Here is a 57,671-nt window from a genome sequence, read left to right as displayed (position 1 = left end):
CCATGTCTAGGGACACTACCGACGTCGTCGCCGCCGTGCGCGGGCAAGTCCGCATCTGTGGACAACACCGCACCTCCGCAGATGTCCACTGGGAGACGCCGACGTGCATGGGGGCACTCTCACGGTCCACTGGGCGAAGGGACGTGCCGAAGAGGCGCGCGGACGACGCCCCGGGACGCCCCCTGGCTAGACCGGGACCAGGCAGCCCGCGCCGAACGCGGCCTTGAGGTCGCCATAGAGCGCCGAGGAGCGCGCCACCCGGAACTCGTCACCCAGGCGCATCGTGATGGGGTCGCCGGTGCCGGTGAGCACCATCCGTACCTCGATGTTGCCGGGGTGCGAGCGCAGGATCGACTTGATCTCCTCGACCATCGGCGGGTTTACGCGCGCGGCGGGAATCGTGATCGCCACCGGCGAGGTGTCCTGAACATTGAGGTTCGGCACACGCAGCTCGACGGCAGAGAACTGCAGGCCACCGTCGCCGCGTTCACGCGCACGCACCTTAATCGCCACGACCGCGTCATCGACCAGGTCGCGCGCGTAGGTCTCGTAGGTCTTGCCGAAGAAGGAGATCTCCGTCTCACCGGTGAGGTCCTCGAGGGTGACGATCGCGTACGCGTTACCGGACTTCGCGACGCGTCGGTCGACGCGCGTCAGCAGCCCGGCGAACGAGACCTGTCCCCCATCAGAGACGCCGTTGGCGGGGGTGGCGTTGAGGATCTGGTGCGAGGCCTCGGACCGGATGATGTGGTCAAGGCCCGACAGCGGATGGTCGGACACATAGAGGCCCAGCATGTCGCGCTCGAGGTTGAGTTTGGTCTTCTTGTCCCACTCCTCGAGTTCGGGGACGGTGACCTTGACGCCCGAGCCGATCTCCTCGTCCATGCCGAACAGGTCGAACTGGCCGGTGGCCTCTTGGCGCTTCACGCCGACCACCGAGTCGATGGCCTGCTCGTGGACGGCGTTGAGGGAGCGCCGCGTGTGGCCCAGGGAGTCAAACGCTCCGGCCTTAATCAGCGAGTCGATGGTGCGCTTGTTGCACACCGACGCGGGCACCTTGTCGAGGAAGTCCTGGAAGGACGTGAAGGCGCCCTTATCCTCGCGAGTCTTCACGATCGCCTCGACCACGTTGGAGCCCACGTTACGCACGGCGGTCATACCGAAGCGGATGTCGGTGCCGACGGCCGAGAACAGGCCCTTGGACTCGTTGACGTCCGGCGGCAGCACCGTAATGCCCATGCGGCGGCACTCGGCGAGGTACAGCGCGGACTTGTCCTTGTCGGTGCCGACCGAGGTCAGCAGCGCCGCCATGTACTCGGTCGGGTAATGCGCCTTGAGGTAAGCGGTCCAGAACGACAGCACGCCATACGCCGCGGTGTGCGCCTTGTTGAAGGCGTAGTCGGCGAACGGCAGCAGCGTGTCCCACAGCGCCTTGATGGCGGCGTCGGAGTAGCCATTGGCCTTCATGCCGGCCTCGAAGTTCCCGAACTCCTTGTCGAGAATCTCCTTCTTCTTCTTACCCATTGCGCGGCGCAGCAGGTCGGCCGCGCCCAGCGTGTAGCCGGCGACGATCTGCGCGATGCGCTGCACCTGCTCCTGGTACACGATGAGGCCGTACGTGATCCCCAGCACCTCGCGCAGCGGCTCGTCGAGCTCGGGGTGAATGGGCGAGATCTCCTGGCGCCCGTTCTTGCGCTCCGCGTAGTTGGTGTGCGAGTTCATGCCCATCGGGCCCGGGCGATACAGCGCCAGGACGGCGGAGATGTCCTCGAACGTGTCGGGCTTCATCTGGCGCAGCAGCTGGCGCATGGCCGTGCCATCGAGCTGGAAGACGCCGAGGGTGTCGCCTCGGCCCAGCAAATCGAACGTCGCCTCATCGGCGAGCTCGAGCTCCTCGAGGACCAGCGGCTCCTTGCCGTTGTCGACGATGTTGTCGAGGGCGTCGTCGAGAATCGTGAGGTTGCGCAGCCCCAGGAAGTCCATCTTGACCAGTCCCAGACCCTCGCAGGTCGGGTAGTCGAACTGCGTGATGACCGCGCCGTCCTGCTCGCGCCGCATGATCGGGATGATGTCGATCAGCGGATGGCTGGACATGATGACGCCGGCGGCGTGCACGCCCCACTGGCGCTTCAGCCCCTCGAGGCCCTGCGCGAGCTCGAAGACCTCCTGTGCCTCGGGATCGGTCTCGAGCAGCGCCCGGAAGTCCGCACCCTCATGGTGGCGTGCGTGGCTGGCATCGGTGATGCCGACCAGGGGCATGTCCTTGCCCATGATCGCCTCGGGGTACGCCTTGGTCAGCGTCTCACCCACGGAGAACGGCTTGCCGAGCGCTCGTGCCGCGTCCTTGAGCGACTGCTTGGCCTTAATGGTGCCGTAGGTCGCGATCATCGCGACCTTCTCCTCGCCGTACTTGTCGCTTACATAGCGAATGACCTCGGAGCGACGGCGCTCGTCGAAGTCGATATCGAAGTCGGGCTTGGATTCGCGTTCAGGGTTGAGGAAGCGCTCGAAGTACAGCTCGTGGACCAGCGGATCGATGTCCGTGATCTTCATGGCGTACGCGGCCATGGAGCCCGCACCGGAACCACGGCCCGGCCCCACGCGGATGCCGTTGTCCTTGGCCCACTGGATGAAGTCGGCCACGACCAGGAAGTAGCCCGGGTAGCCCTTGCCAGCGATGACCTCGATCTCGAAGTCGGCGCGCTCCTGCACCTCGGCCGGGATGGTCTCGCCGAAGCGCTCGTGCAGGCCCTTCTGGACCTCCTTCACGAACCACGAATGCTCGTCCTCGCCCGCGGGGACGTCGTAGACCGGCATGTAGTCGGCCTTGGTGTTGAACTCGACTTCGCACTTTTCGGCGATCTCGAGCGTGGAGTCGCACGCCTCGGGCAGCTCGCGCCACAGCTCGCGCATCTCCGCGGCGCTCTTGAGGTAGTAGCCGTCGCCGTTGAAGGCGAAGCGCTTGCCGCCCTGCTCGTAGGTGGGCTCGTTGAGGTTCGAGCCGGACTGCACACACAGCAGCGCCTCGTGCGCGACCGAGTCTTCCTTGCGCACGTAGTGCGAGTCGTTGGTCGCGACCAGCGGCGCGCCCAGCTGGTGGGCCAGGCGCAGCAGGTCCTCGCGCACACGCTTTTCCAGCAGAAGGCCGTGGTCCATGAGCTCGACGTAGAAGTTCTCGGCGCCGAAGATGTCCTGGAACTCGCCGGCGGCCTTGAGTGCCTCGTCGTACTGGCCCAGGCGCAGGCGTGTCTGGACCTCACCCGACGGGCAGCCCGTGGTCGCGATGATGCCCTTGCCGTAGCGCTGCAGCAGGTCACGGTCCATGCGGGGCTTGTGGAACTGTCCTTCGAGCGACGCGTAGGAGGACATGCGGAACAGGTTGTGCATGCCGACGGTGTTCTGCGCCCACATGGTCATGTGGGTGTACGCACCACCGGCCGAGACGTCGTCCGACTCCTGGCCGCGTTCGCCCCACCGCACACGCGTCTTGTCCTGACGCGCGGTGCCAGGGGTCAGGTACGCCTCGACGCCGATGATGGGCTTCACGCCGTACTGCTGGCCCTTGGCCCAGAAGTCGTAGGCGCCAAAGATGTAGCCGTGGTCGGTCGTCGCGATCGCGGTTTGACCCAGTTCCTTGGCGTGCTCAAACAGATCGTTCAGCCTCGCCGCACCGTCCAGCATCGAGTACTCGGTGTGGACATGGAGGTGAACAAAATCGGAGCCCGGCATGGCACAAGATTCTAGGACCGCCCGCCGACATCGCGGGCCGCGCCGGGCCGCGGCTCAGGCCTGAAACAATAGAGGCGTGAGTGACGAGTCCCCGACGGCCGATGCCGGTGCCGGCCAGCCGCGCGGGCGCGGCTCCCGTCGGGGTCGCCAAGGCAAGAAGCCGAATCCCCGCGACCCCCACCGCAAGGTGAACCGACGCGAGCTTGAGGCCGCGGCATCGGCCAGGCGAGCCGTCACCGTCGCGCCCATCTCGTACCCCGCCGAGCTGCCCGTGAGCGCACGCCGCGAGGACATCGCCGCCGCGATCCGCGACAACCAGGTCGTCATCGTCGCGGGCGAGACCGGATCGGGAAAGACCACCCAGCTGCCCAAGATCTGCCTGGACCTCGGTCGGGGCCGCGAGGGGCAGATCGGCCACACCCAGCCGCGCCGCATCGCCGCCCGCTCCGTCGCAGAACGCATCGCGGAAGAACTGGGCACCACGCTCGGCGACATCGTCGGCTACCAGGTGCGATTCACCGACGAGAGCTCGGAGAAGACCCTCGTCAAGGTCATGACCGACGGCATCCTGCTGGCCCAGATCCAGCGCGATCCCGACCTGCTCGCCTACGACACCCTCATCATCGACGAGGCACACGAGCGCAGCCTCAACATCGACTTCCTGCTCGGCTACCTGACCAACCTGCTGCCGCGCCGCCCCGATCTCAAGATCATCATCACGTCGGCCACCATCGACTCCGAGCGCTTCGCCCGCCACTTCGCCCCCGGCGGCCCGCTGCCGCCGCTCGAGGCGGCGCCCGATGCCATGGCGCCTGCCGTACCCGAGCCAGCCGACGCATCGGCCGCCCAAGAGACGGCGCCCGTGGTCGAGGTGACGGGCCGGACGTACCCCGTGGAGATCCGCTATCGCCCCCTCGCGGGCGAGACGCGCGGCGACGAGGTCGACCAGGCGACAGGAATCGTCGCGGCGTGTGAAGAGCTGCTGACCGAGGGCGCGGGCGACATCCTCGTGTTCCTCTCGGGCGAGCGCGAGATCCGCGACGCCGCCGACGCGCTCGAGGGCCACCTGGGCCCGCGCGCCCGCGACCCCAAGCATGCCCGGCGCGTCGAGATCCTGCCGCTGTACAGCCGCCTGAGCGCCGCCGAGCAGCATCGGGTGTTCGAGGCGCACAGCGCCAGGCGCATCGTGCTGGCGACCAACGTCGCCGAGACATCCCTGACCGTTCCCGGCATCCACTACGTGGTGGACCCCGGCACGGCGCGCATCTCGCGCTACTCGAAGGCCACCAAGGTGCAGCGCCTGCCCATCGAGCCCATCTCGCGGGCCAGCGCCAACCAGCGCTCGGGCCGCGCGGGGCGCCTGGCCGACGGCATCGCGATCCGGCTGTACTCGGAGGAGGACTTCGAGGGCCGACCCGCCTTCACGGAGCCCGAGATCCTGCGCACGTCGCTCGCCTCCGTGTTGCTGCAGATGATCGCCGTGGGCGTGGTCTCGTCGCCGGATGACGTCGCCGCGTTCCCGTTCGTGGAGCCGCCGGACACGCGCGCCATCCGCGACGGCGTGCAGCTGCTGAGCGAGCTGGGCGCGATCGAGGTGTCCGGCGGCGTCACCCGGCTCACGGCCACCGGCCGGTCGCTGTCGCGCCTGCCCATGGACCCGCGCGCCGCCCGCATGGTGGTCGAGGGTTCGCGCCGCGGCGTGGCCCGCGAGGTCGCGATCGTCGCGGCCGCGCTGTCGATCCAGGACCCCCGCGAGCGCCCCGCCGAGGTGCGCGAGACCGCCGACGCCCTGCACCGCCGCTTCGCGGACCCGACCTCCGACGTGCTCACCTATCTGAACCTGTGGGAGCACCTGCGCGCGCGCCGGCGCTCGCTTTCCGGGAATCAGTTCCGCCGCGAGGTGCGCTCCGAGCACCTGAACTACCTGCGCATTCGTGAGTGGCAGGACGTGGTCGAGCAGATCCGCATCGCCGCGAAGCCGCTGGGCATTGAATGGGCGCGCAAGGATGCGGTGGCGGCCGATGCCGCGGCTGGGTCGGATGGCGAGGGAGCCTCGGGCGGTGGTCGCCCTGGCGACGGCCCGCGCGCGGGTTCGGTGCGCTACGTGTGGGACGAGGAGGCGATCCATCGCTCCGTCCTGTCCGGCCTGCTCAGCCAGATCGGCATGCAGGAGACGGGCGAGCCCAAGGCCTCGCAGTTCTCTCACCTCAGCGGCGGCGCCCGCGAGGCGGCCATGCGTCGCGCCAAGAAGCAGGCGCGCAACGAGTACCTGGGCTCGCGTGGCACCAGGTTCGCGATCTTCCCCGGCTCTGCGCTGTCCAAGAAACCGCCTGCCTTCGTGATGGCTGCCGAGCTGGTCGAGACCTCGCGGCTGTGGGCGCGCGACGTCGCGGCGATCCAGCCCGAATGGGCTGAGGAGCTCGCGGGCGACCTCGCCAAGCGCACCCACTCGGAGCCCGTGTGGTCGGCCAAGCGCGGCGCGGCCGTCGCGACTGAACGCGTGCTGCTCTACGGCGTGCCGATCGTCACCGACCGCACGGTGTTGTGGGGACGCCTGCACCCCGAGGAGGCGCGCGAGCTGTTCATCCGGCACGCCCTGGTCCAGGGCGAGTGGCGCACGCATCATCGGTTCTGGAAGGACAACCAGCGCGTGCTCGCGGAGGCCGAGGAACTCGAGGCGCGCACGCGCTCGCGCGGGCTCATCGTCGACGAGGACACGCTGTTCGACTTTTACGACGAGCGCCTCCCCGAGTCGATCGTGTCCCAGCGCCACTTCGACCGGTGGTGGGACCGCGAGCGCCGCCGCTCCCCGCGGCTGCTGACGTTTTCCCTCGATGACGTCGCGCCCGAGCACGAGGACCTCGACCTCGACGCCTTCCCGGATGCCTGGCCCCAAGGCGACCTCACGCTGCCGCTGACGTACCAGCTCTCCCCCGGCTCCGCGGCGGACGGCGTGACGGTCCACATCCCCGTTGCGGTCCTCGCCCGTGTGGTGCCCGACGGGTTCGACTGGATGGTGCCGGGTATGGCCGACGACCTCGCGACCGCCACCATCAGGGCGCTGCCGAAGACGGTGCGCAGGCTCCTCGTGCCCGCGCCCGACGCCGCGCGCGCGATCGTCGCGTGGCTACGCGCCGAGTCCCCCGCGTGGGAGGACGTGGCCCGCGCGGGCGACATGGCCGAGCCCTACCGCGAGGCCTTCACGCGTGCGGTCCGTGAGCTACGCGACGTCGAGATCCCCGCCGAGTCGTGGGACGGCTACGAGGAGCGCCTGCCCGACCACCTGCGCATGACCTTCCGCGTCGAGGACGGGCGCGAGGTGTTGGGCGAGTCCACGTCCTTGTTGTCGCTGCAACGTCGTCTCGCGCCCGAGGCGCAGGCGGCCGTCGCGGCGGCCATCGGGACTCCCGCTGGCGTGGCGCGCCGCGGATCAGGGAAGGCCGGGCCCGAGGCCGAGCCGCGCGCCGGTGGGCCCGCGCCGGACACCTCCGCACGGCATGGATCTTCCGTGCTCACCGGCACCATCGAGCAAGGCGACCTCGCCGGCTGGCCGGAGATCGAGGGCTCGCCCTCCGACGCGCTCCCGTCCGAGGTCACCGTCCAGGCGGGCACCGCGACGGTACGGGGCTATCCCGCCCTCGCCGCCGACAAGGACGTGGTGTCGCTGCGTGTGCTCGCGCATGCCGAGGCCATCGCGCCGTCCCACGCGGGTGGCGTGGCCGCCCTGCTGCTGACCGAGTGCGCCCTCGCGACCAAGCGCATCACCACGCGATGGAACGCTCAGCAGGCGATGGCGCTGGGTGCCTCGCCGTACCGCACCACCGATGCCCTCGCGACAGACCTGCAGCGCGCGGCCATCGCGCGGCTCACGGCAGACGACGATCTCGCCGCGGTGCGCGACCGCCCCGCCTACGAGTCCCTGCGCGAGCGCGTCCGCGCTGCGCTCGAGGACGAGGTCCTCGCGGTGGCAGCGGTCGCCGCCCAGGCACTCACGGCGTATCGCGAACTCGACGTCGCGATCGGCGGTGCCAACTCCCTCGCCCTCCTCACCACGCTCGCGGACCTGCGCGCGGTCGCCGGAACGCTGATCTATGACGGCTTCATCGCCGCGACCCCGCACCAGCGCCTTCCGCACCTCGCGCGCTACCTCACCGCGCTGACGCAGCGGCTCGACAAGGCCGCCGCGAACCCGCACCAGGACGCGGTCCTCGCGGGCCAGGTGCGCGACGTCGCGGACACCGTCGCGGAGGCGACAGCGGCGTACGAGCGCGGGCGCCCCGACCCCGAGAGGGCGGCCCGGCTGGAGAGAGCCCGCTGGCTGATCGAGGAGTTACGGGTGTCGCTGTTCGCGCAGCGCCTGGGCACCTCGGAGCCCGTGTCCGCCAAGCGCATCCTCAAGGAATTGGGCTAGCAGTCGCGCTACCCTGAGCAGCGCAACCCACGCACACCAGCGACGACACTGGGGAGGGAGATATGCCGAAGATCGACGAGGCCACCGTGGCCGAGCATCGCGCCGCACGCCTCCAGGCCCTCCTCGACGCCGCCATCGAGGCTCTGCACGAGCACCCGGAGTCCACTCCCTCGTTGGCCGACGTGGGCCAGCGCGCGGGGCTGTCACGTTCGAGCGTTTATCACTACTTCTCGTCGAGCGATGCCCTGCTCGAGGCCGTGATCGCCCACGCCTTCCCGCAGTGGGAGCGGCGATTCGAGGACGCGTACGCGCCACTCAGCGAGCCGGGCGACATCGTCCGCGCGTTCATCCACGAGAACCTCGCGATGGTCGCGGGCGGCCAGCATGCGCTCGCCAAGGCGCTGTCGTCGGTAGGCCCGGCTGAGGCCCTGGGCGCGCGCGCCAGCCAGTTCCATCGGACCCTCATGGAGCCGCTGCTCGATGCGCTGACCCGCGGCGGTGAGCAGGAACCCCAGCGGATCGGCGCGATGATCAACACCGTCGTCGTGCATGCCTCGCGACGCCTCGAATCCGGTGAGAGCCTCGAAGACGTCGAGCGCACCGTGCTGCGCCTCCTTGGCCCGTACCTCGATACGCTGAGCGCGCCTGACCAGGAACGCCGATGACGCGCACCTGGCCCCGGTGGGTCACCCGGATCGTGGCGGTCGTCGCTGTCGCGGGGCCCGCCTGGGTCCTGGCGACGGCATGGAGCCCGGTCGTCCACGGTAGCCCCCTGTACCCGGGCCTGCTGGGCCTTACCGCGCTCCTGGGCCTCGCGATGCTCGTGTGGTCGTGGCGACGGCCGATGTCCGACGACGGCCCGCGGGGCTGGCGCCTGGCGCTGCGTCTCGTCGGCTACGTCGCGACCCTTGCGTGGGTGGCGTTCCTGGTGTGGCTCACGCCGTTCGGCGCGACCGAGCCCTCGCTGAGCGCGATGGACGGCACCGACACCGTCACCGTCGAGGAAACGGCCACGCAGATCACCCTTAGCCGGGTCGACAGCACTACCGTGGACGGCACCGGCGTGCTGTTCCAGCCGGGCGCGCGGGTCGACGCCCGCGCCTACGTCGCGGAGCTCACGCCTCTCGCCGAGGCCGGGTATCCGGTCGTCATCATCAAGCAGCCCCTTGGCATTGCCTTCACGGCGCTGTCGCGCTGGCCCGACCCGCTGCGCGAGCCGTATGTCGCGCAATGGGTGGTCGCCGGGCACTCACTCGGGGGCACGGTCGCGGCCATGCAGGCGGACGACCACGACGGCGACGACCTGGGCGGGACGGCGGGGCTGATCCTCTTGGGCTCCTACCCCGCCGACGATATTTCCGAGTCGCTCACCGTCCCGGTGCTGTCGATCTCCGCGTCCGAGGACGGGCTGTCGACTCCGGACAAGATCGAGGCGTCCCGCGCGGACCTGCCCGAGGACACCGTGTTCACCGTGATCGAGGGCGCGAGCCACGCGTCCTTCGGCGACTACGGGGTGCAGCCGGGCGACGGCACGCCCACGCTCGGCGACGACGAGGCCCGCGCGCAGATCAGCACAGCGATGCTGGACTTCCTGGCGACCCTCCCCTGACTCCCATCGGTGTGGCCCACACATGGGGCTCGTACACGCTGATGTGGCTGATGTGACGCACCCACGCGTCGCATCAGCCACATCAGTCACAACCGTGGGCCAAACCGATGCCGGAGGGGTTAGCCGCGCAGGGTCTCCAGCGCCGCGGCAAGGTCCGCCGGGTACTCGGAGGTGACCCGCACCTCGCCGTCACGGGTGGGGTGAGCAAACGCGAGCTCACGGGCATGGAGCCACTGGCGGGTGAGGCCCAGGCGCGTGGCCAGCGTGGGGTCGGCGCCATACGTGAGGTCGCCCGCGAGCGGGTGGCGCATCGCGGACATGTGGACGCGGATCTGGTGCGTGCGCCCGGTCTCGAGGTGGATCTCCAGCAGCGACGCCGCAGGGAACATCTCCAGCACCTCGTAATGGGTGATGGACGGGCGGCCGTCCTGCGTCACCGCGAACTTCCAGTCGGAGCTGGGGTGGCGGCCGATCGGCGCATCGATGGTGCCCGCGGTGGGGTCCAGGTGGCCCTGCGCGACCGCGTGGTAGATCTTCTCGACTGTGCGCTCCTTGAACGCACGCTTGAGGTGCGAGTACGCGATGTCGGACTTCGCGACGACCATCAGGCCGGACGTTCCGACGTCGAGGCGATGCACGATCCCCTGGCGCTCGGCGGCGCCCGAGGACGCGAGCGTCACGCCCGCCGATGCCAACGCCCCCACCACGGTCGGGCCGGTCCAGCCGGGCGAAGGATGCGCGGCGACGCCGACGGGCTTATCCACGACGGCCAGGTCATCGTCCTCGTACACCAGCGCGAGGCCGCCGGGGACCTCGGGTTCCGGCGCCGCGGAGCGTTCGTCGGGCAGGTCCACGATGAGCATTCCGTCGCCCACGCGGTCCGACTTCGCGAGCGTGCGTCCGTCCTGCATGACGCCGCCCGCGGCGAGCACATCGGCCGCCTTCGTGCGCGACAGGCCCAGCATGCGCGACAGCGCGGCGTCGGCGCGGTCGCCGATCAGCGCGTCGGGAACGGGAAGGTAGCGCGTCTCACCCACGGTGGGCCCCGGCGTCCGGGGTCGCGGGTGACGGCGCGGCCGGCGAGGGCGCGTCTGCTGCGGTGCCGGAGGCCGATGCGGTGGTGGAAGGATCGGCGTCACCCGCGGGGGTGGCGTCGCCCGCATCGGCACTGCCCCCATCGGCACTGCCCGCAGCGGCACTGCCAGCATCGCCACCTTGCAACGGCGCCAGCACCGTGCGACCGGCGAACGCCGCGATCAGGAACACCACGGCGACGCCGACGATGGCGATGTCCGCGACGTTGCCCACGAACCAGTTGTTGTAGTTGATCATGTCGACCACGTGACCGTGCATGAAGCCCGGCTCCCGGAACACGCGATCAATGAGGTTGCCGATCGCCCCGCCGAGGCCCAAGCCGAAGAGCCAGATCGCCAGGGTCGACTGTGCGCGCCGCGCGTACCAGACGATGCCGACGGTGATCGCGATCATGACGAGCGTCACGATCCACGTGTAGTCGGCTCCCAGCGAGAAGGCGGCACCCGAGTTGAATACCAACTGGAGTTGCAGCCACTCGCCGATAATCTCGTGCTTCTCGTACGGCACCAGGCTATTGAGCGACCAGATCTTGGTGGCCTGGTCAACGGCTACGACGGCGGCAGCGACCAGCCAAAAGGCTGGCCGCCAGGTCAACGACGCTCCTCGCGCTGCTTGCAGGTGACGCAGTGGGTGGCACGGGGGAACGCCTGCAGGCGGGCCTTGCCGATGCCCTGCCCGCACACCTGGCAGGCACCGAAGTGGCCGGCCTTGACGCGGCGCAGCGCGTCGATGCTCTGCTCAAGCATCTCGCGGGTGTTCTTGACGATCGACATCTCCTGCTCGCGCTCCAGCGCGGTCGAGCCGGCGTCGGCCTGGTCGTCACCGGCACCCTCGGAGGTGTGCAGCAGATCGTCGAGCTCGCTCTCGGCGCCCTCGAACTCGGCTACCAGGCGCTCGACGTCTTCGTTGAGTGTCGTGACGATGTCGCGCAACTCCGCGATCTTCCACGGCTCGTCGCCGTCGCGCACGGGCATGGCCTTCGCGTCGGAGGCCTTCAGATCGGCGGGGTCGATCACCACCACCGTCAGGTCTGTACTGGTCATGCCCATCCTCGTTTCGGGTAGTGGAGCGATGTTAGTCCGATTCCGGCGCGCGAGCAAAGCGCCACGCGGCACACGACGAGGCGCCGCCCGGCCTCAGCCGACGCGGCGCCCCTCGCGGTGTGGTCTTAGTGCTGCTCGCCCTCGGCGTCGGCACCAAAAGTACGAGCGACGTTCGACTGCTCGACGTCGTCGCGGGGCTCGAGGCGCGGGGTGTACTGCGAGGCGCCCCATGCGGGCACCTCCGCCTCGCCGGACTCCTGCGCGGACACGGCCGATGCGGCGGACTGGTCGCGCACCTGGGCCCACGGGCTCGGGGTGGGCTCGGGGCGCTCGACCTCGTCGGAGGACTCCTCGACGGGCTCCTCGGCGGGGGCATCGGCGGCCGAGTTCACGGCTGCCGCTGCGCTCGCCAGGCCGAAGCCACCGGCAACGGCCGGAGCGGCCGACGACGCAGCGGGGGCCGCGGGGGTCTCGTCGCCACCGTGGTCGAGGTCTCCCAACAGGTTCTCGAGGTAGCTCTTGAGACGGCCGCGGTAGTCGCGCTCGAAGCGGCGCAGGTCGTCGATCTTCGACTCAAGGGCGCTGCGCTCGGTCGCGAGGTCATCCATGCGGCTCTTGGCATCGGTCTCGGCCTGCTCGACGATCGACTCGGCCTTGGTCTTGGCCTCGTCGATGAGACGGTCGCGCTCTTCCTCACCGGCGGCGACGTACTCGTCGTGCAGCTTCTGCGCCATGGCCAGCATGCCGGTGGCGCTCGGAGGCGTCGGGTCGGTGGCGGCCTGCAGGAGGTTGTCGCCCTGTGCGGGGGCCTCGGCGGCGGGCTGACCGGCCTGTGCCTGCGCGAGGCGCTGCGCGAGGTCGTCACGCTCGGCGATGAGCGACGAGATGGTGTGCGCGACCTCATCCAGGAAGTCGTCGACCTCGTCCTGGTCGAAACCTTCGCGGTACTTGGTCTTGGAGAACGCCTTGTTGAGGACGTCCTCTGCCGTCAGAAGTGCCATGGGTGACCACCTCGGGTTAAGTCGCGGCCGGCGGACGCCGACCAGGGCTGATGAGTTTTCACTGTACTCACATGTCTATCGACGCGCACATGAGTCACGCGACAAAGACATTGAGCAGGTTGCTAAGAATCGAGCAGCCAAGGAACAGCACCAGGAAGGCCAGATCGAAGCGGATCTGACCGAGCTGGAGCGGAGGAATGACCTTCCGAAGCGCCTTGAGCGGAGGGTCCGTGACGGTGAAGATCGACTCCGTCACGACCAGCATCGCGCCGGCAGGACGCCAGTCGCGCGAGAACGACATCACAAAGCCCAAGATCATGCGGCCGATGAGCGCCATCATGAACAAGAACAGGGCGAACTGCACCACGGAGATAGCTGCTGACACGCGGTGAGCCTAACCGACGTCAGCGCTCGTTGAAGAACTCACTGTCCTTGCGAGCGGGAGGCTCCTCGTCCACGCCGATCTCGACGTGCGCGGGCGACAGCAGGAACACCGAGGTGGTGACGCGCTCGATGGACCCGTGCAGGCCGAACGACAGGCCTGCGGAGAAGTCCACCAGGCGCTTGGCGTCGGCGTCCGACATCTCGGTGAGGTTCATGATGACCGGCACGCCCTGACGGAACGCCTCGCCGATCAGGCGCGCGTCGTTGTAGGTGCGCGGCTTGATGGTCTGGATGCGGCGCAGGTCGCTGTCCGACATGGCCGATGCGGGGGTGCGGTGGCGCTCGCGCGCCGCCGGGGCCTCGGCCTTCTCGCGCACCTCGGAAACCTCGTGCAGGTGGGTCACGGGAGCGAGCTCCTCATCCGTGTAGTCGTAGTCCTCGTGCTGGCTCGTGTCGAAGCCGAGGTACTGGATCGCCTTACGCATGGCGCTCATGGTTTCTCCTGCCGGTGGTCACCTGAAGTTCCCTCTCAAGGTACGGGCCGAGGATGCCGAGGATCGGGAGCGACACGCCGCGCCTCATCACGGATGGACGATGACGCCGGCATGGCGCCCGGTGACGCGCTCGCCGCGGTACGAGAACACCCGCTCATCCTCGAGGGTGCATACCGGGATGCGGGTGATGTCACGTGCCCCCAGCTCGCCCAGGCGTGCCTCGATGGCCCGAGGCAGGTCCAGCGCGGGAGTGCCCCAGGAGGTCTGGGAGAACGCCAGCGGGTGGCGCCTGGCGACGGCCGCCCGCATCTCGTCGGGGACCTCATAGCAGCGGCCACAGATCGCGGGGCCGATGGCGGCACGGATGGCGTCGCGCGCCGCGTCTCGCGGGCGCAGGTCGAGCAGTGCGGCCCAGGCCGCATCGATGACGCCGGCAAAAACTCCGGGGCGCCCCGCGTGCACCGCAGCCACGGCGCCCGTCACGGCATCGTGCAACACCACCGGCACGCAGTCGGCGGCGATCGCGGCGAGCGCCACGCCAGGGGTCGTGGTGACCAGCACGTCGGCGCGCGGCGACGGCGCGCCGGGTGCGTCGACCCTGGCGACCGTGATGCCGTGCTCGGCCGTCAGAAAGGTGACGGGGGCATCGGCCATCCGCTCCACCCGGCGGCGGTTCTCGCGAACCGCCGCCGGGTCGTCGCCCACATGGTCGGCGACGTTGAGCGTGTCGAACGGGGCGAGGGAGACTCCCCCGTCACGGGTGGTGAAGAACGCGCGGACGGGAAGCCCGGCGTCGATCATGCGGGTTATCGCAGGAACTCGGGAACGTCCAGCACGTCGTCGGAACGTGACGGGCGCACGGGAATCGCGTCGGTGTCGGGCTCGGGCTCGTCGGCATCGAGCGCCTGCGGCACGGCCTGCGCGCTCGAGGGCTCGACGGGGGCCTGGACCGGCTCCTTCTCCGCGGCGGCGGGGGCGGCCGAGGCGTTCTCGTAGCCGCCGATCGCGCCCTCGTGACGACGGGTGGTCGGCGCGCCACCGTCGAAACCGGCCGCGATCACGGTGATGCGCAGCTCGTCGCCCAGCGAGTCGTCGATGACGGTTCCGAAGATGATGTTGGCCTCGGGGTGAGCCGCCTCGCGCACCAGGCGGGCGGCGTTCTCGACCTCCTTGATGCCCAGGTTCGAGCCACCGGCGATCGACAGCAGCACGCCGTGCGCGCCCTCGATGGACGCCTCGAGCAGCGGCGACGCGATCGCACCCTCGGCCGCCTCGAGTGCACGGGACTCGCCGCGCGAGCTCGCGACACCCATGAGTGCCGTGCCGGCGCCCTTCATGACCGACTTCACGTCGTTGAAGTCGACATTGATGAGGCCGGGGGTGGTGATGAGGTCGGTGATGCCCTGGACGCCGCCCTGGAGCACCTGGTCGGCCGCCGCGAACGCGCCCAGCACGCTGAGCTGCGCGTCCGAGATGTCGAGCAGGCGGTCATTGGGGATGACGATGAGGGTGTCGACCTCTTCGCGCAGCGTCTGGATACCGGCATCGGCCTGGTCGGCACGGCGGCGGCCCTCGAAGCCGAACGGGCGGGTGACGACGCCAACGGTCAGCGCGTCGAGCTCGCGGGCGATGCGGGCCACGACGGGTGCGCCGCCGGTGCCGGTGCCGCCGCCCTCACCCGCGGTGACGAAGACCATGTCGGCGCCCTTGAGCGCCTCGGCGATCTCGTCGGCGTGGTCCTCGGCGGCCTGGCGGCCCACCTCGGGGTCGGCGCCGGCGCCGAGCCCACGGGTGAGCTCGCGGCCGATGTCCAGCTTGACGTCGGCATCGGACATCAGCAGCGCCTGAGCGTCGGTGTTGATCGCGATGAACTCGGCGCCCTTCAGCCCGACGTCGATCATGCGGTTGACGGCGTTCACGCCGCCGCCGCCCACGCCGACGACCTTGATGGCGGTGATGTAATTCTGCGGTGCGGCCATGAGACCCTCTCCCAACCTTAACCCTCTACTTGAGGGTTATAGTTATGTCAACTTGTTTCCACGCATGACGGTACGGGCACGGTGCACATTTCCCGTCAGCGGCGCGCGCGTGTCGCGGATAATCGCGGCGAGTCGCGTCAGGACACGGTGGGGAACGTGGGCGCGGAGACGTCGATGAGCGACGCATCCTTCGAGGCGTCGTCCGCTAGCAGCACCCCGAGGACGGCGGCCTTGGTGGCGGAGTCCTCGCCACTTCCCCACTCGACCGCGGGCCCGTCACGCAGCGTGAAACGGATCGAGTCTTCGGTCTCGGCCTCGACGCCCTCGACCGACTCGCGCAGCTCGAGCGGGATCTCCTCGACGACCGCGAGCACGCCGGACAGGATCCGCTCGTGCTCCTCGCCCACCGGGATGTCGATCACGGGAAGGTCGGCCGGGGCCTCCTCTGAGGAGCTCACCTGCTCCCCCGCAAGGTTCACCAGCCGGAAGCCCTCCTCGTCGTCCGGAATCGCCGCGACGGGCTCCGACGGTGTGAGGGTCACGCGCAGCCCCTGGGGCCATACCTTCTCGATCTGCGCCGACTGCACGCCCACGAGCTCCGTGAGTTGGTTCTCGACGTGTGACGTGTTCACGAGCGCGAGCGACTCACCCGCATAGGGCGCGAGGATCGCCTCGACGTCCGTAGGGTCCACGACCGTGCCGTAGCCCGAGGTCTGCACCTTGGAGTCGTCGAACGCGAACAGCGGCGACATGAGCAGCGCCCAGACCGCGGCGGCGATGACCGCCGCAATGCCGAGCCGGATGCTCCAGCGCTTGAGGAACAGGCGCCTGTCCGCGCTGCGGCGCTCGCGCAGGCGCTCCTGGAGTCGCTGCGTGACGGTGTCGGGGCGCAGGCGTGCGCTGACCCGCGCCCATGGGGTGGCGATGGTGCCGTCGCCCACGTCTTTGCGGATGGCCGATGCCGGGGCCGGGACGGTCTCGTGGTCGCCTCGGCGCGTCACGCGCCTGGTCCAGCTCTTCAGCCAGCCCGCGTCCGGTGTGGCCGAGGTGGAGGTGGGGCGCGGCGTCGCGCCAGCGCGGGGTGAGGGCGTCGTGCGCGCGGTGGCGCCCGTCGCGGGAGAACGGGGGGCCGGGGGCGCGGCGCGAGGCCCGGTGCGCGTGGGGGTCGTCGCCGACGTCGGGCGCTCCTGCGTCGTCGTGCCCGCGGACGCGCGCCGCGGCGTCGCCGGCCGACGCGGCGGGACGGTCGGCGGCTGGGGACGACGCTGGTCGCTCACGCGCGCTCCCGCAGCGCGTCCAGGATCCAGTCCGCCGCGTACGTGACGGGGCCCGAACCGACCGTCAGCACCAGGTCGCCGTCGCGTGCCAGGCTTGCCGCGGTCGCGGCGGCCTCGGCAAGGTCCTCGACCACACGTGCGGTCGCGCCGTCGCGCGGCGTGACGGCGTCGAGGATGGACTGGCTGGTGACACCGGGGATGGGGTCCTCGCGGTCGCCGTGCACGCCCGCGATCACGATGTCCGCGTCGGGAATCGACAGCGCCTCGCCGAAGGCGGCGGCGTGCAATTGCGTGCGCGTAAACAGCGCGGGCTGGAACAACACGACCAGGCGCTTCGCCCCCGTCGAGCGCGCCGCCGCGAGAAGCGCGGCGACCTCCGTCGGATGGTGCGCGTAGTCGTCGACCACGGTAACGCCGTGGACCTCACCGCGCACCTGGTACCGCCGGCCCGTACCGGCGAACGTCGAGACGGCGCCCGCGGCACGGTGGGGATCGGCGCCCACGGCCACCGCTGCCGCCCAGGCGGCAGCGGCGTTCAGCCGCATGTGCGCTCCGGGCACGGGCACGTGGAGGGGGAAGGCGTCGCCGTCGCGCACCAGTGCGCGATCGGTGACGACCACGTCCGCCTCGCCCGTGCCATACGTGATGACGTCGACGCCCGCGTCGGCGGCGCGCCCGGCGATCGCCATGACGACGGCGTCGTCGGCGCAGGCGACCAGGACGCGGCAGTCGCTCGCGAACTGGACGAACGCCTCATGCATCGCCTCGACGGTGCCGTAGTGGTCCAAGTGATCGGGCTCGACGTTCAGCAGGATCGCGACCTCGGGGTGGTAGCGCAGGAACGAGCCGTCCGACTCGTCGGCCTCGACCGCGCTGATCCCCGCGGTGCCCGGGTAGCCGCCGGCGACGGCGCCCTCGACGCCGAACACGCGAGCCCCCACGGCGAAGCCGGCGTCGATGCCCGCACCGTGGAGCACGTGCGCGACCATCGCCGATGTGGTGGTCTTGCCGTGAGTGCCGGCCACCGCGATGAGGCGCTGATCATCGAGCGCACGCGCCAGGGCCTCCGAGCGATGGATGACCTCGACGCCGAGCTCGCGCGCCCGCGCCAGCTCGGGGTTCGTCTCGCGCACGGCCGACGAGATGACCACCGTGTCGACGCCCTCGACGTAGGCGGCGTCGTGACCGATGCGCACATCCATGCCGGCGTCGCGCAGCGCCAGGAAGTAGTGGGACTCGCGCTGGTCCGAGCCGGAGACCACGTGGCCGCGCGCGGCGGTCAGGCGCGCCACGGCCGACATACCGGAGCCGCCCACGCCGATGAAGTGCACCCGGCTCACAGTGCCGCCTCCGCCATCGACGCGAGTCGCGCGGCACCGTCCGTGATGCCGAAGTCGGCGGCGGCCTCGCTCATGGTGCGGGCGGTGCCGGGTTCGAGGATTCGGGTCGCCTCCTCGAGCAAGCGCGCGGGGGTGAGGTCCGCGTCATCCACGAGCGCTGCCGCGCCGGCCTCGACGGCCGGGCGTGCGTTGAGGGCCTGTTCGCCGTTGCCGTGCGGCAGGGGAACATACAGGGTGGGGAGGCGCATCGCGGTCGCCTCGGCGACCGCTCCGGCTCCCGAGCGGCACACCACGGCCGAGGCCGCGGCGAAGACCTGTGCCATGTCGTGGCTGTACTCCTCCACGCGGTAGCGCTCGCGCACGTCCGCCGGCAGCGCGTCGCGCGCCGCCAGGGCATCGTCGGCCTTGTCGCGGCCCGTGAGGTGCCACACGTGCACGCCCGCGGCCACCAGGTCGCCGACGGCACCCACCGTCGCGGCGTTCAGGCTCGCGGCCCCCAAGGAGCCGCCCGTAACGACCAACACGACCGCGTCCTCGTCCCAGTCGAGCGCGAGGCGGGCGTCGCGGCGCAGGGCCGCGGCGGTGGCGGGGTCGGCCAGGTCGCCGGCAAGGTCGCGCACCGGCGGCAGCAGCGGCATGCCGGTCACGGTCGCATGCGGCAGCGGCGTGCCGGGCGCAGTAACGGCCACATGCGCGGTCCAGCGCGCGCCGAGGCGGTTGGCGAGGCCGGGCTTCGCGTTCGCCTCGTGCACGATGATCGGAATGCCCGCCTTGCGCGCGGCGCGATACGCGGGGGTGGAGACGTAGCCACCGAAACCGATGACGGCATCGGCCCCACTCGCCTCGATGGCCCGGCTGGCGGCGCCCACCGCGGCCGCCCAGTTCTGGGGCAGGCGCAGCAGATCCATCGACGGCCGGCGCGGCAGCGGCACCTTGGGCACCTCGTGCAGCGTGAAGCCCGCCCGCGGCACCAGGTCGGCCTCGAGCCCCACAGAGGTGCCGAACGCGGCGACCTCGTGGCCTCGGGAGACGAGCTCGTGAGCGGTGGCGAGCATCGGATTGACGTGCCCGGCGGTACCTCCGCCGGCGACGAGGAAGTTAGCCACGGCGGCCTCGCGAGACCACGGCGACGGACCGCTTGATGAGGCCGGGGCGCGCGGCGAACGCCTCCTCCGCGCCCGGCTCGTGACGCGCAAAGGCCAGCAACACACCGACGGCGGTCAGGGACATGATGAGTGACGATCCTCCGGAAGACACGAGCGGCAGCGGCACGCCCGTGACGGGCAGCAGTCCGATGACCACCGCGATGTTGATGAGAGCCTGGCCCACGAGCCACGCGCCGATGCCCGCGGCAGCAATCTGCACGAACGGGTCGCGGTGGCGCTTGACGAGGCGGTTGATCGCGACGGCCATCATGCCGAACGCGACGAGGACGACAAGGGCACCGATGAGGCCGAACTCCTCGCCCCACACGGCAAACACGAAGTCCGAGTCCGCGACGGGCAGGCCGCCCCACTTCTCGCGGCTCATGCCGGGGCCAAGCCCCCACACGCCGCCAGAGGCGAGGGCCCACAGCCCGTGGATGGCCTGCATGCACGAGCCCTGCGGGTCGCAATTCTCGGGGTTGAGCCACACGTCGATGCGGCTGCCGCGGGTCTGACCCTTCTCGAGCATGTACAGGACGCCCGCGACGCCGATACCGGCAATGATCGCGAAGTAGCGCAGCGGCACGCCGGCCACCCAGTAGCAGGCGCCGATGACCAGGCCGATGGCCATGGCGGTGCCGAGGTCGCCACCGGCGCCGACGAGAAGGAGCACGATGCCGGAGGCGATGCCGCCGGGCACGAGGATGCCCTTGAACGTGGTGAGTTCACGCCTAAACGTCGAGAGCACGACACCGAGGAAGAGGGCGAGGCCCAGCTTGGCGGCCTCGGAGGGCTGGAAGCTCATCCCGGCGAAGCGGATCCAGTTGCGGTTACCGCCCACGGCTTCACCGGCGACCAGCACGACGATGAGCAACGCGATCGACGCGGCCAGCGCCCAGGGCGCGAGCCGCTTCCACATCGTCACAGATAGGCGCGAGCCGATGGCCGCGGCGGTCACGCCGATGCCGAGCGCGATGAGCTGAATGAAGAACAGGCGGTAGGGGTTGGCGCCCGAGTCGGCGCGCAGCGCCGCGTTGGAGGACGCCGACAGGACGCCCGCCAGGCCGACGAGGACCAGGATCGACGTCGACGCGATCAACAGGTAATAGGTCGCGACGGGCGACCCGCTGGGCGCGGGCTCAGCCTGGGTGCGTCGCGGGGCCGTGGCCGTCATGACGCCTCCTCTTAGGCCTTGAGCGCCTCCACCGCGCGAGCGAAGGTCTCTCCTCGGTCCGCGTAGGAGCGGAACTGGTCAAACGATGCGCACGCCGGCGACAACAACACGGTGTCCCCAGCGCGAGCAACCTCACGGGCCGCCTGGACCGCCCGCTGCATCACAGTGTCTCCCGGCTCGATGCGGGTCACCGGGATATCGGGGGCGTGTCCCGCGAGTGCGCTCGCGAGCGGCTCGGGGTCCTCGCCGAGCAGCACCACGTGTCGCACCCGGTCCCTGACGGACCGCACGAGCGCGTCGAACTCCTGGCCCTTGGCCTGTCCCCCGGCGAGCCATACGACCGATGACGGGGCACGTCCGCCGAACGCCGCGATGGCGGCGTGAGCATTGGTGGCCTTCGAGTCGTCGACGTAGTCGACGTCGTCGACCCGAGCCACGAACGCCGTGCGGTGCGCGTCGAGAGAGAAGCCCGCCAGTCCGCGGGCGACCGCCTCGGGTGCCACCCCCACCGCCCGACACAGGGCCGCGGCGGCCAGCGCGTTAAACACCAGATAGGGCGGCACGGCTCCGGCCACCAGGTGTGCCAGGTCGTCGACGTGGCCCAGCTCGAGGGCCTCGCGGCGCCGGTCGTCGTGGAAGGCGCGGTCGACGAGGACCCCCTCGACGACGCCCACCTGGCTGACCGCCGGGCTGCCGAGCGTGACGCCGACCGCCCGGGCGCCGTCGACGACGTCCGCCTCGCCGACCATCTCCTCGACGAGCGCGTCGTGGGCGCCGTACACGCACGCGACCTGCACGTGCCGGTACACCCGCGCCTTGTCCGCGCGGTAGGCCTCGACGGAGCCGTGCCAGTCGAGGTGGTCCTCGTCGGCGTTGAGACACACGGCGGCGTGCGGCGACAGGGTCGTGGTGAAGTGCAACTGGAGCGAGGCGATCTCCACGGCCACAAGATCGTGCTGCTCGCGCGCGGCGCCAATGACAGGGATGCCCATGTTGCCGCACACCGCCACGTCGAGTCCGCCGGCCTCGGCGATGGCTCCCACCATCTGTGTGGTCGTCGTCTTGCCGTTGGTGCCGGTGACGAGCACCCACGGGATGCCCTCGCGACGCACGCGCCACGCGAACTCCATCTCGGAGACGATCTCCACCCCGGCATCGGCCACCGCCACCACCCACGGGTGGTGGGGTGCGAAGCCTGGCGACGACATACACAGGTCGAATGCACCCAGGGCGAGGCCGTCGAGCGAGGCATGGTCCGCATCGGCCGCGTGCGGGTCGACCACCACGGCGGTGGCACCCTCGGCGAGCGCCGCCTCACGCGCGGAGCGGCCCGCCACCCCGAACCCCAGGATCAGGACGGTCAGGCCGTCGAGCCGGCCCGTCATGCGCCGCTCACGCGCCCGAGGGTAGCGATGCCACCCATTCGGCGTAGAAGATGCCGCCACCCACCGCGGCGCACAGGCCCGCGATGATCCAGAATCTGATGACGATCGTCACCTCTCCCCAGCCCATGAGCTCGAAGTGGTGATGCAGCGGCGCCATCTTGAAGACGCGTTTACCGCCCGAGATCTTGAAGTAGCCGATCTGGATGACCGACGAGGCGACGATGATGACGAACAGCCCGCCGATGATGACACCCAGGAGCTCCGTGCGGGACATGATGGTGATGCCCGCGATCGCGCCGCCCAGCGCGAGCGAGCCGGTGTCGCCCATGAAGATCTTGGCGGGCGAGGCGTTCCACCACAGGAACCCGAAGCAGGCTCCGGCGATCGCGGCGGCCAGAATCGCCAGGTCACGCGGGTCGCGGACCTCGTAGCACTGCGCCGCGGCGGAGGTGAAGCCACACCACTGGTTGTACTGCCAGATGCAGATCAGCGTGTAGGCGCCGAAGAAGATCAGCGAGGCGCCCGTCGCGAGGCCGTCGAGGCCGTCGGTGAGGTTCACCGCGTTCGACCAGGCCGTGATGAGGAAGTTGGACCAGATCACGAACAGGATGATGCCGACAGCCGGTCCCCAGTAGGCCAGGTCGATGACCGTGTCGCGCAGGAAGGAGATCGCCGTCGACGCCGGGGTGTCACCGTGGTCGTTGGGAAACTGCAGCACCAGCACGGCGAACGCGATGCCCACGACGGCCTGGCCCAGGATCTTGTAGCGGGCTCTGAGGCCTAGCGAGCGTTCCTGGCGGATCTTGATGTAGTCGTCGAGGAAGCCCACGAAGCCGAGCCCGACGATGAGGAAGACCACGAGCATCGACGAGGCGTAGGGCGTGCGGCCGGTTAGCAGGTTGCCGCCCAGCCAGCCCAAGACGAGGGCGATGATGATGACGACGCCACCCATGGTGGGGGTGCCGCGCTTCACGAGGTGGGACGCGGGCCCATCATGACGGATGAACTGCCCGTACTGGTGGCGGGTGAGGTAGCGGATAAACAGCGGCGTACCCAGCAGCGCGATGACGAGCGAGATTCCTCCCGCGAACACCACGGCTCTCATGCAGTTTCTCCCACCAGGTCGTCGGCCAGCTTCCACAGCCCGGAGCCGTGGGACGCCTTGACGAGCACGGTGTCGCCACGCGTGAGGCGCCCGTCGAGGAACGCGCGGGCCTCGTCAATGGTAGCGACGAAGGCGGCCTCGTCACCCCACGAGCCCTCGCGCACAGCCGAGACGTAGGCGGCGCGCGCCCCCGCCCCAACGACGACGAGGTGGTCGATGCGCAGGCGCACCGCGTCGAGGCCGACCTCCTCGTGCGCGGCCAGGGACGCGTCGCCCATCTCGAGCATCTCTCCCACGACCGCGAAGGAACGGCCGTCCACGGCGACGTCCTTCAGGGCACGCAGGGCGGCGCGCATGGACTCGGGCGACGCATTGTAGGCGTCGTCGAGGATCCACACGCCGTCAGGGCGCTCGGTGAGCGCCATGCGGTGGGGGCTCAGGGGCGAGGCGGACGCCACCGCGGCGGCGGCGTCCGCGAGGCCGATGCCGCACGCGAGGGCCGTCGTCAGCGCGGCCAACGCATTGGTCGCGTGGTGCTCGCCCACGAGCGCGAGGGTGATGCGGTCGGTGACGACGCCATCGGCCTCGGGGATGAAGGAGGCGCGGCCACGGTCGCTGGTGAGCTCGGTCGCACACACGTCGACTCCCCCACGCGCGCCTACCCCGAAGGTGCGGGTGCGCCGGCCCTCGGCCGCGAGAGCGGGGCGAGCGGCCATCGCCGCGACGCGCGGGTCGTCGGCGTTGAGCACGGCGACGCCACCGGGCACCAGCCCGTCGATGAGGCTCGCCTTTTCCTCGGCGAGCGCCTCGGGCGAGCCGTAGCCGCCGAGGTGGGCCGAACCGACCGTGAGCTCGACGGCCACATCGAGCGGCGCGATGCCCGTGAGGTAGGCGAGGTCGCCGGGCGCGGAGGCCCCCATCTCGAGAACGAGGTGACGTGTGCCCGCATCCGCGCCGAGCACCGTCAGCGGCAGGCCGATCTCGTTATTGAACGAGCCCACGGGCGCGACCGAGTCCGGCAACACCTGCGCGAGCAGGTCCTTGGTGGTGGTCTTGCCGTTCGAGCCGGTGATGCCGATCACCGTGATGTCACCCTCGGTGCGCAGCAACGCGAGGTAGGCCTGCGCCAGGTGGCCGAGCGCCGCGACCACATCGTCCACGAGGACGTGGGGACCCGGCACGGGCTGGCTGACCAGCGCGAGGGTGGCGCCCGCCTCGAAGGCCTGGGCCGCATAGTCGTGGCCGTCGACCCTCTCACCGATGAATGCCACATACAGTGCGCCGGCGGTGACGGCGCGCGAATCCTTCTCGACGGACGTGACGGTTGCGGTGACGTCGGCGGCGAGCTCGCCGCGGACGGCGTTCGCGACCCATTGGGCGGTCAGCGGCCTCATGCCGTGCCCTTCCTCTCGGCCGCAATCCGCGCCTGCGCCTGCAGGTACGCGTCGCGGTCGTTGTAGGGGTGGAACACCCCGGCGATCTCCTGGTACGGCTCGTGGCCCTTGCCCGTGACGATGACGGTGTCCTCGGGCCCGGCCAGGCGCAGGCCCGTCTCGACCGCGAGCAGGCGGGGCTCGACCTCGTGCACGTCGGCGAGGTCGGGGCGGACCTTCTCGATGCCCGCGCGGATCATGGCGCGCACCGCGGCGGGCTCCTCGGAGCGGGGGTTCTCGTCGGTCAGCACGATGACGTCGGCGAGGTTCGCGGCGATCTCCCCCATCACGGGACGCTTGCCCTGGTCGCGGTCGCCGTCCGAGCCGAAGATGAGGATGAGGCGGCCAGGGGTGATGGGGCGCACCCCCTCGAGCGCGAGCGTCAGCGCGTCGGGCGTGTGGGCATAGTCGACGATCGCGAGCGGCGTGTCGCTCGAACGCTCGATGACGCGCTCCATGCGGCCCGGCACACCATGCGCCGAGGCGACGCCGGCGATGGCCTGCTCAAGCGTGAGCCCTGCGGCGTGGGCCGCGACGATGGCCACGATGGCGTTGGACACGTTGACGAGGCCCGGCAGCGGCGAGGTCGCCTCGTGACGCGTCCCGTCCGGGTCGGTGAAGACAAACGAGGAGCCCACGCCGTCGAGGCCGATCTCGGCCTCCACGACGGTCCAGTCGGCCTCGTGTGGGTCGTCCACGTGGGTCGACACCGTCCACGCGGGGATCTCGACGCGCGCCGCGAGCCTGCGGCCCCACTCGTCGTCGACGTTGATAACGCCGCGACGCGCTCTGCCGGGCTCGAAAAGCCTCGCCTTGGCGTCGAGGTAGGCCTCCATGGTGCCGTGGAAGTCCAGGTGGTCCCACTGCAGGTTGGTGAACACCGCGACCGCGAAGTCGACGCCGGCGATGCGCTCGAGCGCGGCCGCGTGGGAGCTGACCTCCGTGACGGCGGCGCTGACGCCCTCCTCACGCATCCTCGCCAGCAACCCGTGCAGGACGGGCGACTCGACCGTGGTGCGCGGCGAATCGATCCGCTCGTTGCCCAAGCGCAGCTCGACGGTGCCCATGATTCCGGTGTGCTCGTGCACGCGCGCGAGGGCGTTTTCGATGAAGTAACTCGTGGTGGTTTTCCCGTTGGTGCCCGTCACGCCGACAAACGTCAGCGCACGGCTGGGGTCGCCGTAGATCGCGGCGGCCGCCTCGCCCATCGCCGCCCGCGGGTCGTCGACCACCAGGATGGGCACGGTGAGCCCGGCCTTGCGGGCCATCTGCTCACCCTCGCCGTCGGTAAGGAGGGCGACCGCCCCGGCCGCCACGGCATCGGCCGCAAATCTGGCCCCGTGCACCGTGAAGCCGGGAAAGGCGCCGAAAAGGTCGCCTGCGCGCACGTCGCGCGAGTCGACGGTGGCACCCGTGAGGGTCAGGTCAGCGGCATCGTCAGGCGCGGTGGCGCCGATGCGGGTGGCGGCCTCGGCGAGCGTGCAGGTCAGCGCTCGCGAGGGACGCAGCGCCATGTCGGGCACGTCTTACTCCCAGGTCGTCGGGTAAAGCTCCTCGGCCGGTCCCGAGGGAGGGACCCGAAGAGTCTGCAATGCGAAGGTTGCCACATCCGAGAAGACCGGCGCGGCCACCTCGCCGCCCCAGATCGAGCTCTTAGGGTCGAAGAGGCTCACGGAGACCACGATGGCGGGATCATCCGCGGGCGCGACACCCACGAACGACGCGACGATCGAGTCGAGCTTGCCGCTCGAGCCCACCGCCTGCGCCGTTCCGGTCTTGCCCGCGACGCGGTAGCCGTCGATCTTGGCGAGCGTTCCGGTGCCCTCCTCGGTCACGTCCTCCAGCATGAGCATCACCTGGTCGGCGGTCTCCTCGGACACGACGCGCACCGGCTCGGACTGCTCGCGCGGGGTCACGGTGCCGTCGGCGTTGCGGTAGCCCTTGATGAGGCTCGGTGACACGCGCTCGCCGCCATTCGCGAGGGTCTGGTAAACCTGCGAGGTCTGCAGCGCCGTCACGGCGACCGCCTGCCCGTACAGCACCGCGTACTTCGAACGCCCGTCCCAGTTTTCCCAGTGGCTGAGGATTCCTGAGGACTCCGAGGGCATGCCGATGCCGGTGGCCTCGCCGAAGCCAAACGCCTTGAGGTACTCGTAGCGCTGCTCGGTGCTCAGCTGCTCGCCGATCATCACGGTGCCCGTGTTGGACGAGTCCACGAGGATGCCGGCCGCGGTCATCTTCTCGAGGCCGTGCTCGTGGGAGTCCTTGAAGGTCTGGCCGTTGGAGGTCGTGTACTCGTAGGGCACCTCGAAGCGGCTACCCGGCGTGATGACGCCCTCCTCGATCGCGGCCGCCATGGTGATCGCCTTGGCGGTCGAGCCGGGCTCGAACACGTCCTCGATGGCCCGCGAGCTGCGGCTCTCGTTGTCCGTCGCACCGGGGTCGTTGGGGTCAACGGTGCCGGAGTCGGCCAGCGCATACACCTCGCCCGTGCGCGTGTCCTCGACGGTGACGAACCCGTGGCTCGCGCCCGTCACCGACAGCGCCTCCTCGAGCCGCGACTGCGCGTAGTACTGAATGTCGCGGTCGATGGTGAGGACCACGTCCTGGCCGGGCTCCGCGGGGGTCTCCTCGAGCACGCCAGTAGGGATGGCCGTGCCGTTGCCGCCACGCTCGTAGGTGAGCGAACCGTCGGTGCCCAGGAGGCTGTCCTCCTGCGACTTTTCCATGCCGGCAAGGCCCCAGTTGACGCCCTGCTTGTCCGCGGCGCCGCCGACGAAGCCGACCAGGTTTCCCGCGAGGTCGCCGTTGGGGTAGATGCGCTCCGACACGGCCTCGGGCTCGACACCGTAGATGCCCTCGTCGCTGATGAGGCTCCACGTCTCTGGCGTGACGTACTTCGCGATGTAGACGAACGTGTCGTCGCCGACGAGCTTGGCCGCGAGCTCCGACTCGTCCAAGTCGAGGATGGGCGCGAGGATCGCGGCCGCGTCGAGGGCTCCCTCCGCAACCACGGTGCCGTCCTCGACGCGCTTGAAGTCCGCGAGCTTCTGCTGGTTGACCCAAACGTGATAGCGGTTGACGGAGGTGGCCAGCACCTCACCATTGCGGTCCACGATGTCGGCGCGATCCGTCGTCACGGTCGACGTCGCCAGGCGGCTCTCGAGAGCCTGCGTGGCGAGGTCATCGGGGTCAATGCCCTGAATCATCACAAGCCGCGCGGCGAAGACGGTGAGGATGCCCAGCGCCCCCAGGGTGATGGCCTGCTGGCGCACCTGCGGGCGGCCGATGCTGAGGGCACGCCGGCGCCGCGATGCGGGGCGGTGGGCCGATGCCGTGGCACGGCCCGTCGCGGCGCCCCCCTGGGGGCGGCGGCCGGCCTGGCTTCCGGTGCCCGGCTGGCGCCGGGCGCCGGGCTGGCGTCCGGTGCCGGGGCGAGGGCCAGTCTCGCGCCTGCCGGACGAGGGACGCCGGTCGTCTGAGTCGCCCATTACTCCCCCTGCTCCAGCACCGCCCCATCGGCGATCGAGATAGAACCGAGCGTAGGCGCGAGTTCCATCCCCAGTGCGGAGGCACGCTGCGCAAGGTACGACGGCGCGGCGTTGCGTTCGAGGACGCTGCTGAGCGACTCAGCCTGGGTGTGTAGCGACGCGATCTCGATCTTGAGGTCGCGACGCTCATAGGCACCCTTCGCCATCTGGGTGTTGATCACCAGCACGGCCGCCATCGCCGCCAGCACGATGAGGATGCACGTCCACGCGAACGGCGCGATCGACCGCCCTTGCTCCGGGGCCGAGACGGCGCGCAGGTGGCGATGCGGCTGGCCGGCGGGGGTGGCGGACGTCCGCCGACTCGGCGCTCCCAGCGTGGCGGGGCGGTGCTGGCGGACGGGAGCGGCGCTCATGCGGGCCTCCTCAGGCGCGATGGCGGGGTCAGACGGATCCGCTCGACGGCCCGCAGGCGGACCGGCTTCGAGCGGGGGTTGGCCTCGGCCTCAGCGGCCGACGCCTTCTCTGCGCCACGGGTGAGCGCGCGCAGATACGGCTGGTGTTCCTCGGGCACGATGGGCAGCCCCGGCGGGGCCGTCGACTCGGTGCCGGCGGCGAAGGCGGCCTTCACGAGCTTGTCCTCGAGCGAGTGGTACGACTCGATGACCACGCGACCGCCGATCCCCACAGCCTCGATGGCCGCGGGAAGCGCGTCCTCGAGCACCTCGAGCTCGCGGTTGACCGCGATGCGCAGGGCCTGAAAGGTGCGCTTGGCCGGGTTGGAGCCCGGCGTGCGGCTTGCGGCCGGGATGCACGCGCGCACCAGGTCGACGAGGTCGGCCGAGCGCGTCAGCGGCGCCTCGTCGCGGCGCTTGACGATCGACTCGGCGATGCGCGCCGCGTAGCGCTCCTCGCCATAGACCTTGAGGATGCGGGCCAGTTCGCGCTGATCGGCGTCGCGCAGGAGGTCGGCCGCCGTCACGGGGTCCTCGGGGTTCATACGCATGTCCAGGGGCGCGTCCTGCGCGTACGAGAACCCACGTTCGGCCTCGTCGATCTGCAGCGAGCTGACGCCGAGGTCGAGCAGCACGCCGTCGGCGCGGCTGGCCCCGGCGGCGGCGACGGCGCCGGCAATGTCGTCGTACTCCGCGTGGTGAGCGATGAAGCGGTCGCCAAAGCGCTCCAGGCGGGCGCTGGCCAGAGCGATGGCCTGCGGGTCGCGGTCGATGCCGACCACGCGAGCCCGCGGACACCGCTCGAGGATGGCCTCGGTGTGGCCGCCCATCCCCAGGGTGCCGTCGACGACGAGTGCGCCGTCGTGGTCGAGCGCGGGAGCGAGCAGGTCGACGCAACGGTCGAGCATCACCGGCTGGTGACGCGAGGCCGCATCGGTCATGTCCCGCTCCCTTCCTTGCTGTGGTCCTTCGTGCCCCTCGGTCTCCCACCGGCTCTCTGGCGGGGGGAAGTCCGTCAGAGTCGCGCGGGAGGAGGCCGCGGGGCGCGAGGGTTTACATGGCGTCGAAGACCTCCGCGGCGGTCGCCGCATAGTCGTCTTCGCCGCGCTCGAGGTAGTCCTCCCAGGCCTGGGCGTCCCAGATCTCGACCCGGGATCCCATGCCCACCACGGCCACGTCGCGCTCGAGACCCGCGTACTTGCGCAGCGGGGCGCTGATGAGGATGCGCCCCTGCTTGTCCGGGATGTCGTCCGAGGCGTGGCCGAGGAAGTTGCGCAGGTAGTCACGCGCGTTCTTGTTCTCGAGGGGCGCGCGTCGCAGTCGGTCGTGGATGACCGCGAACTCGTCCAGCGGGAACAGGAACACGCAGCGGTCAAGCCCGCGCGTGGCGACGAGGCCCGACGCGAGCCTCCCGCGGAACTTCGCGGGAAGGATCAGCCGGCCCTTGTCATCGAGGCGAGGCGTGAACGTGCCCAGGAAGACCCCGGTGGGGCCCAGACCGTGCGTCAGTGCATCCGACACCCGATCACCTCCCAGCGCCACGACTCGCCCGATGTCCCCACTTTACTCCACTTCACTCCACATATCGAGACTCTCGGCCTGAAATCTTCCCCATGCGCAGCTAAATATCCAGGTAAATTGCAAGACAATGGGGTGGAGGGATTTTCGCACGATACCTCCCCAGATGCGAGTGGCGCCTGCCCAACGCGCCGCGAATCCCCTAGGCTCGGCAAAAAGCGCGAAGGAGCACCCATGACGCACCCCCTGCCCACCGAGGACGAGCTGGCGGAAGTGGCGGAGGTCACGCAGGCCATCCGTGCGTCGATTGGGTCCGTCTTGTCGGGGTTGGACGGTGCGATCACCGCGACGCTGGCTACCGCACTCGCCGGGGGTCACCTCCTGATGGAGGACGTGCCAGGGGTGGGTAAGACGACGCTGGCGCGCGCCTTCGCGGCCTCGGTCGACTGCTCATTGGGCCGGATCCAGTTCACGCCAGACCTGATGCCCGCGGACGTGACCGGCGTCAGCATCTTCCGCTCCGACGACCACCGCTTCGAGTTCCGGCCGGGGCCAATCTTCGCGCAGGTGGTGATCGCCGACGAGATCAACCGGGCGTCACCCAAGACACAGTCCGCGCTGCTCGAGGCCATGCAGGAACACGCGGTCACCGTCGACGGCGTCACGCGCCGCCTCCCCGAGCCCTTCCTCGTGGTGGCCACCCAGAACCCCATCGACATGGAGGGCACCTATCCCCTGCCCGAGGCGCAGCGCGACCGCTTCATGGCGCAGGTGTCGGTGGGCTACCCGCAGCCGGCCGACGAAATGGCGATGCTCGACAGCCATGACGGCACCGACCCCCTCGCCCACGTGCACCCCGTGACCGACACCGCGACCCTCGGGCGTCTGATCGATGTGGCGCGACGCATCTATGCCGCGCCCGCGGTCAAGCAGCACATCGTCGACCTCGTCGCACAGACGCGTGAGGACGCGTCGCTTCGCCTGGGCGCGTCGCCGCGTGCCTCGCTGCAGTTGTTGGCCGCAGCCAAGGCGCGTGCCGCGATGGCGGGGCGTAACCATGTCCTGCCCGATGACGTGAAGGCGCTCGCCGTGCCCGTGCTGTCGCACCGCCTGGTGGTCTCGACGGAGGCACGCCTCAGCGGACGCGCGGCCCAGGAGGTGGTGCGCGACATCGTCGAGCGCACCCCCGTGCCCACCGAGGCCCGCGCGAGCGTCCCGCACCGCGCCACGGCGGGCGCCGCCCACGCCGACGCGACTCGCTGACCGTGCACCCCGCGACAGCCGTCAACGCCCGCATGAGCCTCACCTCGCGCGGTGTGGGCATGCTGGCGTGCGGCATCGTCATCGGCGCACTCGGGGTAGGCCTGTCCACCCCCGTGATGGTGTACGTGGGCGTCGCCATGACGTGCGCGGTCGCCCTCGCATGGGTATGGATGATGCTGGCCCTGGGTTCGTTTGTACGCCGGTTCCCGCACGCGGAGCGCACCATCCGCCCGCGCCCACTCACCGTGGGAGTCCCCGGCACGGTCACGGTGGCCATCAGAGCCACCCGCGCGCGTCGCGCGCCCGGCAAGGGCGTGATCTCGCGGCTCCAGGTGCGCGAGCAGGCCGCGTCCGAACTCACCGGGGGCGGGTCAACCCGCGCGGCCGTCACCCGCTCCCCCGACGCCCTGGTCCTCGAATACGCCCTGAACCCCGTGCGGCGTGGCCGGTGGGAAGTAGGTCCGGCCCTCATGCACACCGCGGATCCCTTCGGCCTGCTCGCGTCGGACACCGCCTTCGGCTCGGCCGAATCGGTCTCGGTCTGGCCGCAGGTGACCGACCTGGTCGGTACGGCGGGCGCGCTGATGGGCCAGGCGGAGCGCGTCGTCGTCGGCTCGCGCACCCCGTCCGCGGACGACGCCGCACTGCGCGACTACCGCGACGGCGACGATCTGCGCCGCATCCACTGGGCGAGTTCCGCCCGCCGAGGCACCATGCTGGTGCGCTCCGATGAGCATGCGGGAAGACGACCGGCTACCGTCATCCTTGACCTTCCGCTGGGGCACGAGGCGCTCGAATGGTCGATCTCCGCGGCGGCGTCGATCGGCGTCTCCGTCCTCGATACGGGTCACCCCGTCCGGCTCCTGGGTGCCGGGCCTGCGGCAAGCGCCGCACACCTGGGGCAGCGCGGCGGCGACCTCGCACGCGCCGAGCTGCTCGACCTCACGGTGGACCTCACGTCTCCGGTGACCCGCGCGGCGGGAGATGCTCGTCTGCGTGAGGCCGCGCGTGCGGCCGCGGAGGGTTCCGTCGAGGGCGAGGTCACCGTAGCGATCATCGACCCCACCACCGACGACGTGCTGGAGGACCTCGCCCCCATCGGCGCCGCCGGGCGGGCCTGGGCCATCGTGCGCGCCGATCCCGACGACCCCGCCGACGCGCAGGCGACTGCTGCCCGCCTGAGTCGCGCGGGGTGGCACGCGTCCGTGGTGCGCGCCGGCGACGACATCGCCGGGGTATGGCGTTCCCTGGTCGCGATGGAGGAACGCCGATGAGCGCCCCCGCCCGCGCCAAGGCCCCGTGGCCCGCGTCGCTCACCGTCGCGGCCGCCACCATGGCAAGCCTGTTCGCGCTCACCTCGATGGTGGTGACGGGTGCGTGGATCCTCACCGTCGCGGCATCGCTCGCGGCGCTTACCGCGACGGTCGTCGTCGCCCGCGTCGTGACGCGCTCGCGCTGGTGGCCCACCGTCGTGGGACTCGCGGTCACCGTCGAGGCCCTGGTCCTGCAGTTCTCCGTCAGCGAGGAGGGCGACGGCCACCTCCTCCCGACCCCCGGCGCGCTACGCGACCTCCTGACCGTCATGGGCGATGGCGTGAACTACGCCGCCACCACCGTGGCCCCCGCCGAGATGACGCCTGCGCTGCTGAGCCTGGTGTGCGCCGGCGTCATGGGCCTCTTCCTCGTCGCCGAACACATCGCGGTGTCCTGGCGCGCCGCCGCGAGCGCGGGCCTGGTGCTGATGCTGCCGTGGCTGCCGGCCGCGATCTTCCAACAGCGCGTCTCGGTCGCATGGCTACTCGTCGCGCTGGCAGCCTGGCTCCTCACCCTCGCCCTCGCGCGTCGCGGCGACGCGACGCAGCCGCCGTCGACGCTGGGCGGTGCCGTCGCCGCCACCGCCGCGACGCTCGGGGTCTCGCTCCTGGTCGTGCCGTCCGCGCTCGGTGGTCACGGCTGGGGAATCATTCCGCGCATCGACGCCCCGTCCTCACTGAGCTCGACGACGCGGCTGAACCTCGACCTCGACCTGCGCACGTCGCTCACCACGAACTCGACCGCGCCCGCCCTGGTCTACACGGCCGACGGCCGCCGTCCCGACGTGTTGCGGCTGTACAGCTACTCGGAGTTCGACGGCGTCGCGTGGGCCTACGGAGCCCCCTCCGACGATGAGATCACCAGCACCGAGGGCCTGTTATGGCCGCTTGATATCGATGTGACCGACGCGACGACCGCGACCTACGAGATCGAGGCGGTCGACTCGGCGGAAAACAACCTCGCGCTTCCCTCGGCGCCGCGCTCCGTGGATGTCGAGGGCGATTGGGGGTATTCGCCCGGCACGGACGAGGTGGTGTCTCCCTCCGACTCGACGCTGGGGCTGAGCTACACCGTCACGGCGGCGACGGACTTCCTGTCCGCCGAGCGGCTGCTCGCCGCGCCCAGCGATCCCGCGTCCGATGCCGGGGTGGGCGCTCGCTACCTCAACCTGCCCGCGGCCATGAATGCCGCTCGCGTGAGTGATCTCGCCGCCGACGTCACGAGCGGTGCCACGTCCCGCTTCGCGCAGGCCGTCGCGATGCAGGACTACCTGCGCGATCCGGCGGAATTCGACTACGACACCTCGGTGAGCCCGAGTGGAGGCGACGCGGTCAGCACGTTCCTCGACGACCGCGTCGGCTACTGCGTGCAGTTCGCCACCACCATGGTCATGATGGCCAGGACGCTCGACATCCCCGCACGGATGGCCATCGGGTTCCTGCCCGGTTCCGAGGGCGAGGGCGACACGTACGTGGTGCAGGGCGGCGACGCGCACGCGTGGCCGGAACTGTGGTTCCCCGAGGTGGGATGGGTGCGATTCGAGCCCACGCCTGCCGTGCAAACGGGGAGCGCGCCGGTGTACGCGGAGGAGCCTGATGAGCCGGCGGTGTCCGAGACCAGCGACCCGGCGCAGCAGCCGACCACGGCTCCCCAGCAGCAACCGGAGCGCCCGGACACCCCCGACGTGCCCAACCTGTCGGGCGGCGAGGCGGAGCAGTCCGGCCTCGACTGGTGGTGGTTCGCGATCGCCGCGGCCATCCTCCTCGCGGGCTCGACGTTCGCCGTCGTCATGATGCGCCGCCGGCGCACCGACGCCCCGGCACCGCTCGATCCCGCCGAGCGTGCCTGGCTCAGGGCGCGTGACGGGCTGCCGGAGCACGCCCGCTGGTCCCTCGCTCACACGCCCGACGAGGCCGTCGAGCACGTGAGGGCCACGCTGTCGGAGTCGGGCCGCGGGCTATCGCCTGCAGGCGACGCGGCTCTGGTGAACCTCGCACAGGCGGTTGCCGACCACCGTTACGCGCCGGAGGGCACGGCCCACAGCGACGCGCAGATGCGGGAGTGGTCAGCGGCCCTCACCACGGAGGCGGGGCGTGATGCGGCGGCCGAGCAGCCTACTCGGCGCTAGAGGCTAGAGGTCGCCGTTCTCGCGGCGACGGTCGAAGCGCTCCTCGAAGGTCTGCATGAAGTCCTTCTTGGGCTTCTGCGGAGCGGGTCCCGCGGCGGGACGGGCGGCCTGTGCGGCGTCGCCCTGTCCCTTGCGGGGAGTCAGCAGCGCCCACAGCGCCACGCCTGCCATGATCACGAAGCCGAGGATGCCTACCAGCGGGATCTGGGTGACGACGCCGAGGAGCACGACACCGAGTCCGACGACCACTCCGGCGATGGCCGCAATGACCCGGCCGGGGGTGCGCGGTCCGCGGTTCATGGCGCGGTGCAGCGAGGGGTCCTGCCCGAGGTCGTGCTCGAGCTGGTCCAGCACGCGCTGCTCGTACTCCGACAGCGGCATCATGCCCTCCTCTTTCGTGCGGTGCGCAGTAGGCACCTAGTCTAGTCAGGACCGCCCGCTTCCACTACCCCGAGGTGTCCACGACCCATGTCACGCAGATCAACGACGTCCCCCGCAGTGGCTGAGGGCGTCGCTCGCGGCGTCGACATGCCGATCTCCACCGGGGTGGTGCGGCTCACGGACGAGCCTGGTGGTTCAACGACCGTATGGGTGCGTGGTGTTCCCAGTTCCTCGATGCGCGTCGAAAAAGATGTGCTCGACTTCGAGTACATGCGTCATATCGCGGCCGTGATCGAGGCATGGCAGCGTCCCGCACGGATGCTCGCCCTGCATGTGGGTGCGGGCGTGTGCACCATGGCGCGCTATCTGGTGCACGCATATCCGGACAGTCGCCATATCGCGGTCGACATCGACACCGCCCTGCCCGAGCTCGCCCGTCAGTGGTGGGACCTCCCACGGTCGCCTCAGTTGCGGGTGCGGGCCCAGGACGGTCTCGACGCCGTCGCGTCTCGCCATGACGACAGCCTCGATGTGCTGGTGCGCGACGCGTTCTCCGAGGCGCTGACGCCGCCGACCTTGGCCGATGCCGTGTGGTGGTCGCACGCCCGTCGCACGGTGCGTGCGGGGGGCGTGGTGGTCGCGAATGTGGGCACCGTGCCGGGCTCGGCCGCACACGTGGCCGATGCGGCGGCGGCGCGTGCGGCCTTCGGTGACGTAGTCGCGATCGGCGAACCGGCGGTACTTAAAGGCAAGCGGCGGGGCAACGTGGTGCTCGCCGCCGGTGCGGGACTGAACGTCGACGAGCTGCGTCGCTACGCGGCGTCGGCTCCCCTGCCCACCGTCGTCGACGCCGCCTGGGCGCGATAGCCCGACAGGGACAGGCCGCGACGAACGCCAGCCACGGCATCGGCCAGCTGACATGCCGTCAGAGACGGCGAAGGCCGCCGCCCCCTCGCGGGGACGGCGGCCAAGACCAGTCGTGAGACCGGTGAAGCCTTACAGCGGGCGAACCGCAGCAGCCTGGGGGCCCTTGGGGCCGTCGGTGACCTCGAACTCGACGCGCTGCGCCTCTTCGAGCGACTTGTAGCCGTCGGTCTCGATCGCCGAGTAGTGGACGAAGACGTCGGCGCCGCCGCCGTCCTGGGCGATGAAGCCGTAGCCCTTTTCGGCGTTGAACCACTTCACAGAACCCTGTGCCATGAGTATTTCCTATCTGTACTGCCCGGGTGACGGGAAGCGCGGACACCGTGTCCCCGCTCGTCGCCGCAATGCCGCGTCCCGGGTCTGGTCAGACCGGTTCATGCACACTACGTTCTTGCAACCGGGTCAAGCATGACACGAAATCATGCTCCAGGGGGAGTGTCTCCACGCTGTTGTTGCAGGAATTTCTCAAATTCGGCGCCCAATTCGTCGGCCGAGGGCAGCGGACCTTGAATATCGAGGCCCTCGTCGCGCTGCTCCATGTACGCGTCGTACTGGCGCTCGAGGCCGGCCACCAACGCCTGTACCTCGTCGGACTCGGCGGTCTGACGGGCGATTTCCTCCTCGGCCCGCTCCGCGTCCTCGTCCAGCCCGGTGGTGTCGATCAGCAGGCCCGAGATGTCCTCGATGCTCTCGATCGCCCGCTCCGCGGCCTGCGGGTAGGAGCTCTGCGACAGGTAGTGCGGGACGTGCACGGCAATGTTGATCGCCGGCAGGTCCCACTGTGCGAAGCGGTACTCCATGAGGTTTTGCGCGCTCGCCGGAACGTTCACGGTTCCGAAGAACGACGCGGAGTCCGGCAGCAGGTCCTGGGGCGTGCCGTGCACGGTGGCCGTCAGGGGGCGGGTGTGAGGCGCGGCCATCGGAATGCCGTAGGTGCCGAGGGTGAGGCCCACACCCGTGCGCGTGACGATCTCCTTGACCGTGGCGATGTACTGCTCCCAGCGGATGTCCGGCTCGAAGCCGTGGAGCAGCAGGAACGCCGTGCCCTCGGTGTCGCGCACCAGGTCGAGCGCCAGGTGCGGCTCGTCGTAGGCCGTCCATTGGTTCACGGAGAACGTCATCTCAGGCCTGCGCGAGCGATAGTCCAGCAACTGGTCAATGTCGAACGTCGCGACGCGCTGCGGCTCGCCTGCCTCCAGGATCTGCTGGGCGACCAGCAGGCCCGCCTTCCCTGCATCGATGAAGCCGCGCAGCGAGTGCAGCAGCACGGCACCTTCCTTCGGAGCCGTCTCGGCCCACGCCTGAACGCCGTCCGCATCCCAGGTGATCAGTGGTGAAGTCATAATCCCGTCATTGTTTCACGCCCGCGAGCGCATCGGCTGATGCGCTCCGCTCGTCAACGCCTCCCGCGCGCGGACGATTCCCCGCGTGACGTTTCCGTGACGGCTGTAGCGCACGACGCCAGGAATGGGGATAATGGACGACTGCCTCGTCAGTTCCGTCACGAGGCGCAGAAGGGCAGGCGCATGCAGGAGGACAGCACCCGGACCGCTCTCAAGGAGGGCCTGGATGCCGAGCAGCGGGTAGTCGATGGGCTGTACGCACGGCTCGACGAGTTGCGCGACGAAACCGACCGTCGCCTCGTCTCGATCAGGCGCGACGGGCCGTCCGGATCGCCCCAGAATCGCTCCGAGCGCGACGCCTTCGCCACGCTGTACGAGGACCGCATCGCGCAACTCGACGCCGTCGAGGACCGGTTGTGCTTCGGGCGTCTCGACATGCGTGACGGCGACCGCCTCTACGTGGGCCGCATCGGCCTCTCCGATGCAGACCACGCTCCCCTGCTCACCGACTGGCGCGCCCCCGCCGCGCGCGCCTTCTACTCCGCGACCGCCGCCGACCCCTCGGGCGTGATGAGCCGACGCCACCTCACGACCCGAGGCCGCCGGGTGGCCGCGATCGAGGACGACGTGCTCGACGTGGAGGCGCTGCGCGAGGCGGGGCTCGAGGGCACGCTCGCCGGCGAGGGTGCCCTCCTCGCCGCGCTCGATGCGCGCCGTACCGGACGCATGGGTGACATCGTCGCCACGATCCAGGCAGAACAGGACGCGGTCATCCGCGCCGACCTCGACGGGGCGCTCGTGGTGCAAGGCGGCCCCGGTACCGGCAAGACCGCCGTTGCCCTCCACCGCGCCGCCTTTTTGCTCTATCACCACCGCGAGCGCCTCGAGCGTCGCGGCGTGCTGCTCATCGGCCCCTCGGGACAGTTCCTGCGCTACATCGACCATGTGCTGCCCTCGCTGGGCGAGACCGGCGCGGTGTCGACCACCCTCAGCGGCCTGGTGCGCGGCGTCGACACGTCCGCGGTCGAGGCCGATGCGGTGGCCGCGATCAAGGGACGCGTCGAGATGGCGGGGGTCATCAAGGCCGCCGTCCGCGAGCGCCAACGCCTGCCCCGGCGCGACCAAGAGGTGAAGATCGACGGCCGCACCGTCGTCATTCGCCGCTCCGACATCCGCGACGCGCAGGCGCGTGCCCGGCGCGACGGGCGCCCACACAACGAGGCCAGGGCACACTTCGCGAAGGACATGATCAGCAGGCTCACGACCCAGTTGCTCGAGCAGCTCGAGAGCCAGCTCGACGCCGAGGACCGCCTCGAACTCGAGCGTGACGTGCGCGACAGCCGCACGATCCGTGTGGCCCTCAACCTGTGCTGGCTACCCGTCACGCCCGCCCAGCTGCTGCGCGATCTGTTCTCGAAGGCCCACCTCATCGATCATGCCGCTCGTGGCCTCAGCCGGGCGGAACGCGACCTGCTGCTGCGCCCCGCCTCGGCCCCCTTCACCGAGGCCGACGTGCCGCTGCTCGACGAGGCCGCCGAACTGCTGGGCGACATGCCCGGCGGCGCGCCGCGCGCATCCCAGGAGGCCACGGAGGAGGAGTTGGACTACGCCCGCGAGGTGCTCGAGACCTTCGGCGGGGACGGCATGGTGACGGCGGAGGACTTGGCCGCACGCATGAAGGGCGGGTCGTCACGCCTGACGGTCGCCGAACGCGCCGCCCAGGACCGTACCTGGACCTACGGCCACGTGGTGGTCGACGAGGCTCAGGAGCTGTCGGCGATGGCGTGGCGCATGCTGCTGCGGCGCTGCCCCACCCGGTCGTTCACGATCGTGGGCGACGTGGCACAGGTGGCTTCGGCCGCAGGCACGCGCTGGTGGCCCGAGGCGATGGACCCGCTGTTTGGCCCCTCGTGGCAACTGCGGGAACTCACCGTGTCATACCGCATCCCCTCCGCGGTGGCACGCGCCGCGCAGTCCTACGCCATGGCCGCGGGCCTTCCCGTCAGCGACCTATCGGCGGCCAGGGACCTGGACGACGCCGTGGCGTCCACCGCTACGTCGCGCGATGCCCTCGCGGCGACCGCGGCGGCTGCCGCGCGCGCCCACGCCGACCGGATGGCAGGCGAGGACGGCGGACTCGTGGCGATCATCGCGCCGCACACGTGGCTGCCCGCGCTGCGCGAGGAGCTCGGCGGCGAGATCGAAGGCGTGTCGGTGATGACGGCACGCCAGTCCAAGGGGCTCGAGTTCGACGTCGCGATCGTGGTCGAACCCGCCGCGATCGCCGAGCGCCCCGGCGACCTGTACGTGGCGTTGACGCGTCCGACGCGTCGCCTCGAGATGGTGCACGCCGAAGCCCTGCCCGACGGGCTCACGGACCTGGACTAGGCCGGGCCACAGGAGCGTGGGACGCGGGGTGCGCCTGGACTAGGCGCAGGGCCCCGCGCCCGCGATGGCGAGGCCCTGGCGATCGCCCGGCCCCCACTCGGTGATCGCGGTGTTCTCGTCGTGCATCAACTCGGTCGCTGCCTCCACGTGGCCCAGCCCGATGACGTGGGCGAGCTCGTGACGGATCACGGCCTCCGCGAGCGCGGTGCCGCTCTGCGTCGACAGCAGGTCGGCGAAGTCGTCACGGTCGAGGATCACGACGCCGGCTCCGAGGTAACGCTGGTCGCCGTACGCGCCCGTGATGGACGTCGAGCCACCAAGCCCCGCCGTCACACCGGCAAGGTCGGGCGTGTGGTCCTCGTCGGACCAGCCGATCACGACCGGAGCGAGCCTGTCGCCGTAGCGCTCCTGCACGATGAGGCGGCCGAAGGACGCCTCCTCGTCGGTGGCACCCTCGTACGAGAACACCAGGCCGGAGTGTGCCGCCACGTCGGCCGCGGCCGCGTGGACGAGGGGCTCGACGCCCTCGGGCATGCCCGCCGGGTTCAGCACCCACGCGACGGGCACACAGGGGTCGAGGCGCACGGGTTCGCCGCCCTCGTCGAACAGGAACGTGTGTTCGCCTTCGGTGCTCACCGGCACGGCGGGCGCGAGGCGCTCGCCCGTGCTGTCCACGTGGGGAATGCGGATCTGCTGACCGTCCATCTCGACCACGTTGCGCGGCTGGCCAAGGTGCGTGAGGTCGGCCCAGTCGAGGCCCCCCGCCCACGCGACGGCACCAATCGCCACCGCACCGGCGGCGCACCACGCCACCAGGCGGCCCGTGAGACTCATGGCGCCTAGCCTCCCACGCGGTGGCCGCCGCTCCCGGTCACGATCGTGTGGAGTTGGTAACAGGGGGTCCGGTACGCAAAGATGGGCGCCGTGCGAGCACTTCTTCTGGAGAACCTGTCCCACACCGCCACCGAGATCCTCGAGGCGGCTGGTATCGAGGTCATCAACCACGCCGGCGCGATGGACGAGGACGAACTGATCGAGGCCCTCGACGGCGTCGAACTGCTCGGCATCCGCTCCAAGACCATGCTCACCGAGCGCGTCATCGAGGCGTCGCCCTCGCTGATCGCCGTCGGCGCGTTCTCGATCGGCACCAACCAGATCGACCTGGAGGCCGCCGCGAAGAAGGGCATCGCCGCCTTCAACGCGCCCTTCTCGAACACCCGCTCCGTGGTGGAGATGGCGGTCGCGGAGATGATCTCGCTGACCCGTCGCCTGCCCGTGCACCAGAAGCTCATGCACGAGGGCGTGTGGAACAAGTCCGCCGACGGCGCGCACGAGATCCGCGGCCGCACGCTCGGCATCGTCGGCTACGGCAACATCGGCTCGCAGTTGTCCGTCGTCGCCGAGGCCCTGGGCATGAACGTCATCTTCTACGACGCCGCCGAGAAGCTCGCGCTGGGCAACGCGACCCGCATGCCCTCGCTCGAGGCGCTGCTGGCAGAGGCCGATGTCGTCACGCTTCACGTCGACGGCCGCTCGGGCAACCGCGGTTTCTTTGGCCGCGAGCAGTTCGAGGCGATGAAGCCCGGCGCCATCTTCCTCAACCTCTCGCGCGGCTTCATCGTCGACGTCGACTCGCTGCGCGAGGGTCTGGAGTCCGGCGCGATCGGCGGCGCGGCCATCGACGTGTTCCCCGAGGAGCCCAAGAAGAAGGGAGATCCCTTCACCTCGGCCCTGCAGAATATCCCCAACGTCATCCTCACGCCCCACATCGGCGGCTCGACCGAGGAGGCCCAGCGCGACATCGGCATCTTTGTGGCCACGCGCCTGCGCGACTACGTGCAGAAGGGCTCCACGTCACTCAGCGTGAACCTGCCCAACCTGCAGCTGGACCAGGCCCCTGGCATCCACCGCATCGCGCACCTGCACCTCAACGTGCCCGGTGTGCTGGCCGCCGTCAACCGCGTGTTCGCGGAGCACTCGGTCAACATCGAGGGCCAGCTGCTGGCCACGCGCGGCGAGCTGGGCTACGTGGTCACCGACATCGCGGCGGGCCTCACGCATGAGGCCGTCGCCGCGCTGGGAGCCATGGACGGCACCGTGCGCCTGCGGGTGCTGTCCTGACCGGGGCCGATTCACCCGCCACCGTCTCCTTCGCCGAGCTCGGTCTTCCCGACGCGCTCGTGCGCGCCCTCGCGGGCGCCGGCATCACCACGCCCTTCCCCATTCAGGCCGCGACGATTCCCGACGCGGTGGCGGGCTTCGACGTGCTGGGCAAGGCCCGGACCGGTTCGGGCAAGACGCTCGGGTTTGGCCTGCCGGTGCTCGCACGGCTGGCCGAGACGGGGCGCCCGCGTGCCCACAAGCCGCACGCCATCGTGCTCGTGCCCACGCGTGAGCTCGCCATCCAGGTTCACGATGCCCTCGAGCCCCTCGCGCACACCATGGAGGTATCGCTCAAGCTGGTGGCAGGCGGCCTGTCCATGCCCAAGCAGATCGCCGCGCTCGAGCGCGGGGTGAAGCTCGTCATCGCGACGCCCGGCCGCCTCGCGGACCTGGTGCGCCGCGGCCATGCCGACACCTCGGCCACCCAGATCGTGGTGCTGGACGAGGCCGACCACATGGCCGAGATGGGCTTCATGACGGAGATCGAGGAGATCCTCGCCGACGTCCCCTCGGATGCCCAGCATCTGCTGTTTTCCGCGACGCTCGACGGCGACGTGGATCGGCTGATCGACGAGCACATGAACGAGCCTGTGCTCCACGACGTGACAACGGGCGACGACGCCGCCATGCGCCACGTCGTGTTCAACATCGCTCCGCACCTCAAGTACGAGGTCTCCCTTCGCATTGCCGCGCGCCGGGGCCGCACGATCGTGTTCGTGCGCACCAAGATGGCCTGTGACCGGGTAGCCGAGCAGATGCGCAGCGCCGGTGTGAACGCCATCGCTCTGCACGGGGACAAGGAACAGAACGAGCGCAATACCGCCATCGCGGCGTTCAAGTCCGGCCGCGCGCCCGTCCTCGTCGCCACCGACGTCGCCGCTCGGGGGCTCCACATCGAGGACGTCGACCTGGTGCTCCAGTTGGACCCGCCATCGGACTTCAAGGACTACACCCACCGTGCCGGGCGCACCGCGCGCGCCGGCGCCGAGGGCCTGGTGGTCACGCTTGCCCTGCCCCACCAACGCAAGGCCATGGACCGCATCGTGGACGCCACGGGCATCGAGCCGCTGTTTCGCAAGGTCCGCGAGGCCGATGCGGAGACGCTCGCGATGATCGACGCTCTGACCGGTGCGCGTGAGCCGTCCGGTGCGCCCGTCACTGACGCTCGAGGGGGCCAGCGCGGCACGCGCCACGACACTGACCACGACACGCGCCGCACGAGCGACCGAACGCGGGGCGGCGAACGTCGTGGCGAGCATGGCACGACCGCGCCGCGGCGCGACCGCAACGACGATCGTCGTGACCGTCAGCGCGGCGACAGCGCGGGCGGCAGTGCGCGCGGCGACAGTGCACGCGGCGACCGCAAGGCACCGACGCGCGGCGCCGGCGATCCTCGGCGTGCCACGCGTGGGCGCGACGAGGAACCGCGCGAGCGGCAGTCTGGTGGTGCGGGCCGCAATGGCGGACGCTCCGCTAGCGGACGCTCCTCCACCGCAGGTGGCGCGCCCAACCGTCAACACCCTCCCGGGAGCGACGAGCGGGCCGGCTCGAGTGGACGCGAACGCAAGCCCAATCCGAACCCGCGCAAGAAGGCGCCGGGCACGAAGAAGTCCGCTCCCCCGCCGCCGCGCGGACGCAAGGGCAAGCCTCGCCCCAAGAAGAAGCGCTAGGGACGCCTCACGCAACCCGTTCGCCCGCAGCACCGCGTGGGGGCGGCGCAGCGACCTGGGAGCAGCGCTCACCCTGCACGGCGCCACGCTTATCGACGCCCTCGTGCGCTCCTACGCCGCGCTCGCACACGCGCACTCACCTCAGCAGTGGGCCATCGAACTCGATCCGAGCCGCCGCGGATACCTGTCGCCGCGGTTCGTGACGGGCTTCCCGCTGCGCGGGCACGCGGCTACTCGTGGGACGAGGCCTCAGCCGCCTGATCCTCCGCGCGCAACTGCGAGATTGCCGATTCGAAGTCGTCGAGCGTCTTGAACCCCTGGTAGACGCTCGCAAACCGGAGGTAGGCGATCTCGTCGAGGTCGCGCAGGGGCGGCAGAATCGCAAGGCCGATGTCGGTGGCGTCGATCTCCGCGGTGCCCTGCGCACGGATCGCCTCCTCGACGCGCTGAGCAAGCAGCGCGAGGTCGTCATCCGAGACGGGACGTCCCTGGCACGCCTTGCGCACACCCGACGCCACCTTCTCCCTACTGAAGGGCTCCGCGACACCGTTGCGCTTCAGGACCGTCAGGCTTGCGGTTTCGACGGTCGAGAACCGCCTCCCGCACTCCTGGCACTCGCGGCGCCGACGGATGGACGCGCCGTCGTCGGCGGTGCGAGAGTCGACCACGCGGGAATCGGGGTTCCGGCAAAACGGGCAGTGCATGGCACTACTTTCCCACGGATGGCGCCGCTGTCTCGCAGCGCCCATCACGCGCCCTCGAGGTCGCGCCTAGTCGAGCGCGGGAATGAGCAGCTGCTCGCCTGCGCGCAACGCCGACGAGGACTTCGCGTTGAGTTCCTGGATGGCGAACACCGTCTCGTTCACGTCCTCGCCCGCCGGGGTGAGGTCGGCCGCGATCGACCACAAGGTCTCGCCAGGCGCGACGGCGTAAGTATCGAAGGCGACGGGAGTGCCCGGCTCGTCGCCGGCCACGGCCTGAGGGCCGACGATGGCGACCGCGATCGCCACCACGACGGCCGCAAGGGTGCGGCGACGACGGCGCGCCACGGGCGTGTCGATGCGGTGCAGGCGCAGCGAGGAGCCGCGCTCGGTACGTGCCGGGCGGGCGGGCTGCGCGGTGGCCACCCGTGCGGGACGGAACGCGGTCGGTGCATAAGAAGCGGCGTACGCGGTCATGTCATCCTCCATTCGAACATATGTTCGTCGAACACGTGTTCTATTTGTAGCACTGGAACCCTGCGCTGACAAGACACGCTCGAACATGTGTTTGATTCGGTGCGTGTTCTGCTCTAGCGTCATGGGTGTCAGCACACCAGAGGGGTCTGACATCGACCGCGGGCACGACGCCGCGCAAGGAGGAGACATGGCAGAGCGAACCGAGGCGGGCGCCACCATCCACGAGTTCCCTGACACGTCGGGCGGTCCGCTGACCGAGCGTCAGCGCCGCATCCTCCTGACCATCCGCGACTCGGTCGAGTCACGCGGCTACCCGCCGTCGATGCGCGAGATCGGCCAGGCCGTGGGACTCACGTCCACGTCATCGGTCAAGCACCAGCTGACGGCGCTCGAGACCAAGGGCTACCTGCGTCGCGATCCCCACCGTCCCCGCGCCATCGAAGTGGTGATGCCGGAGACCGAGCCCGCCACGGCATCGGCCTCCTCCCCCGAACCCGTTGCCGCGTCCCACCCTGACGGCCGCGAGGACGTCTCGATGGTGCCGCTCGTGGGCCGCATCGCCGCCGGTGGGCCGGTCCTGGCAGACCAGGCCGTCGAGGATGTGTTCGCGCTGCCGCGTCAGCTCACGGGTGAGGGCGAGCTGTTCATGCTCAACGTCACCGGAGATTCGATGATCGACGCCGCCATCTGTGATGGCGACTGGGTGGTGGTGCGCCGTCAGCACACCGCCGAGAACGGCGACATCGTCGCGGCGCTGCTCGACGACGAGGCCACCGTGAAGACCTTCCGCCGCCGCGACGGCCAGGTGTGGCTGATGCCGCACAACCCCGCCTACACCCCCATCGACGGCACCCACGCCTCGATCATGGGCAAGGTCGTCTCGGTGATGCGCCGCATCTAGGCGGGCAACGCCCCTGCTAGCGACCGGCGGCCCTCGCGGACTCGTCGAGTCGCCGTAGCGCGCTTAGCACGGTGGCGCGGTCCGTGGTGGGCCACAGTTCCGGCATGGAGCGCGCGAGGAAGCCGCCGTAGCGGGCCGTCGCGAGGCGCGAGTCCAGGACTGCCACGACTCCCCTGTCGTCGTGCGCGCGGATGAGTCGGCCCGCGCCCTGCGCCATGAGGAGCGCAGCATGGGTCGCGGAGACGGCCATAAAGCCGTTGCCGCCGCGCTGGGCGATTGCCTCCGTGCGCGCCTGCGAAATGGGCTCGTCGGGGCGCGGGAACGGGATGCGGTCGATCACGACGAGCGATGCGGTGGGGCCGGGCACGTCGATGCCCTGCCATAGCGACGTCGAGCCGAACAGGCACGCGCGCGGGTCGGCCTTGAACTGCTCGACAAGGGTCGGCAGCTGGTCGTCCAGTTGATAGAGCACCGGAACGTCGAGTCGCTCGCGCATCGCCTCGGCGGCCGCCTGGCCGGCCCTGTGGGACGAGAACAGTCCCAGGGTGCGCCCTCCCGCGGCCTCGATGAGTGCCGCGAGTTCGTCGAGGGCCTCGGCGGAGATGCCTCCGGCGCCCGGGCGCTCCAGGTGCTTGGCGACGTAGAGGATGCCCTGCTTGCCGTAGTCGAAGGGGCTACCCGCGTCGAGGGTCTCGGGGTCGTCGATCCCGAGGTGTCGCGCCATCGCGTCGAAGTTGCCACCCAGGGCGAGCGTCGCGGACGTGAACACCGACGAGCGCTCGTCGATCAGCCGCTCACGGATCAGCCCGGCGACATCGAGCGGCGCGGCCACGATGCGCTCGGCGCGCTCAGACTCGTAGTCGCCGTCGGGCGGTGCGAGCCAGATCACGTACCGGCCGTGTTCGCCCGCGAGCTCCTCGCACACGTCGTGGATCTCCTGGAGGGCGGCGCTGGCCATCTTGGCGGTGGCCGATGCCGTGTCGCCCGGCGTCTTCGACTCCGGTGTGTCCTTGGTCGCCTTCTGCACGGCGCTGAGGGCCGCGCGGGCGGCGCCGCGCACCAGTTCGACGGCGGCGGCGAGTTCCTCGCCCAGCCCCTGGCGCAGCCGCGCCGGCCGTGCGTCTCCCAGCGCGGCATCAAGGGCCCGCGCGGCGCGGTCGAGGTCCTCGGTCGTGACACCCACGCGGCGGGTCGCGCTCGAGGCACGGTCCACCCGCGCCACCGTCAGCTCGTGCGTCGCGGCCCCCGTGATGCGTCCCACCAGTTCGTGAGCCTCGTCGACGATCAGGGCGTGGTGTTCGCCGAGCATGTCGTGGCTCGCGGCCTGCACGCCCAGCACCGCGTGGTTCGTCACCACCACGTGCGCATCGGCCGCCTGGTCTCGCACCCGCTGCGAGAAACACTCCTTGAGCGCCGGGCACTTCGACTCGAGGCATTCGCGCCCGCTGACACTGACCTGCGCCCAGGCGCGGTGCGAGACGCCTGGCACGAGGTCGTCGCGGTCCCCCGTCTCGGTCTCGTCCGCCCACTCGTGCAGGCGCGCCACCTCGCGGCCCAGGTCGCTCGTCGGGCCGGCGACGATGGGCAGCATGTCCTCGTCAGGCTCGCCGTAGCCGCCGGCCAGCTTGTGCTTGCACAGGTAGTTCGAGCGCCCCTTGAACAGGGCCGCACGGGGGCGCTCTCCCAGTTCGGGCTCGAGGGCGTCCAGGACGAGCGGGATGTCCTTGGTGAACACCTGGCGCTGGAGGGCGAGGGTGGCCGTCGAGACCACCACGCGCTGGCCCTCGCGCGCGGCGTGAGCGACCGCCGGCACCAGGTAGCCGAGCGACTTTCCCGTGCCGGTGCCCGCCTGGATCAGCGCGTGCCCCTTGCCCGACAGGGCACGCTCCACGGCCTGTACCATCCGCGTCTGGCCCTCGCGTCGCGCTCCCCCGAGCGCGCCCACGGCACGGTCGAGTAGCCGCACCGCCTCGGTTTCGGCGGCCGATGCCGGCGCGGCTTCAGCCGTCGCGTCACCTGCCGCCTGGGTGGGCTTGGTCGCCGAGCCGGCCACGGCATCGGCCCCACTCACGCGGCGTCAGCCGCGGCCTGCAGGCGTGCCGCGAGGGCCTCGTCGACCAGGGCGACCAGGCGCGTGCCGTCGGCCTCGTGGCTCTCGGACAGGATCTCGCCGTGACGGTGGGCCTCGCTCACCAGGTCGCCACGCGTGTAGGGCACGGTGAGGTCGATCTTGATCGCGGGTCGCGGCAGCTCGCGCGCGATGAGTTCCATGAGGTCGTCGATGCCCTCGCCGGTCAGCGCCGAGACCTCGATCGTGGGCTCGCGGCGCGCGCGCAAGCGCAGCAGTGTCTCGGGCTCGGCGATGTCGGCCTTGTTGAGAACCAGCACCTCCTTGACCTGGTCGGCGCCGGGCACATCCGAAAGGACCTCGCGCACCGCGGAGATCTGACTCTCCGGGTCGGGGTGGGAGGCGTCGACCACATGCAGCATGAGGTCGGCGTGGGCGACCTCCTCGAGGGTCGACGCGAACGCGGCGACCAGCTGGTGAGGCAGGTCGCGCACGAAGCCGACCGTGTCGGACACGGTGAAGGCGCGACCGTCCGGGGTCGACGAGCGGCGCACGGTGGGGTCGAGGGTCGCGAACAGCGCGTTCTCGACCAGCACGCCCGCGCCCGTAACGCGGTTGAGTAGGGACGACTTGCCCGCGTTCGTGTAGCCGACGATGGCGACGTTGGGCAGCGCCGTGCGGTTGGCGCGGCGCACCTCGCGGGCGGGGGCCATCCCCTTGATCTGACGGCGCAGCTGCGCCATGCGGGTGCGGATGCGGCGGCGGTCGAGTTCGATCTTGGTCTCACCGGGGCCGCGCGAGCCGATGCCCGCACCGGCGGCCACACGGCCACCGGCCTGACGCGACATGGACTCACCCCAGCCGCGCAGGCGCGGCAAAAGGTACTCGAGCTGCGCCAACTCCACCTGCGCCTTGCCCTCGCGGGACTTGGCGTGCTGGGCGAAGATGTCGAGGATCAGCGCCGTGCGGTCGATGACCTTGACCTTGACGACGTCCTCGAGCGCGCGACGCTGCGAGGGGGCGAGGTCGTCGTTGACGACGACGGTGTCCGCGCCCACGGCCTTGACGATGTCCGCGAGTTCCTTGGCCTTGCCCTGACCCAGGTAGGTGGCGGGGTCGGGGTGGGGGCGGCGTTGCAGGACGCCGTCGAGGACCTCGGAGCCGGCCGTCTCGGCGAGGGCGGCCAGTTCGCGCAGGCCGATTTCCGCCTCGGCGTAGGTGCCACGCGAGAACTGCCCTGCAAGCACGACCTTCTCGAGACGCAGCTGGCGGTACTCGACCTCGGTAATGTCCTCGAGTTCGGTCGACAGGTTGTCGACGCGGCGCAGCGCGGCGCGTTCCTCGCGGTCAAACTGGTCGCCGTCGTAGTCGGTGTGCGCGGTGGCGCCTTCGGCTACGGCCGTGCCGGCGCGCGAAAGCACGCGCTCAAGGGTCGCCTCGGCGCGTGCGGTGTTGTTCTGGTCTGCGATGTCGTCGCGGTCGTCTGTCATGCTCCGTCCATTGTCTCACCGCACGGCGACACGAACCAGCAAGGTTTCTGTACCCTCGCAGGAATGACCGACCACTATTTCACCGCCGAGCCGGCCTCGGCGGATGAGCGCCGGCTGATCCGGGTGAACCTCGCGGGTCGCGAGATGGACCTCGAGACCGCCCCGGGGGTGTTCTCCCCCGGACACCTCGACCTGGGCACCCAGGTGCTGCTGCGTCACCTTCCCCCGCCGCCGGACGGGCGGCTGCTCGACCTGGGCTGCGGATGGGGCCCGCTCGCGCTCACGGCGGCGCTGTTGAAGCCCGAGGTCAAGGTCACCGCGGTCGACGTCAACCGCCGCGCGCTCGACCTCTTGCAGCGCAATGCGGCCCGCCTGGGCGCCGCCGGAGCCATCCAGGCATGTGAACCTGACGACGTGCCCGCCAAACGCCGCTTCGATGCGATCTGGTCCAACCCGCCCATCCGCATCGGCAAGGACGCGCTTCATGACCTACTCACGCAATGGCTTCCGCGCCTGACGCCCAGCGGCGAGGCTCACCTGGTGGTCCAGAAGAACCTGGGAGCGGACTCGCTGACGACCTGGATCGCCTCGCAGCGAGACGCCGACGGCCAGCGCTGGGGACGCATCGAGAAGGTCGGCTCCGCGAAGGGCTTCCGCGTGCTGCGCCTCGTGCGCGACTAACGCAGCGTGACCGCGCCAGCGGCCACCAGGACGGCGGGGCCCTCAAGCACGGTGTGATCGGCGAAGATTCGCACCGTGACGGTGCCGCCGGGCACGTCGATATCCCACACGTCCGGGGCGCCAGGGCCGGCCCACGATCGCACCGCCAACGCCACGGCGCATGCGCCGGTGCCGCACGAGCGGGTCTCGCCCGAGCCGCGCTCGTGGACGCGCATGCGTGCGCGACCGCGACGCTCGCCGGCGACCTCGGCCTCGCCGAGGGCCACCACGAACTCGACGTTCGAGCCGGCCGGCGGCGCGGGACTCACGACGGGAGCGACCGTGAGGTCGAGCTCGTCAAGCTCCGCAGAGGACGCCAGCGCGACCACGTGGTGGGGGTTGCCGACGTCCACGGACAGCCCCGGGCGCGCGGGGGTCAAGCCCCGTGCCTCGACCGTCGAGTCGAAACCGCCCTCGCCGAGCGCGTAGCCGCCCATGCCGATCGCGTAGCGTCCGCCGCCCAGCCCGGTCACGCGGCGAGGGCCGCCACGGGTACCGAAGTCGAGCCCCTGGGAGACGTCGACGCCGGCCGCGGACTCCAGGAACGCCCCGAACACGCGTGCGCCGTTGCCGCACATCTCGGACGTGGTGCCGTCGGAGTTCCAGTAGTCCATGACCCAGGCGTCGGCGGGCAGCGCGTCGGCACCGGGCACGGTGCCGGCGGGGAGCGCCTCGGCGCGCACGGCACGGATGACGCCGTCGCCGCCCACGCCCGCGCGACGGTTCGTGAGGAAGCGCACCAGCTCGGGGGTGAGGTCGATCTCGCCGCGCTCGTCCAGGAGCAGCACAAAGTCGTTCTCGGTGCCGTGGCCCTTGGTGAAGCGCAGCTCAGTCATGCGCCCAGGCTACCGGCGCCGCGCTCGACGACGGCCAGCGCGTCGGCGGCGGCGCGTGCGACGTCGTGATGGTCGACCGGCGCCGCGATCCACGTCACCCGGGGGTCGGGACGGAACCACTGACGTTGCTTGCGCGCGAGCCTGCGCGTGTGCTGGGCGATGAGGGCGCGGGCCTCAGCCGCGTCGAGTTCCCCGTCGAGGTGGCGCAGTGTTTCCGCGTAGCCGACGGCGCGCCTGGCGGTGGTTCCCTCGCGCAGGCCCCGCTCGACGAGCCCGCGCGTCTCCTCGACTAGGCCGCCGGCCCACATGGCGTCCACGCGTGCCTCGATGCGGGGATCGAGGATGTCGTGCGCGAGCTCGAGCCCGATCTGGATCGCCGGCACCTCGTATTCGTGGCGCGGCAGGCCCGACGAGAACGGCCGTCCGGTGATTTCGATCACCTCGAGGGCCCGCACGAGGCGCTTGGTGTTGGACGGGCCGATGCTCGCGGCGGCGTCGGGATCGGCCTTGAGCAGTTCGCGGTAGAGGATGCCTGGCCCCTCGACGTCTCCACGCTCCTCGAGCCTCGCGCGCACCCGCGGGTCCGTCGGCGGGAACTCGAAGCGGTCGAGTAGGGCGCGGTGGTACAGCCCCGAGCCGCCCACCACGATGGGGGTGTGTCCTCGCGCCTGAATCGCGGTGATGTCGGCGCGCGCCTCGCGCTGAAACCGTGCAACCGACGCGTCCTCGGTCACGGCGAGCGTGTCGAGCTGGTGGTGAGCAATGCCGCGGCGCTCCGCGACGGTCAGCTTCGCCGTGCCGATGTCCATGCCGCGGTAGAACTGCATCGCGTCGGCGTTGACGATCTCGCCGTCGAGCGCCTCGGCCAGCGCGAGGGAGATCGCCGACTTACCCGTGGCTGTCGAGCCGACGACGGCGATCACCGGCGGCGCCTGGACACCGGCCGATGCCGCGGCGGCCTCCTCGCTCACGCTGAGGCGTCGGCGCGGCGCAGGCTCGGCATGCCGAGCCCGACCGGTCCCCCGACCCCACCGCCGGCGCCGGTGCCGCACGCGTCGCCGCATCCGCCGGTGCCGTGCGAGTGTTCGCCTGCCTGCACGGAGTCCCAGGCGTCGCCCGCGCGGGTGCGGCGCACGGCATACGTGCCTCCGACGAGCCCCGAGTCGGCGATCAGGTGGTGCGGGGCGCCGTGGGTGACCTCGACGGTGACCAGGTCACCCGGGCGCGGTGTCTCGGCGCCGTCGGGCACGGTGAAGTGCGTGAGGACATTGCCGGGGGTGCGTCCCGACAGCCGGGACGTCTCGGCGTCCTTGCGTCCACCGGAGTCCTTGCCGGAGCTGTCGAGCACCAGGAGTTCGACCGTACGACCGACCTGACGCTCGTTCTCCGCGAGGGAGACGCGCTCTTGGAGCGCGTGAAGGCGCTCGAAGCGTTCCTGCACGACCTCCTTGGGAATGGTGGGCAGGTCGTAGGCGGGGGTACCCGGGCGCGGCGAGTACTGGAAGGTGAAGGCCGACGAGAAGCGCGAGGCCTCGACCACGCGCATGGTCTCGAGGAAGTCCTCCTCGGTCTCACCGGGGAAGCCCACGATGATGTCGGTCGTGATGGCGGCATCGGGCATCCGCTCACGCACGCGCTCAAGGATGCCCAGGAACTTCGCGGACCGGTACGAGCGTCGCATGGCACGCAGCACAGCGTCCGAGCCGGACTGCAAGGGCATGTGCAGGCTCGGCATGACGTTGGGGGTCTCCGCCATCGCGTCGATGACGTCGTCCGTGAACGCGGCGGGGTGGGGCGAGGTGAAGCGGACGCGCTCGAGGCCCTCAATCTCGCCGCAAGCGCGCAGGAGCTTGGCGAAGGCGCCGCGGTCACCGAACTCGACGCCGTACGAGTTCACGTTCTGGCCCAGCAGGGTGACCTCCACCACGCCCTGGGAGACCAGCGCCTGGACCTCGGCGAGGATCTCGCCCGGACGGCGGTCGCGTTCCTTGCCCCTCAGCGACGGCACGATGCAGAAGGTGCACGTGTTGTTGCAGCCCACGGAGATGGACACCCAGCCACTGGCGATGGAGTCGCGGCGGCTCGGGAGGGTCGAGGGGAACACCTGCAGCGACTCCTCGATCTCGACCTGAGCCGCGGCATTGTGACGAGCGCGGTCGAGCAGCGCGGGCAGCACGTCGAGGTTGTGGGTGCCGAAGACCACGTCGACCCACGGAGCCTTCTCGACGATCTCGCCGCGATCCTTCTGGGCCAGGCAGCCGCCCACGGCGATCTGCATCCCGGGTCGCTGCGCCTTGACCGACGCGAGCTGGCCGAGGTTTCCGTAGAGGCGCGTGGCGGCGTTCTCGCGCACCGCGCAGGTATTGATCACGATCACGTCGGCGACGTCCGTCCCTGCGGGCGCGGCGGCGTAGCCCGCTCCCTCGAGGAGTCCGGCCATGTGTTCGGAGTCGTGCGCGTTCATCTGGCACCCAAGGGTGCGGACGAGGTACGTCGGTGCTGCTGCGGTGTCTGTCATGCCTACCCTGCGACCGCGTCGGCGCGAAGTTCGCGGACCACGGTCACTCTGATCTCTCCAGCGAAGCTGAAGTCGCTGCTGATGTGCTCAGCAATTGTACGCGCCAGCGACTCGACGCCCTCGTCGTCGACCTCGTGGGGCTCGACGACCACGCGCACTTCGCGACCCGCGGCCATCGCGATGACCTTCGACACGCCGTGATGGTCGGCGACGAGCGTCTCGAGGTTCTCCATGCGCTCGATGTACGCATCGGCGTCGTCGCGGCGCGCGCCGGGGCGCGACGCGGAAATCGCATCCGCCACCTGCACGATGAGCGCCTCGAGGGTCTGCGGCTCCACCTCGTCGTGGTGGGCGGCGATCGCGTTGACGACGTCCTCGCTCTCGCCGTGCTCGCGCATGTAGCTCGCGCCCAGCGAGGCATGGGTGCCGGGCCGCTCGTGGGTGAAGGCCTTGCCGATGTCATGCAGGAAGGTGGCACGGGTGGCGAGCTCCACGTCGGCGCCCAACTCGCGAGCGATGTCGCCCGCGATCTGCGCGGCCTCGACGAGGTGGCTCAGGACGTTTTGGCCGTAGCTGCTGCGCAGACGAAGGCGACCGAGGGTCATCACGACGTCCTCCGGGATACCGCGGACTCCCGCGGCCTCGACGGCGTCCAGACCGGCCTCGAGGTGACGCGCATCGGCATCGGCCACCGCCTGGTGATAGGCGGTCTCGATGCGGTGGGGGTGGATGCGACCGTCGTCGATGAGGTCGCGCAGGGTGACCTCGGCGATCTCGCGGCGCTCAACATCGAACGACGACAGTTGGACGGCGTTGACGCCCTCCTCCACCAGCACGTTCACGCCCGTGATCGACTCGAACGCGCGAATGTTACGGCCCTCACGACCGATGATGCGGCCCTTCATGTCATCACTGGGAAGGTCGATCCACGTGGCGGCCGCCTCGGCGGAGGTGCGCGCCGCCTGGCGTTGCATGGCACCCACGAGGATTTCGCGCACCCGGCGGTCGGCGGAACTCTTGGCCTGACGCTCAATGCGGCGCACGTCGGCACGCGCGTCGTCCTTCGCGGCCGCAACTACCCGCGCGCGCAACTGCTCCTGCGCCTCCTGAGCGCTGAGGCCTGCGACCTCGGCCAGCGCCTGGCGCGTCTGCTGGGCGATGAGCTCGCGATCGCCGGCGACGCGACGCTCGTCACGCGCGACCACGGCGGCTCGCTCCTCGAGCGCGCGCGAATACGTCTGCGCGGCGCGCTGGTCGGCAGCCAGGTCCTTCTCGCGCTGGGCGACACGTTCCTCACGCCGCTGAGCCTCAGACACCAGATCGCGGGCTTCCTCGCGCATGCCCTGGGTCTCGGAGGTGACGGAACGGCGGATCGCCTCGGCCTCGCGGCGCGCGTAAAAGACCAGGAGGAGGGAGACGAGCAGCAGAACCAGGGTGGCCACCGTCGCGATCAACTGCGCCACTGTGGCACCGCCCTTCTTCCGTGTCAGGTCACACTACGCGCCTATGTCATCGGCACGCGAGAAGTCTTTCACGAGAGCGAAGGCCACAGACGGCGAGTAGCCCTTGCGGCCCAGCATGCCGACAACCCGGCGGACGCGGGCGTCGTGGTCGACTCCCGCCAACTGATCCCATCGCTTACGTCCCAGCGCGCGAGCGGCCTCGTACTCGTCCTCATCCGAAATCTGTGCGAGGGCCTCGTCCACGTGCGCCGCGTCGAAGCCCTTGCGCGCAAGTTCCTGCGAGATGGCCCGGCGCGACTTGCCGCGTTCCTGGTGGCGGGTGCGCGCGATCGTCGAGGCGAGCGCGCCATCGTCGAGGAGGCCGACCTCCTCGTAGCGCGCGACGATCTCGTCCGCGAGGTCCTCGTCGACGTCGCGCGACACGAGCCCCTCACGCAGCTGTGCACGCGACCGCGCCGAGTGGGTCAAGAGACGCAGTGCGATCTCCCTGGCCCGCTCGGCGGGGTCGAGCGACGAGGCGTCAGCCCGCGGTGCGCGCGGCATTAGAAGGTGGCGCCCTCCTGCGTGGACTCGTCCGCGGCACCCTCGGCGTCGGGGTCCTCGGCGGCCATGCCGACGCCCAGCTTGCGCTTGACCTTGAGCTCGATCTCGTCGGCCAACTGCGGGTTGTCCTTCAAGAACGTGCGGGAGTTCTCCTTGCCCTGTCCCAACTGGTCGCCGCCGTACGTGTACCAGGCTCCCGACTTCTTCACGAAGCCGTGCTCCACTCCCAGGTCGATGATGCCGCCTTCTCGCGAGATGCCCTGACCGTAGAGGATGTCGAACTCCGCCTGCTTGAACGGCGGGGCCATCTTGTTCTTGACGACCTTGACGCGGGTGCGGTTACCCACGGGGTTGGTGCCCTCCTTGAGGGTTTCGATGCGGCGCACGTCGAGGCGCACGGAGGCGTAGAACTTCAGCGCCTTTCCACCCGTGGTGGTTTCGGGCGAGCCGAAGAACACACCGATCTTCTCGCGCAGCTGGTTGATGAAGATCGCCGTGGTGCCGGTCGTGTTGAGCGCACCGGTGATCTTGCGCAGCGCCTGCGACATCAGGCGTGCCTGCAGTCCCACGTGGCTGTCGCCCATCTCGCCCTCGATCTCGGCCTTCGGCACCAGTGCCGCAACCGAGTCGATGACGAGGATGTCCACACCGCCCGAGCGAACCAGGATGTCGGCGATCTCCAGCGCCTGCTCACCGGTGTCAGGCTGCGAGATGATCAGGTTGTCGATGTCCACGCCCAGCTTGCGGGCGTACTCGGGGTCGAGCGCGTGCTCGGCGTCGATGAACGCCGCCGTGCCGCCCTGCTTCTGCATATTGGCCACCGCGTGGAGCGCGACCGTGGTCTTACCGGACGACTCGGGGCCATAGATCTCGACGATGCGGCCGCGCGGGAGCCCGCCGATACCGAGCGCGATGTCGAGCGCGAGGGAGCTGGTGGGGATCGCCTCAACGGCGACGGTCTTGCGCTCCCCCAGACGCATGGCGGAGCCCTTGCCGAACTGACGGTCGATCTGCCCGAGCGCGGCCTCGAGTGCCTTCGAGCGGTCTGCTGCCTGTGCCATGTCTGGTCCTTGTCTTTCGTGGCATCCCTGCCGTGGCGTGCGGTACGTGCCTGACGCTACGGGGCGCCTGTGACATCGCGACGGGAGCCGTCGACCCACGGGGCGCCGACCACTCCTGAGGAGTTCCTGTGCACCACAGTAATCGAACATCTGTTCGAGGCAAGCGCGACGCGCCGTCAGGTGGACATGGGCGTCACTGTCGCCCCGGGTCACGGGCTTCGGTCAGCGCGGCGGCGGCACCATGCGGCTGCGGTCGCCCCCGTCGCGGCGGATGGCGGGGATCTCCATCTGCTCGCACCAGGCGTGCCACACGTCCCGCGGAGCCTCGCCGTCGGCGAGCGCCTCGTTCACGGTACGGGACTCGAAGCGGTCGAGCGCGAGATCGCGCGCGAGGCTACGGGAGGAGGCCGCACCGAAGACGTCGTCGGCGAGCTCCCAGAATTCGCTCAGCCGCACTAGCGCGAGCGCAACTCGCCGAGCAGCTCCGGCACGGTGTCGGGGATCGACGGCATCACCGCGACGCCCTCGAGGGATTCGGCGGTCGCAAAGCGGTCGGAGACCTCGCGGAGGATCGCGGACATCGGCACGTCGAGGGCCTCGCAGATCGACGCGAGCAACTCGGACGACGCCTCCTTCTGGCCGCGTTCGACCTCGGAGAGGTAACCAAGGGACACCCGGGCTCCGGAGGAGATGTCGCGCAACGTCTTGCCTTGGGTCAGGCGAGCGTCGCGGAGCACATCTCCGATCTCGGTGCGCAAAACGGGCATGCGTCCCCTCCTCACATTCGGCGTGGACATGACATTACTGATCACGCCTGTAGAAACGCAGGGTACCCCAGTTGTGTTCCCCAGTGCCAGAAGCCCTACGCGGCCTCGCCGAGCACCTCAAGCGCCAGGGCGAGTGCGGCATCGACCGCCCCCCGCCTCACCTCGGCTCGATCGCCCTCGATCGCGACGGTGTGTGACACGACGCGATCGCGGTACGCCACCGCCACACAGACAGTCCCCGGGGCGCGCCCGCCGTGGGGTTCCGGCCCCGCCGCCCCGGTTGTCGCGAGCCCCACGGTGGCGCCGCAGGCGGCGACCACCCCCGTGGCCATCGCGCGTGCGACCTCCTCGCTCACGGGACCCGGGTCGTCCAAGAGACCGGGCTCGACCCCGAGCAGTAGCGTCTTCACATCGAGCTGGTAGGCCACGATGGCGCCACGTACGACCTCCGAAGCTCCAGGGGTCTCGATCAGCCGGGCACTGAGCG

51 protein-coding genes (2 of these 51 cut by a window edge) are annotated in these 57,671 nt (G+C 70.4%); 12 read left to right on the top strand and 39 right to left on the bottom strand.

The window, feature by feature from the left end; translation table 11 throughout:
* Both B7K24_RS08930 and dnaE read right to left on the bottom strand, forming a co-directional pair.
* A protein-coding gene (locus B7K24_RS08930) for a DUF6318 family protein (protein ID WP_144268219.1) crosses the window boundary here: on the bottom strand, positions 1-4 show its 5' end (the start). Its footprint begins 641 nt before the window's first position; the window shows 4 of its 645 coding nt (coding positions 1-4); the start codon lies at positions 2-4; its stop codon lies off the left edge, out of view.
* A 182-nt stretch (positions 5-186) separates the two neighbouring features.
* Positions 187-3,729 carry a DNA polymerase III subunit alpha gene (gene dnaE, locus B7K24_RS08925; protein ID WP_084129984.1) on the bottom strand — a complete coding sequence of 1,181 codons (3,543 nt, stop codon included), beginning with the start codon at positions 3,727-3,729 and terminating at the stop codon, positions 187-189.
* Between the two features lie 76 nt (positions 3,730-3,805).
* On the opposite strand from dnaE, the gene hrpA reads away from it, so the two are divergent.
* From hrpA to B7K24_RS08910, 3 genes are all read left to right on the top strand, one after another.
* The gene (gene hrpA / locus B7K24_RS08920) at positions 3,806-8,140 is read left to right on the top strand and encodes an ATP-dependent RNA helicase HrpA (protein WP_234986643.1); all 4,335 of its coding nucleotides are present in this window, start codon (positions 3,806-3,808) and stop codon (positions 8,138-8,140) included.
* Positions 8,141-8,202: 62 nt separating this feature from the next.
* On the top strand, positions 8,203-8,805 hold the full coding sequence (locus B7K24_RS08915) for a TetR/AcrR family transcriptional regulator (RefSeq protein ID WP_084129982.1): 603 nt from the start codon (positions 8,203-8,205) through the stop codon (positions 8,803-8,805).
* Complete coding sequence (locus tag B7K24_RS08910) at positions 8,802-9,749, top strand: alpha/beta hydrolase (protein ID WP_084129981.1); 948 nt, start codon at positions 8,802-8,804, stop codon at positions 9,747-9,749. The genes B7K24_RS08915 and B7K24_RS08910 overlap by 4 nt, the downstream gene beginning before the upstream one ends.
* A 119-nt stretch (positions 9,750-9,868) precedes the next feature.
* Here B7K24_RS08910 and B7K24_RS08905 read toward each other — a convergent pair whose 3' ends face one another.
* From B7K24_RS08905 to mraZ, 20 genes are all read right to left on the bottom strand, one after another.
* A complete protein-coding gene (locus tag B7K24_RS08905; protein WP_144268218.1) occupies positions 9,869-10,786 on the bottom strand; it encodes an RluA family pseudouridine synthase in 918 nt (305 codons plus the stop codon).
* A complete protein-coding gene (gene lspA / locus B7K24_RS13660) occupies positions 10,779-11,438 on the bottom strand; it encodes a signal peptidase II (protein WP_144268217.1) in 660 nt (219 codons plus the stop codon). Before lspA ends, B7K24_RS08905 begins: the two co-directional genes overlap by 8 nt.
* A complete protein-coding gene (locus B7K24_RS08895; RefSeq protein WP_084129979.1) occupies positions 11,435-11,887 on the bottom strand; it encodes a TraR/DksA C4-type zinc finger protein in 453 nt (150 codons plus the stop codon). Before B7K24_RS08895 ends, lspA begins: the two co-directional genes overlap by 4 nt.
* Positions 11,888-12,012: 125 nt before the next feature.
* Positions 12,013-12,888, bottom strand: coding sequence for a DivIVA domain-containing protein (locus B7K24_RS13565; protein WP_084129978.1), 876 nt, complete (start codon positions 12,886-12,888; stop codon positions 12,013-12,015).
* 94 nt (positions 12,889-12,982) lie between these two features.
* Positions 12,983-13,273: a YggT family protein gene (locus tag B7K24_RS08885; protein WP_084129977.1), complete on the bottom strand. Its 291-nt coding sequence runs from the start codon at positions 13,271-13,273 to the stop codon at positions 12,983-12,985.
* A gap of 19 nt (positions 13,274-13,292) precedes the next feature.
* Entirely contained in the window at positions 13,293-13,766 is a 474-nt protein-coding gene (locus tag B7K24_RS08880) for a cell division protein SepF (protein ID WP_084129976.1), read from the bottom strand.
* Positions 13,767-13,853: 87 nt separating this feature from the next.
* Positions 13,854-14,567 carry a peptidoglycan editing factor PgeF gene (pgeF, locus tag B7K24_RS08875; RefSeq protein ID WP_084129975.1) on the bottom strand — a complete coding sequence of 238 codons (714 nt, stop codon included), beginning with the start codon at positions 14,565-14,567 and terminating at the stop codon, positions 13,854-13,856.
* A gap of 5 nt (positions 14,568-14,572) precedes the next feature.
* Complete coding sequence (ftsZ, locus tag B7K24_RS08870) at positions 14,573-15,745, bottom strand: cell division protein FtsZ (RefSeq protein WP_084129974.1); 1,173 nt, start codon at positions 15,743-15,745, stop codon at positions 14,573-14,575.
* A 137-nt stretch (positions 15,746-15,882) separates the two neighbouring features.
* Positions 15,883-16,746: a cell division protein FtsQ/DivIB gene (locus tag B7K24_RS08865; RefSeq protein WP_084129973.1), complete on the bottom strand. Its 864-nt coding sequence runs from the start codon at positions 16,744-16,746 to the stop codon at positions 15,883-15,885.
* A 272-nt stretch (positions 16,747-17,018) separates the two neighbouring features.
* Positions 17,019-18,362, bottom strand: a complete 1,344-nt coding sequence (murC, locus tag B7K24_RS08860; RefSeq protein ID WP_234986642.1) for a UDP-N-acetylmuramate--L-alanine ligase — start codon at positions 18,360-18,362, stop codon at positions 17,019-17,021.
* The gene (locus B7K24_RS08855; RefSeq protein WP_234986641.1) at positions 18,359-19,468 is read right to left on the bottom strand and encodes a glycosyltransferase; all 1,110 of its coding nucleotides are present in this window, start codon (positions 19,466-19,468) and stop codon (positions 18,359-18,361) included. Before B7K24_RS08855 ends, murC begins: the two co-directional genes overlap by 4 nt.
* On the bottom strand, positions 19,461-20,681 hold the full coding sequence (locus B7K24_RS08850; protein ID WP_084129972.1) for an FtsW/RodA/SpoVE family cell cycle protein: 1,221 nt from the start codon (positions 20,679-20,681) through the stop codon (positions 19,461-19,463). Before B7K24_RS08850 ends, B7K24_RS08855 begins: the two co-directional genes overlap by 8 nt.
* A gap of 11 nt (positions 20,682-20,692) precedes the next feature.
* Complete coding sequence (gene murD / locus B7K24_RS08845) at positions 20,693-22,066, bottom strand: UDP-N-acetylmuramoyl-L-alanine--D-glutamate ligase (RefSeq protein WP_084129971.1); 1,374 nt, start codon at positions 22,064-22,066, stop codon at positions 20,693-20,695.
* Positions 22,067-22,073: 7 nt separating this feature from the next.
* Positions 22,074-23,171: a phospho-N-acetylmuramoyl-pentapeptide-transferase gene (mraY, locus tag B7K24_RS08840; protein ID WP_084129970.1), complete on the bottom strand. Its 1,098-nt coding sequence runs from the start codon at positions 23,169-23,171 to the stop codon at positions 22,074-22,076.
* On the bottom strand, positions 23,168-24,565 hold the full coding sequence (murF, locus tag B7K24_RS08835) for a UDP-N-acetylmuramoyl-tripeptide--D-alanyl-D-alanine ligase (protein ID WP_084129969.1): 1,398 nt from the start codon (positions 24,563-24,565) through the stop codon (positions 23,168-23,170). Before murF ends, mraY begins: the two co-directional genes overlap by 4 nt.
* On the bottom strand, positions 24,562-26,118 hold the full coding sequence (locus B7K24_RS08830) for a UDP-N-acetylmuramoyl-L-alanyl-D-glutamate--2,6-diaminopimelate ligase (protein ID WP_084130037.1): 1,557 nt from the start codon (positions 26,116-26,118) through the stop codon (positions 24,562-24,564). Before B7K24_RS08830 ends, murF begins: the two co-directional genes overlap by 4 nt.
* A 12-nt stretch (positions 26,119-26,130) precedes the next feature.
* On the bottom strand, positions 26,131-28,095 hold the full coding sequence (locus B7K24_RS08825) for a penicillin-binding protein 2 (RefSeq protein ID WP_084129968.1): 1,965 nt from the start codon (positions 28,093-28,095) through the stop codon (positions 26,131-26,133).
* Entirely contained in the window at positions 28,095-28,508 is a 414-nt protein-coding gene (locus B7K24_RS08820; protein WP_084129967.1) for a hypothetical protein, read from the bottom strand. The genes B7K24_RS08825 and B7K24_RS08820 overlap by 1 nt, the downstream gene beginning before the upstream one ends.
* Complete coding sequence (gene rsmH, locus B7K24_RS08815; protein WP_084129966.1) at positions 28,505-29,488, bottom strand: 16S rRNA (cytosine(1402)-N(4))-methyltransferase RsmH; 984 nt, start codon at positions 29,486-29,488, stop codon at positions 28,505-28,507. Before rsmH ends, B7K24_RS08820 begins: the two co-directional genes overlap by 4 nt.
* Positions 29,489-29,600: 112 nt before the next feature.
* Positions 29,601-30,068 (bottom strand): division/cell wall cluster transcriptional repressor MraZ, encoded by a 468-nt coding sequence (gene mraZ / locus B7K24_RS08810; RefSeq protein WP_234986640.1) that lies wholly within the window; start codon positions 30,066-30,068, stop codon positions 29,601-29,603.
* 231 nt (positions 30,069-30,299) lie between these two features.
* Here mraZ and B7K24_RS08805 point away from each other — a divergent pair, with 231 nt between their 5' ends.
* Genes B7K24_RS08805 through B7K24_RS08795 form a run of 3 tightly spaced genes read left to right on the top strand, consistent with a single transcriptional unit; the run spans position 30,300 to position 34,770 of the window.
* A complete protein-coding gene (locus tag B7K24_RS08805; RefSeq protein WP_084129965.1) occupies positions 30,300-31,328 on the top strand; it encodes a MoxR family ATPase in 1,029 nt (342 codons plus the stop codon).
* A 32-nt stretch (positions 31,329-31,360) separates the two neighbouring features.
* Positions 31,361-32,602, top strand: a complete 1,242-nt coding sequence (locus B7K24_RS08800) for a DUF58 domain-containing protein (RefSeq protein WP_159449202.1) — start codon at positions 31,361-31,363, stop codon at positions 32,600-32,602.
* Positions 32,599-34,770 carry a DUF3488 and transglutaminase-like domain-containing protein gene (locus B7K24_RS08795; protein WP_159449201.1) on the top strand — a complete coding sequence of 724 codons (2,172 nt, stop codon included), beginning with the start codon at positions 32,599-32,601 and terminating at the stop codon, positions 34,768-34,770. The genes B7K24_RS08800 and B7K24_RS08795 overlap by 4 nt, the downstream gene beginning before the upstream one ends.
* Positions 34,771-34,773: 3 nt before the next feature.
* Here the strand turns inward: B7K24_RS08795 and B7K24_RS08790 are convergent, their stop codons facing one another.
* A complete protein-coding gene (locus B7K24_RS08790) occupies positions 34,774-35,151 on the bottom strand; it encodes a DUF3040 domain-containing protein (RefSeq protein ID WP_159449200.1) in 378 nt (125 codons plus the stop codon).
* Between the two features lie 87 nt (positions 35,152-35,238).
* On the opposite strand from B7K24_RS08790, the gene B7K24_RS08785 reads away from it, so the two are divergent.
* Positions 35,239-36,018 (top strand): spermidine synthase, encoded by a 780-nt coding sequence (locus B7K24_RS08785; protein WP_144268216.1) that lies wholly within the window; start codon positions 35,239-35,241, stop codon positions 36,016-36,018.
* 129 nt (positions 36,019-36,147) lie between these two features.
* Here B7K24_RS08785 and B7K24_RS08780 read toward each other — a convergent pair whose 3' ends face one another.
* The gene (locus B7K24_RS08780; protein WP_084100409.1) at positions 36,148-36,351 is read right to left on the bottom strand and encodes a cold-shock protein; all 204 of its coding nucleotides are present in this window, start codon (positions 36,349-36,351) and stop codon (positions 36,148-36,150) included.
* Positions 36,352-36,494: 143 nt separating this feature from the next.
* The gene (locus B7K24_RS08775; RefSeq protein ID WP_084129960.1) at positions 36,495-37,418 is read right to left on the bottom strand and encodes a PAC2 family protein; all 924 of its coding nucleotides are present in this window, start codon (positions 37,416-37,418) and stop codon (positions 36,495-36,497) included.
* Between the two features lie 183 nt (positions 37,419-37,601).
* On the opposite strand from B7K24_RS08775, the gene B7K24_RS08770 reads away from it, so the two are divergent.
* Positions 37,602-39,806, top strand: coding sequence for an AAA family ATPase (locus B7K24_RS08770; protein ID WP_084129959.1), 2,205 nt, complete (start codon positions 37,602-37,604; stop codon positions 39,804-39,806).
* Positions 39,807-39,845: 39 nt separating this feature from the next.
* Here B7K24_RS08770 and B7K24_RS08765 read toward each other — a convergent pair whose 3' ends face one another.
* Complete coding sequence (locus B7K24_RS08765; protein WP_084129958.1) at positions 39,846-40,640, bottom strand: hypothetical protein; 795 nt, start codon at positions 40,638-40,640, stop codon at positions 39,846-39,848.
* Between the two features lie 81 nt (positions 40,641-40,721).
* On the opposite strand from B7K24_RS08765, the gene serA reads away from it, so the two are divergent.
* Both serA and B7K24_RS08755 read left to right on the top strand, forming a co-directional pair.
* The gene (gene serA, locus B7K24_RS08760; RefSeq protein WP_084129957.1) at positions 40,722-41,927 is read left to right on the top strand and encodes a phosphoglycerate dehydrogenase; all 1,206 of its coding nucleotides are present in this window, start codon (positions 40,722-40,724) and stop codon (positions 41,925-41,927) included.
* A 59-nt stretch (positions 41,928-41,986) separates the two neighbouring features.
* A complete protein-coding gene (locus B7K24_RS08755; protein WP_084129956.1) occupies positions 41,987-43,639 on the top strand; it encodes a DEAD/DEAH box helicase in 1,653 nt (550 codons plus the stop codon).
* 230 nt (positions 43,640-43,869) lie between these two features.
* Here B7K24_RS08755 and nrdR read toward each other — a convergent pair whose 3' ends face one another.
* Together nrdR and B7K24_RS08745 are read right to left on the bottom strand one after the other, a co-directional pair.
* Positions 43,870-44,343 (bottom strand): transcriptional regulator NrdR, encoded by a 474-nt coding sequence (gene nrdR, locus B7K24_RS08750; RefSeq protein WP_084129955.1) that lies wholly within the window; start codon positions 44,341-44,343, stop codon positions 43,870-43,872.
* 66 nt (positions 44,344-44,409) lie between these two features.
* On the bottom strand, positions 44,410-44,817 hold the full coding sequence (locus B7K24_RS08745) for a LysM peptidoglycan-binding domain-containing protein (protein ID WP_084130036.1): 408 nt from the start codon (positions 44,815-44,817) through the stop codon (positions 44,410-44,412).
* 187 nt (positions 44,818-45,004) lie between these two features.
* On the opposite strand from B7K24_RS08745, the gene lexA reads away from it, so the two are divergent.
* Positions 45,005-45,718 (top strand): transcriptional repressor LexA, encoded by a 714-nt coding sequence (gene lexA / locus B7K24_RS08740; RefSeq protein WP_084129954.1) that lies wholly within the window; start codon positions 45,005-45,007, stop codon positions 45,716-45,718.
* Positions 45,719-45,734: 16 nt separating this feature from the next.
* Here lexA and B7K24_RS08735 read toward each other — a convergent pair whose 3' ends face one another.
* Both B7K24_RS08735 and hflX read right to left on the bottom strand, forming a co-directional pair.
* Positions 45,735-47,789: an ATP-dependent DNA helicase gene (locus B7K24_RS08735; RefSeq protein WP_304441534.1), complete on the bottom strand. Its 2,055-nt coding sequence runs from the start codon at positions 47,787-47,789 to the stop codon at positions 45,735-45,737.
* A complete protein-coding gene (hflX, locus tag B7K24_RS08730; RefSeq protein WP_084129952.1) occupies positions 47,786-49,276 on the bottom strand; it encodes a GTPase HflX in 1,491 nt (496 codons plus the stop codon). Before hflX ends, B7K24_RS08735 begins: the two co-directional genes overlap by 4 nt.
* A gap of 63 nt (positions 49,277-49,339) precedes the next feature.
* Between hflX and B7K24_RS08725 the strand changes: the two genes are divergently transcribed.
* Entirely contained in the window at positions 49,340-49,957 is a 618-nt protein-coding gene (locus B7K24_RS08725) for a class I SAM-dependent methyltransferase (RefSeq protein ID WP_084129951.1), read from the top strand.
* Here the strand turns inward: B7K24_RS08725 and dapF are convergent.
* The 9 genes from dapF to B7K24_RS08680 all read right to left on the bottom strand — a co-directional run.
* A complete protein-coding gene (gene dapF / locus B7K24_RS08720) occupies positions 49,954-50,832 on the bottom strand; it encodes a diaminopimelate epimerase (RefSeq protein ID WP_084129950.1) in 879 nt (292 codons plus the stop codon). The genes B7K24_RS08725 and dapF overlap by 4 nt on opposite strands.
* Complete coding sequence (gene miaA, locus B7K24_RS08715) at positions 50,829-51,803, bottom strand: tRNA (adenosine(37)-N6)-dimethylallyltransferase MiaA (RefSeq protein ID WP_234986639.1); 975 nt, start codon at positions 51,801-51,803, stop codon at positions 50,829-50,831. Before miaA ends, dapF begins: the two co-directional genes overlap by 4 nt.
* A complete protein-coding gene (gene miaB / locus B7K24_RS08710) occupies positions 51,800-53,350 on the bottom strand; it encodes a tRNA (N6-isopentenyl adenosine(37)-C2)-methylthiotransferase MiaB (protein WP_084129948.1) in 1,551 nt (516 codons plus the stop codon). The genes miaA and miaB overlap by 4 nt, the downstream gene beginning before the upstream one ends.
* Positions 53,351-53,352: 2 nt before the next feature.
* Positions 53,353-54,813: a ribonuclease Y gene (gene rny, locus B7K24_RS08705; protein ID WP_084129947.1), complete on the bottom strand. Its 1,461-nt coding sequence runs from the start codon at positions 54,811-54,813 to the stop codon at positions 53,353-53,355.
* A gap of 33 nt (positions 54,814-54,846) precedes the next feature.
* Positions 54,847-55,356, bottom strand: coding sequence for a regulatory protein RecX (locus B7K24_RS08700; RefSeq protein ID WP_084129946.1), 510 nt, complete (start codon positions 55,354-55,356; stop codon positions 54,847-54,849).
* On the bottom strand, positions 55,356-56,417 hold the full coding sequence (gene recA / locus B7K24_RS08695; RefSeq protein WP_084129945.1) for a recombinase RecA: 1,062 nt from the start codon (positions 56,415-56,417) through the stop codon (positions 55,356-55,358). The genes B7K24_RS08700 and recA overlap by 1 nt, the downstream gene beginning before the upstream one ends.
* A gap of 222 nt (positions 56,418-56,639) precedes the next feature.
* Positions 56,640-56,873, bottom strand: a complete 234-nt coding sequence (locus B7K24_RS08690) for a DUF3046 domain-containing protein (RefSeq protein ID WP_084129944.1) — start codon at positions 56,871-56,873, stop codon at positions 56,640-56,642.
* A complete protein-coding gene (locus B7K24_RS08685; protein ID WP_084129943.1) occupies positions 56,873-57,184 on the bottom strand; it encodes a helix-turn-helix domain-containing protein in 312 nt (103 codons plus the stop codon). The genes B7K24_RS08690 and B7K24_RS08685 overlap by 1 nt, the downstream gene beginning before the upstream one ends.
* A 95-nt stretch (positions 57,185-57,279) precedes the next feature.
* Positions 57,280-57,671, bottom strand: the 3' portion of a protein-coding gene (locus B7K24_RS08680; protein ID WP_084129942.1) for a CinA family protein. Its footprint extends 112 nt past the window's final position; only the last 392 of its 504 coding nucleotides appear in the window; the start codon falls outside the window, past its right edge; it ends in the stop codon at positions 57,280-57,282.

The organism is Demequina sp. NBRC 110055 (assembly GCF_002090135.1).
Lineage (GTDB): Bacteria > Actinomycetota > Actinomycetes > Actinomycetales > Demequinaceae > Demequina.
The sequence above is the reverse complement of the archived record's forward strand: the minus strand, read 5'-3'. Positions and strand labels throughout refer to the sequence as shown.

Bases quoted from the DNA above. Each gene is read 5' to 3' on its own strand.
- B7K24_RS08915 (WP_084129982.1), top strand. From the start codon at position 8,203: ATGCCGAAGATCGACGAGGCCACCGTGGCCGAGCATCGCGCCGCACGC.
- rsmH (WP_084129966.1), bottom strand. From the start codon at position 29,488: ATGACCGATGCGGCCTCGCGTCACCAGCCGGTGATGCTCGACCGTTGC.
- B7K24_RS08825 (WP_084129968.1), bottom strand. From the start codon at position 28,095: ATGGGCGACTCAGACGACCGGCGTCCCTCGTCCGGCAGGCGCGAGACT.
- B7K24_RS08775 (WP_084129960.1), bottom strand. From the start codon at position 37,418: ATGACTTCACCACTGATCACCTGGGATGCGGACGGCGTTCAGGCGTGG.
- B7K24_RS08795 (WP_159449201.1), top strand. From the start codon at position 32,599: ATGAGCGCCCCCGCCCGCGCCAAGGCCCCGTGGCCCGCGTCGCTCACC.
- B7K24_RS08780 (WP_084100409.1), bottom strand. From the start codon at position 36,351: ATGGCACAGGGTTCTGTGAAGTGGTTCAACGCCGAAAAGGGCTACGGC.
- B7K24_RS08800 (WP_159449202.1), top strand. From the start codon at position 31,361: ATGAGCCTCACCTCGCGCGGTGTGGGCATGCTGGCGTGCGGCATCGTC.
- hflX (WP_084129952.1), bottom strand. From the start codon at position 49,276: ATGACAGACGACCGCGACGACATCGCAGACCAGAACAACACCGCACGC.
- nrdR (WP_084129955.1), bottom strand. From the start codon at position 44,343: ATGCACTGCCCGTTTTGCCGGAACCCCGATTCCCGCGTGGTCGACTCT.
- murD (WP_084129971.1), bottom strand. From the start codon at position 22,066: ATGACGGGCCGGCTCGACGGCCTGACCGTCCTGATCCTGGGGTTCGGG.
- dnaE (WP_084129984.1), bottom strand. From the start codon at position 3,729: ATGCCGGGCTCCGATTTTGTTCACCTCCATGTCCACACCGAGTACTCG.
- B7K24_RS08820 (WP_084129967.1), bottom strand. From the start codon at position 28,508: ATGAGCGCCGCTCCCGTCCGCCAGCACCGCCCCGCCACGCTGGGAGCG.
- B7K24_RS08830 (WP_084130037.1), bottom strand. From the start codon at position 26,118: ATGGCGCTGCGTCCCTCGCGAGCGCTGACCTGCACGCTCGCCGAGGCC.
- B7K24_RS08790 (WP_159449200.1), bottom strand. From the start codon at position 35,151: ATGCCGCTGTCGGAGTACGAGCAGCGCGTGCTGGACCAGCTCGAGCAC.
- B7K24_RS08770 (WP_084129959.1), top strand. From the start codon at position 37,602: ATGCAGGAGGACAGCACCCGGACCGCTCTCAAGGAGGGCCTGGATGCC.
- B7K24_RS08850 (WP_084129972.1), bottom strand. From the start codon at position 20,681: ATGACGGCCACGGCCCCGCGACGCACCCAGGCTGAGCCCGCGCCCAGC.
- recA (WP_084129945.1), bottom strand. From the start codon at position 56,417: ATGGCACAGGCAGCAGACCGCTCGAAGGCACTCGAGGCCGCGCTCGGG.
- B7K24_RS08895 (WP_084129979.1), bottom strand. From the start codon at position 11,887: ATGACCAGTACAGACCTGACGGTGGTGGTGATCGACCCCGCCGATCTG.
- B7K24_RS08805 (WP_084129965.1), top strand. From the start codon at position 30,300: ATGACGCACCCCCTGCCCACCGAGGACGAGCTGGCGGAAGTGGCGGAG.
- dapF (WP_084129950.1), bottom strand. From the start codon at position 50,832: ATGACTGAGCTGCGCTTCACCAAGGGCCACGGCACCGAGAACGACTTT.
- B7K24_RS08700 (WP_084129946.1), bottom strand. From the start codon at position 55,356: ATGCCGCGCGCACCGCGGGCTGACGCCTCGTCGCTCGACCCCGCCGAG.
- B7K24_RS08725 (WP_084129951.1), top strand. From the start codon at position 49,340: ATGACCGACCACTATTTCACCGCCGAGCCGGCCTCGGCGGATGAGCGC.
- ftsZ (WP_084129974.1), bottom strand. From the start codon at position 15,745: ATGGCCGCACCGCAGAATTACATCACCGCCATCAAGGTCGTCGGCGTG.
- murF (WP_084129969.1), bottom strand. From the start codon at position 24,565: ATGAGGCCGCTGACCGCCCAATGGGTCGCGAACGCCGTCCGCGGCGAG.
- lexA (WP_084129954.1), top strand. From the start codon at position 45,005: ATGGCAGAGCGAACCGAGGCGGGCGCCACCATCCACGAGTTCCCTGAC.
- B7K24_RS08910 (WP_084129981.1), top strand. From the start codon at position 8,802: ATGACGCGCACCTGGCCCCGGTGGGTCACCCGGATCGTGGCGGTCGTC.
- mraY (WP_084129970.1), bottom strand. From the start codon at position 23,171: ATGAGAGCCGTGGTGTTCGCGGGAGGAATCTCGCTCGTCATCGCGCTG.
- B7K24_RS08785 (WP_144268216.1), top strand. From the start codon at position 35,239: ATGTCACGCAGATCAACGACGTCCCCCGCAGTGGCTGAGGGCGTCGCT.
- B7K24_RS08765 (WP_084129958.1), bottom strand. From the start codon at position 40,640: ATGAGTCTCACGGGCCGCCTGGTGGCGTGGTGCGCCGCCGGTGCGGTG.
- pgeF (WP_084129975.1), bottom strand. From the start codon at position 14,567: ATGATCGACGCCGGGCTTCCCGTCCGCGCGTTCTTCACCACCCGTGAC.
- B7K24_RS08880 (WP_084129976.1), bottom strand. From the start codon at position 13,766: ATGAGCGCCATGCGTAAGGCGATCCAGTACCTCGGCTTCGACACGAGC.
- B7K24_RS08745 (WP_084130036.1), bottom strand. From the start codon at position 44,817: ATGACCGCGTACGCCGCTTCTTATGCACCGACCGCGTTCCGTCCCGCA.
- miaB (WP_084129948.1), bottom strand. From the start codon at position 53,350: ATGACAGACACCGCAGCAGCACCGACGTACCTCGTCCGCACCCTTGGG.
- B7K24_RS08685 (WP_084129943.1), bottom strand. From the start codon at position 57,184: ATGCCCGTTTTGCGCACCGAGATCGGAGATGTGCTCCGCGACGCTCGC.
- B7K24_RS13565 (WP_084129978.1), bottom strand. From the start codon at position 12,888: ATGGCACTTCTGACGGCAGAGGACGTCCTCAACAAGGCGTTCTCCAAG.
- serA (WP_084129957.1), top strand. From the start codon at position 40,722: ATGGGCGCCGTGCGAGCACTTCTTCTGGAGAACCTGTCCCACACCGCC.